The organism is Streptomyces sp. NPDC046759 (assembly GCF_040645475.1).
GTDB lineage: Bacteria > Actinomycetota > Actinomycetes > Streptomycetales > Streptomycetaceae > Streptomyces.
Genome location: NZ_JBEYYJ010000041.1, coordinates 1 through 57,361, shown reverse-complemented (window position 1 = coordinate 57,361; position 57,361 = coordinate 1). Strand labels below are relative to the sequence as shown.

44 protein-coding genes, 1 tRNA gene and 4 pseudogenes (1 of these 49 cut by a window edge) are annotated in these 57,361 nt (G+C 72.6%); 24 read left to right on the top strand and 25 right to left on the bottom strand.

What is annotated here, in order from left to right; translation table 11 throughout:
• Positions 1-318: the 5' portion of a MarR family transcriptional regulator gene (locus ABZ919_RS37390; protein WP_361257389.1), read on the bottom strand. The gene continues 105 nt to the left of window position 1, outside the view; the window shows 318 of its 423 coding nt (coding positions 1-318); its start codon is at positions 316-318; the stop codon falls past the left edge of the window.
• 160 nt (positions 319-478) lie between these two features.
• Here ABZ919_RS37390 and ABZ919_RS37385 point away from each other — a divergent pair, with 160 nt between their 5' ends.
• Positions 479-652, top strand: coding sequence for a CsbD family protein (locus ABZ919_RS37385; RefSeq protein WP_361257386.1), 174 nt, complete (start codon positions 479-481; stop codon positions 650-652).
• Between the two features lie 244 nt (positions 653-896).
• On the top strand, positions 897-1,364 hold the full coding sequence (locus ABZ919_RS37380; RefSeq protein ID WP_361257383.1) for an ATP-binding protein: 468 nt from the start codon (positions 897-899) through the stop codon (positions 1,362-1,364).
• Here the strand turns inward: ABZ919_RS37380 and ABZ919_RS37375 are convergent.
• The 4 genes and pseudogenes from ABZ919_RS37375 to ABZ919_RS37360 form a co-directional block, all read right to left on the bottom strand.
• Positions 1,351-3,729: a SpoIIE family protein phosphatase gene (locus ABZ919_RS37375; protein ID WP_361257380.1), complete on the bottom strand. Its 2,379-nt coding sequence runs from the start codon at positions 3,727-3,729 to the stop codon at positions 1,351-1,353. The genes ABZ919_RS37380 and ABZ919_RS37375 overlap by 14 nt on opposite strands.
• 100 nt (positions 3,730-3,829) lie before the next feature.
• Positions 3,830-8,080, bottom strand: a complete 4,251-nt coding sequence (locus ABZ919_RS37370; protein WP_361257377.1) for a HAMP domain-containing protein — start codon at positions 8,078-8,080, stop codon at positions 3,830-3,832.
• Positions 8,081-8,306: 226 nt separating this feature from the next.
• A complete protein-coding gene (locus ABZ919_RS37365; RefSeq protein ID WP_361257374.1) occupies positions 8,307-8,807 on the bottom strand; it encodes a thiamine pyrophosphate-dependent enzyme in 501 nt (166 codons plus the stop codon).
• Between the two features lie 293 nt (positions 8,808-9,100).
• Positions 9,101-9,922: pseudogene (locus ABZ919_RS37360) on the bottom strand (thiamine pyrophosphate-binding protein); the annotation flags it as partial.
• Positions 9,923-10,213: 291 nt separating this feature from the next.
• Between ABZ919_RS37360 and ABZ919_RS37355 the strand changes: the two are divergent.
• From ABZ919_RS37355 to nrfD, 3 genes are read left to right on the top strand one after another with little or no spacing between them, the layout of a single operon-like run.
• Positions 10,214-11,146 (top strand): cytochrome b N-terminal domain-containing protein, encoded by a 933-nt coding sequence (locus ABZ919_RS37355; RefSeq protein WP_361257372.1) that lies wholly within the window; start codon positions 10,214-10,216, stop codon positions 11,144-11,146.
• A 16-nt stretch (positions 11,147-11,162) separates the two neighbouring features.
• Positions 11,163-12,179, top strand: a complete 1,017-nt coding sequence (locus ABZ919_RS37350) for a 4Fe-4S dicluster domain-containing protein (protein ID WP_361257369.1) — start codon at positions 11,163-11,165, stop codon at positions 12,177-12,179.
• A complete protein-coding gene (nrfD, locus tag ABZ919_RS37345) occupies positions 12,176-13,189 on the top strand; it encodes an NrfD/PsrC family molybdoenzyme membrane anchor subunit (RefSeq protein WP_361257366.1) in 1,014 nt (337 codons plus the stop codon). Before ABZ919_RS37350 ends, nrfD begins: the two co-directional genes overlap by 4 nt.
• A 27-nt stretch (positions 13,190-13,216) precedes the next feature.
• Here the strand turns inward: nrfD and ABZ919_RS37340 are convergent, their stop codons facing one another.
• Both ABZ919_RS37340 and proP read right to left on the bottom strand, forming a co-directional pair.
• A complete protein-coding gene (locus tag ABZ919_RS37340; RefSeq protein ID WP_361257363.1) occupies positions 13,217-13,813 on the bottom strand; it encodes a DUF4232 domain-containing protein in 597 nt (198 codons plus the stop codon).
• 116 nt (positions 13,814-13,929) lie between these two features.
• Positions 13,930-15,399 (bottom strand): glycine betaine/L-proline transporter ProP, encoded by a 1,470-nt coding sequence (gene proP, locus ABZ919_RS37335; RefSeq protein WP_361257415.1) that lies wholly within the window; start codon positions 15,397-15,399, stop codon positions 13,930-13,932.
• A 203-nt stretch (positions 15,400-15,602) separates the two neighbouring features.
• On the opposite strand from proP, the gene ABZ919_RS37330 reads away from it, so the two are divergent.
• Positions 15,603-17,120: an MFS transporter gene (locus ABZ919_RS37330; RefSeq protein ID WP_361257360.1), complete on the top strand. Its 1,518-nt coding sequence runs from the start codon at positions 15,603-15,605 to the stop codon at positions 17,118-17,120.
• An 865-nt stretch (positions 17,121-17,985) separates the two neighbouring features.
• Entirely contained in the window at positions 17,986-21,246 is a 3,261-nt protein-coding gene (fdh, locus tag ABZ919_RS37325) for a formate dehydrogenase (protein WP_361257357.1), read from the top strand.
• A gap of 35 nt (positions 21,247-21,281) precedes the next feature.
• On the opposite strand, the gene selD is transcribed toward fdh, so the two are convergent.
• Positions 21,282-22,301 (bottom strand): selenide, water dikinase SelD, encoded by a 1,020-nt coding sequence (gene selD, locus ABZ919_RS37320; RefSeq protein WP_361257354.1) that lies wholly within the window; start codon positions 22,299-22,301, stop codon positions 21,282-21,284.
• A 37-nt stretch (positions 22,302-22,338) separates the two neighbouring features.
• On the opposite strand from selD, the gene ABZ919_RS37315 reads away from it, so the two are divergent.
• A tRNA-Sec gene (locus ABZ919_RS37315) sits at positions 22,339-22,435 on the top strand.
• A gap of 79 nt (positions 22,436-22,514) precedes the next feature.
• Here ABZ919_RS37315 and ABZ919_RS37310 read toward each other — a convergent pair.
• A pseudogene (locus ABZ919_RS37310) lies at positions 22,515-24,209 on the bottom strand (GTP-binding protein); the annotation flags it as partial.
• Positions 24,209-25,639, bottom strand: coding sequence for an L-seryl-tRNA(Sec) selenium transferase (gene selA / locus ABZ919_RS37305; protein ID WP_361257351.1), 1,431 nt, complete (start codon positions 25,637-25,639; stop codon positions 24,209-24,211). The pseudogene ABZ919_RS37310 and the gene selA, both read right to left, overlap by 1 nt.
• 129 nt (positions 25,640-25,768) lie before the next feature.
• Here selA and ABZ919_RS37300 point away from each other — a divergent pair, with 129 nt between their 5' ends.
• Positions 25,769-26,155 (top strand): hypothetical protein, encoded by a 387-nt coding sequence (locus ABZ919_RS37300; RefSeq protein WP_361257348.1) that lies wholly within the window; start codon positions 25,769-25,771, stop codon positions 26,153-26,155.
• Positions 26,156-26,164: 9 nt separating this feature from the next.
• Here ABZ919_RS37300 and ABZ919_RS37295 read toward each other — a convergent pair whose 3' ends face one another.
• From ABZ919_RS37295 to ABZ919_RS37285, 3 genes are all read right to left on the bottom strand, one after another.
• Complete coding sequence (locus tag ABZ919_RS37295) at positions 26,165-27,196, bottom strand: MASE1 domain-containing protein (protein ID WP_361257345.1); 1,032 nt, start codon at positions 27,194-27,196, stop codon at positions 26,165-26,167.
• Between the two features lie 193 nt (positions 27,197-27,389).
• Positions 27,390-28,265, bottom strand: coding sequence for a PP2C family protein-serine/threonine phosphatase (locus ABZ919_RS37290; protein ID WP_361257342.1), 876 nt, complete (start codon positions 28,263-28,265; stop codon positions 27,390-27,392).
• Between the two features lie 122 nt (positions 28,266-28,387).
• Positions 28,388-28,708 (bottom strand): hypothetical protein, encoded by a 321-nt coding sequence (locus ABZ919_RS37285; protein WP_361257339.1) that lies wholly within the window; start codon positions 28,706-28,708, stop codon positions 28,388-28,390.
• Between the two features lie 328 nt (positions 28,709-29,036).
• Between ABZ919_RS37285 and ABZ919_RS37280 the strand changes: the two are divergent.
• Positions 29,037-29,102 (top strand): annotated as a pseudogene (locus tag ABZ919_RS37280) (alcohol dehydrogenase); the annotation flags it as partial.
• A gap of 644 nt (positions 29,103-29,746) precedes the next feature.
• Here ABZ919_RS37280 and ABZ919_RS37275 read toward each other — a convergent pair.
• Positions 29,747-30,955: a hypothetical protein gene (locus tag ABZ919_RS37275; protein ID WP_361257336.1), complete on the bottom strand. Its 1,209-nt coding sequence runs from the start codon at positions 30,953-30,955 to the stop codon at positions 29,747-29,749.
• Between the two features lie 184 nt (positions 30,956-31,139).
• Here ABZ919_RS37275 and ABZ919_RS37270 point away from each other — a divergent pair, with 184 nt between their 5' ends.
• Complete coding sequence (locus ABZ919_RS37270) at positions 31,140-32,585, top strand: glyceraldehyde-3-phosphate dehydrogenase (protein ID WP_361257333.1); 1,446 nt, start codon at positions 31,140-31,142, stop codon at positions 32,583-32,585.
• Positions 32,586-32,655: 70 nt separating this feature from the next.
• On the opposite strand, the gene ABZ919_RS37265 is transcribed toward ABZ919_RS37270, so the two are convergent.
• From ABZ919_RS37265 to ABZ919_RS37255, 3 genes and pseudogenes are all read right to left on the bottom strand, one after another.
• Complete coding sequence (locus tag ABZ919_RS37265) at positions 32,656-34,629, bottom strand: collagenase (protein ID WP_361257330.1); 1,974 nt, start codon at positions 34,627-34,629, stop codon at positions 32,656-32,658.
• 192 nt (positions 34,630-34,821) lie between these two features.
• Positions 34,822-35,775, bottom strand: coding sequence for a LysR family transcriptional regulator (locus tag ABZ919_RS37260; protein WP_361257327.1), 954 nt, complete (start codon positions 35,773-35,775; stop codon positions 34,822-34,824).
• Between the two features lie 235 nt (positions 35,776-36,010).
• Positions 36,011-36,906: pseudogene (locus ABZ919_RS37255) on the bottom strand (NAD(P)-binding domain-containing protein).
• A gap of 67 nt (positions 36,907-36,973) precedes the next feature.
• Between ABZ919_RS37255 and ABZ919_RS37250 the strand changes: the two are divergent.
• The 3 genes from ABZ919_RS37250 to ABZ919_RS37240 all read left to right on the top strand — a co-directional run bounded on the left by ABZ919_RS37250 (position 36,974) and on the right by ABZ919_RS37240 (position 39,397).
• Positions 36,974-37,324: a helix-turn-helix domain-containing protein gene (locus ABZ919_RS37250; RefSeq protein ID WP_361257324.1), complete on the top strand. Its 351-nt coding sequence runs from the start codon at positions 36,974-36,976 to the stop codon at positions 37,322-37,324.
• A gap of 189 nt (positions 37,325-37,513) precedes the next feature.
• Positions 37,514-38,083, top strand: coding sequence for a WHG domain-containing protein (locus ABZ919_RS37245; RefSeq protein WP_361257322.1), 570 nt, complete (start codon positions 37,514-37,516; stop codon positions 38,081-38,083).
• A 147-nt stretch (positions 38,084-38,230) separates the two neighbouring features.
• Positions 38,231-39,397: a GDSL-type esterase/lipase family protein gene (locus tag ABZ919_RS37240; RefSeq protein ID WP_361257319.1), complete on the top strand. Its 1,167-nt coding sequence runs from the start codon at positions 38,231-38,233 to the stop codon at positions 39,395-39,397.
• 66 nt (positions 39,398-39,463) lie between these two features.
• Here the strand turns inward: ABZ919_RS37240 and ABZ919_RS37235 are convergent, their stop codons facing one another.
• Both ABZ919_RS37235 and ABZ919_RS37230 read right to left on the bottom strand, forming a co-directional pair.
• Positions 39,464-40,159, bottom strand: a complete 696-nt coding sequence (locus ABZ919_RS37235) for a class F sortase (RefSeq protein WP_361257316.1) — start codon at positions 40,157-40,159, stop codon at positions 39,464-39,466.
• A gap of 188 nt (positions 40,160-40,347) precedes the next feature.
• Complete coding sequence (locus tag ABZ919_RS37230; protein WP_361257313.1) at positions 40,348-41,142, bottom strand: hypothetical protein; 795 nt, start codon at positions 41,140-41,142, stop codon at positions 40,348-40,350.
• A gap of 388 nt (positions 41,143-41,530) precedes the next feature.
• On the opposite strand from ABZ919_RS37230, the gene ABZ919_RS37225 reads away from it, so the two are divergent.
• Positions 41,531-42,409 carry a hypothetical protein gene (locus tag ABZ919_RS37225; RefSeq protein WP_361257310.1) on the top strand — a complete coding sequence of 293 codons (879 nt, stop codon included), beginning with the start codon at positions 41,531-41,533 and terminating at the stop codon, positions 42,407-42,409.
• A gap of 162 nt (positions 42,410-42,571) precedes the next feature.
• On the opposite strand, the gene ABZ919_RS37220 is transcribed toward ABZ919_RS37225, so the two are convergent.
• Entirely contained in the window at positions 42,572-43,783 is a 1,212-nt protein-coding gene (locus ABZ919_RS37220; RefSeq protein WP_361257307.1) for a cytochrome P450, read from the bottom strand.
• Entirely contained in the window at positions 43,780-44,490 is a 711-nt protein-coding gene (locus tag ABZ919_RS37215; RefSeq protein WP_361257304.1) for a tRNA-dependent cyclodipeptide synthase, read from the bottom strand. The genes ABZ919_RS37220 and ABZ919_RS37215 overlap by 4 nt, the downstream gene beginning before the upstream one ends.
• 188 nt (positions 44,491-44,678) lie before the next feature.
• Here ABZ919_RS37215 and ABZ919_RS37210 point away from each other — a divergent pair, with 188 nt between their 5' ends.
• The 5 genes from ABZ919_RS37210 to ABZ919_RS37190 all read left to right on the top strand — a co-directional run bounded on the left by ABZ919_RS37210 (position 44,679) and on the right by ABZ919_RS37190 (position 49,618).
• The gene (locus tag ABZ919_RS37210; RefSeq protein ID WP_361257301.1) at positions 44,679-45,560 is read left to right on the top strand and encodes a fructosamine kinase family protein; all 882 of its coding nucleotides are present in this window, start codon (positions 44,679-44,681) and stop codon (positions 45,558-45,560) included.
• A gap of 218 nt (positions 45,561-45,778) precedes the next feature.
• The gene (gene tgmA / locus ABZ919_RS37205; RefSeq protein WP_020938095.1) at positions 45,779-45,970 is read left to right on the top strand and encodes a putative ATP-grasp-modified RiPP; all 192 of its coding nucleotides are present in this window, start codon (positions 45,779-45,781) and stop codon (positions 45,968-45,970) included.
• Between the two features lie 17 nt (positions 45,971-45,987).
• Positions 45,988-46,971, top strand: coding sequence for an ATP-grasp ribosomal peptide maturase (gene tgmB / locus ABZ919_RS37200; RefSeq protein WP_361257297.1), 984 nt, complete (start codon positions 45,988-45,990; stop codon positions 46,969-46,971).
• 35 nt (positions 46,972-47,006) lie between these two features.
• Positions 47,007-47,894: a Gfo/Idh/MocA family oxidoreductase gene (locus tag ABZ919_RS37195; protein ID WP_361257294.1), complete on the top strand. Its 888-nt coding sequence runs from the start codon at positions 47,007-47,009 to the stop codon at positions 47,892-47,894.
• Between the two features lie 617 nt (positions 47,895-48,511).
• Entirely contained in the window at positions 48,512-49,618 is a 1,107-nt protein-coding gene (locus ABZ919_RS37190; protein ID WP_361257291.1) for a PP2C family protein-serine/threonine phosphatase, read from the top strand.
• A 12-nt stretch (positions 49,619-49,630) separates the two neighbouring features.
• Here the strand turns inward: ABZ919_RS37190 and ABZ919_RS37185 are convergent, their stop codons facing one another.
• Both ABZ919_RS37185 and ABZ919_RS37180 read right to left on the bottom strand, forming a co-directional pair.
• Positions 49,631-50,071 (bottom strand): Lrp/AsnC family transcriptional regulator, encoded by a 441-nt coding sequence (locus ABZ919_RS37185; RefSeq protein ID WP_361257289.1) that lies wholly within the window; start codon positions 50,069-50,071, stop codon positions 49,631-49,633.
• 51 nt (positions 50,072-50,122) lie between these two features.
• The gene (locus ABZ919_RS37180; RefSeq protein WP_361257286.1) at positions 50,123-51,472 is read right to left on the bottom strand and encodes a transaminase; all 1,350 of its coding nucleotides are present in this window, start codon (positions 51,470-51,472) and stop codon (positions 50,123-50,125) included.
• 290 nt (positions 51,473-51,762) lie between these two features.
• Between ABZ919_RS37180 and ABZ919_RS37175 the strand changes: the two genes are divergently transcribed.
• Complete coding sequence (locus tag ABZ919_RS37175; protein ID WP_361257283.1) at positions 51,763-52,230, top strand: hypothetical protein; 468 nt, start codon at positions 51,763-51,765, stop codon at positions 52,228-52,230.
• Between the two features lie 4 nt (positions 52,231-52,234).
• On the opposite strand, the gene ABZ919_RS37170 is transcribed toward ABZ919_RS37175, so the two are convergent.
• Complete coding sequence (locus ABZ919_RS37170) at positions 52,235-52,468, bottom strand: hypothetical protein (protein WP_361257280.1); 234 nt, start codon at positions 52,466-52,468, stop codon at positions 52,235-52,237.
• Positions 52,469-53,263: 795 nt separating this feature from the next.
• Here ABZ919_RS37170 and ABZ919_RS37165 point away from each other — a divergent pair.
• From ABZ919_RS37165 to ABZ919_RS37155, 3 genes are all read left to right on the top strand, one after another.
• Positions 53,264-53,884, top strand: coding sequence for an L-threonylcarbamoyladenylate synthase (locus ABZ919_RS37165; RefSeq protein ID WP_361257276.1), 621 nt, complete (start codon positions 53,264-53,266; stop codon positions 53,882-53,884).
• A 117-nt stretch (positions 53,885-54,001) separates the two neighbouring features.
• Positions 54,002-54,757: a dienelactone hydrolase family protein gene (locus ABZ919_RS37160; protein WP_361257412.1), complete on the top strand. Its 756-nt coding sequence runs from the start codon at positions 54,002-54,004 to the stop codon at positions 54,755-54,757.
• A 173-nt stretch (positions 54,758-54,930) separates the two neighbouring features.
• The gene (locus ABZ919_RS37155) at positions 54,931-56,130 is read left to right on the top strand and encodes a glycoside hydrolase family 64 protein (protein ID WP_361257273.1); all 1,200 of its coding nucleotides are present in this window, start codon (positions 54,931-54,933) and stop codon (positions 56,128-56,130) included.
• A 52-nt stretch (positions 56,131-56,182) separates the two neighbouring features.
• Here the strand turns inward: ABZ919_RS37155 and ABZ919_RS37150 are convergent.
• Positions 56,183-57,361, bottom strand: a 1,179-nt coding sequence (locus ABZ919_RS37150) for a M4 family metallopeptidase (protein ID WP_361257270.1), incomplete at its 5' end; no start/stop codon positions are given.

Here is a 57,361-nt window from a genome sequence, read left to right as displayed (position 1 = left end):
TTCGGAGCGGCGCTGCTCCAGCACGGCTTGTCCCTCGTCGGTGAGGGAGACGATGGCCCGGCGGCCGTCGGCCGTGTCGGGGGTACGTCTCACCAGTCCGCGCTGTTCGAGGCCGGCGAGGGTGCTGGCCATCGCCTGCGGCCGGACCCTTTCCAGTTCGGCGAGCGAGCCGGGTGAGTCCGGGCCCGTCCGGGCGAGCCGGGCCAGGACCGAGGCGCCGGACAGCGTCACGTCCCCGACCGCGTGTGCCTGGCGCAGTCGGCGGACGATCCGGCCCATGGCCAGCCGTAGTTCCACGGCGAGAGCAAGCGTGTCCACGGTTACTGACGATAGGTTTATCAGCCTGGACTGTTCAACCAAGCTTTAGCAATTCCGGGGGCCCTGACGGAAGGTGTCCGTGATTTCCCGGTTTGGACCGCCGCCCAGTGGCAAGCCGAATGGGGACCGGACACCGCACAACCTTGGGATGTGACACGCAATGGCTGGCAGTCAGAAGGCGAAGGGCAAGGCGGAGCAGGCCAAGGGGAAGGCCAAGGAGGCCGTGGGCCGCGCCGTCGGCAACGAGCGGATGGAGGCCGAGGGCCGCATGGAAGGCGCGCGCGGCGATGCACGGCAGGCCAAGGAGAAGGCGAAGGACACCTTCAAGCACTGAGCCGGGCCGCCTCGGCCTCTTCCGACTGCGAACGGGTCCGGGACGTCCAGCGGACGCTGGTCTCCTGGGCCCGTTCCGCTGCACGCGCACCGGTTCGTGGCCATGGACCCGCGGATCGTGGGCGACCGGAGGGTTCGCGCCGGACAACCCCTTGACCGACGGTCCAGCGGGTATCCGGGCAGCGACGGGGGATCCCGTGGGCACCGGAAGGAACGCCGGCACCGCACGAAGAGGGCGACGACGCATGGACATCCCGCTCGGGACGCACACAAGGACACAGGCCCGCCCCGCGAGCCTGCGGCAGAGCCGCATCTGGGACGACGCGGTGGCCGGCATCGGTGACGCCAGGGACGCCGCCGCCGCGCTGCTCGCGCGGGTGCGGCCCACGCTCTCGCGACGCTCGGTGCAGGATGCCCAGCTCGTCGTCAGCGAACTCGTCACCAACGCGGCGAAACACGCCCCCGGTCCGTGCGCCCTGCATCTGGAACTGCTGCCCGACGCCACCGCCCTGTCCGTCACGGTGACGGACACCTCAGCCGCCCCGCCCCTGCCGCGCCCACCCGACCCCTGCCGGGTCGGCGGGCACGGGCTGCACCTGGTCACGATGCTCTCCCGAGGCATCGAGGTGACCTGGCTGACCCACGGCAAACGGGTCTCGGCCACCGTGCCGCTCACGGCCGAGCAGGAGGGCCGGGGCGTCAGCCGACCCTGATGCCGACGATGCAGGTGTCGTCGTCGGTGTCCGACCTGCTGTAGGTGAGCAGCCGGTCGAGCTGATGGTCGAGGGTGTGCGGTGCCGAGCGGGCCGTGTCCAGAAGATGCGACAGCGACTCGTCCACCGAACGGTCCCGGCGCTCGATCAGGCCGTCGGTGTACATCAGCAGGGTGTCGCCCTCGGCCAGCCGCACCTCGGCCTCCTCGTACACCGCCTCCGGCAGGGCGCCCAGCAGCAGGCCCGGCAGCCTGGGAAGGGCGCTGGCCTCGGCCCCGCGGACCAGGACCGGCGGCAGATGGCCCGCCCGGGCCCAGCGCAGGGTCCGCCGCTCGCCGTCGTAGAGACCGCACATGGCCGTCGCGGTGACCCCGCCGGTCAGATGGTGAGCGACGATGTTCAGCCAGGACAGCAGCTGTGCCGGCCCGGCACCGGTGACGGCGAGGCCGCGCAGCGCGTTGCGCAGCACGACCATGCTGGTGGCCGCCTCGATCCCGTGTCCGGCGACGTCGCCGACGCACAGCAGCACCAGTCCGGAGGGCAGCCTGACGGCGTCGTACCAGTCGCCGCCGACCAGGTGCTCCGTCTCGGCAGGCCGGTAGCGCACCGCCACCTGCAGGTCGGGCACCCGCAGCGGTTCCTGCGCGGGCGGCATGATCGCGTGCTGGAGCTGGAGGGTGAGCCGGTTGCGCTCGACGGCCTGCTGTTCGGTATGGGCGAGCTGGTCGCGGGTCGCGGCCAGGGCGACCTCGGTCCAGTGCTGGGCGGAGATGTCCTGGTAGGCGCCGCGTACCCCGATCAGCTGCCCGTCGGTGTCGAGGACCGGTTCGGCGACCAGGCGCATGTGCCGGGTCACACCGTCCGGGCGCTGCAGCCGGAACGCGGCGGACGCCGGCCGGTGGTGGTGCAGCAGGGTGCGCAGGAAGCGGCCGATCGGGACGGCGTCGTCCGGGTGGGAATGCGCGGGCAGGTCCTCCAGCGCGACGGGAGTGCTGGTGGACGGACGGCCGTACAGGGTGAACAGCTGGCCGTTCCAGGTGATCTCGCCCGTCAGCAGGTTCTCCTCGAAGCCCCCGATCCGGCCGAGTCGCTGCGCGTGCTGGAGCAGGCTCGCGAGGCGTGCGGTCTCGTCCTCGATGCGCCAGATGAGCAGCACGCTGGAGCCGTGCCGGCTGATGCTGATGTCCGCGACGGCGGAGAGCGGCACCTGGTCGACCAGCGCGGTGAGCCGCATGCGCTGCGCTCGGAACGGCTCGCCGGTGGCGTAGACCCGTTCCACGCGTTGGAACAGCTCGCTGACGCCGGCGGCCATCGGGTAGGCCTCCAGCAGCAGGGCGCCGCCGACGACGGCCCTCGGACGGCCCGCCGGGTCGAGGAAGCGGCTGTTGACGTGCTGGATCCGGAAGTCGACGAGCCGCCCGGCCTCGTCGAGGTGCGGCACGAGCACCAGGGCCGGGTCGTGCAGACCGTCCGCCAGGTCCATCAGCTCCGCCACGTCGGGCACCACACGGGGCTCCTGTGCGGCCTGGGCGGGGGGCACGAAGGTCTCCAGGGTGTGCGCGCACAGCTCGGCGAGGGCTTCCACCTGCCGTTCCACCGGGCGGGGCAGCGGGCCCTCCGGCTTGGGCCAGGCGATCTCCAGGACCCCGTGGATCCGGCCGCCCGCGCCCGCGCGGACGGCGATCCGGGCGCCGTCGGTGTACTCCCGCCGGCCGATCGTGGGCAGTCCCGAGGCGGCCAGGGAGGGCAGCCACTGCCCGTCGGGCTCGGTGAGACCGCGCCGGGCCACCGTGGCCACGTCGGGCGGGACGTACCGCCAGCGGGCCGCCTCGGCCGGAGCGAATCCGGCACTGCCCGCGAGGGTCAGCGAGCCGTCCGAGCCGGCCGCCCAGATCGCCACGGCGACGGCGCCGAGCGGCCGCAGGGCGTGTTCCAGCAGCGAGTCGGCCATCGCCTGGGTGTCGTGCGCGGCGAGGACGCCGCTCTCGGCCGCGCGCAGTCGGACGGCGGCCGAATCCTCGGCCGGCCCGGGGTGGGCCGCGGTGGCGGACAGGAACGCCGCGGTCACCTCCGCGACGCGGTCCCGGGCCGCCTGGTTGATGACGTCCACCGCGAGCTCCAGCGGGGTCACCTGGGCCTGTTCGGTCAGCTCGGCGAGCTGACGGGCGGCCTGGGCGGGTCCGCAGCCCAGGCGCTCCACCAGAATGCCCTTGGCCAGCTCGATCAGCGCCCTGCCCTCGGCCTCCGCCTGTGCCGCCCGCACTTCCCGGCGCAGCCGTTCCACGGTGGCGGCGAGCCTGCCCACCGGCGAGGTCGCGGGCCCGTCGCCCGGCTCGTCGTCCCCCGGGGTGCCGGGAGCGGGCACGCCGGGGAGAGTGTCGGGTTCGCCTTGTCGTTCATGGGTGTTCACCGGATGAGTACTCCTCGGCCTGCGGACGGGCGGACGGGCGGTGCCATCGGCGTTCTCATGGCAGCCAGCGCCGGACGCAGGCGATGAGGTCATGGGTGTCCACCGGTTTCGTGACGTAGTCGCTGGCTCCGGAGGCGAGGCTCTTCTCCCGGTCGCCGTGCATCGCCTTGGCGGTGACGGCGATCACCGGCAGGTCGGCGTACTGCGGCATGCTGCGGATCTCCGCCGTGGCCGCGTACCCGTCCATCTCGGGCATCATCACGTCCATCAGCACGACTTCGACGTCCGGGTGGCTCACCAGGGTCTCGATGCCCTTGCGGCCGTTCTCCGCGTGCAGCACCCGGAAGCCGTGCAGTTCGAGGATGCCGCTGAGCGCGAACAGGTTCCTCGCATCGTCGTCGACGACCAGGACGGTGCGGCCGCGGGTGTGCTCGTCCGCCAGGTCGGCCGGCGTGTGCTGGGACTCCTCGCTGCGGACCAGGGTGAGCACTTCACCCGGCTCCTCCGCGGACAGGTGCAGGGCGATCCGCTCCCGCAGCTCGTCCAGGCTGGCAAGGTACTCCAGGAAGCCGCCCGGCTCCGGCTCCGGGTGTTCGCGGTGGGAGCTGTGCACCAGCACGGGTACGCCGGAGAGGGCGGAGTCGCCGCGCACCGCTTCCAGGAAGCGGACCGACTCCCCGTCGGGTCCGCCCAGGTCCACGACGACGCAGTGGCAGGGCTCGGCGGCCAGGGCACCGGCCGCTTCCTGGGCGCCGACCGCGGTGATGACGTCGACGGGGATGCCGTTGCCGTGGCTGTGCTCCAGGTCGCCGACGACGCTCTCCGCGACCAGGGTCAGCAGGCCGCGTGGCCGTTCCTCCACGACGAGCAGCCTGCGTGGTCGCTGCCTCTGCGCGGTGACGCGGGGCGCCGGGGCATCCGGCTCGTGCCCGGCCGTGCCGTCCGGGCGCTGTTCGTGGGCCGCCTTGGCGATGCCGCGCCCGCCGCGCGGATGGTCGCCGAACTCGGGACGGGCCACGGGCAGGAACAGTGTGAAGGTGCTGCCCTTGCCGGGCGTGCTGTCGACGGTGACGGCGCCGCCGAGCAGGCGGGCGATCTCCCGGGTGATGGACAGGCCGAGCCCGGTACCGCCGTACTTGCGGCTGGTGGTGCCGTCCGCCTGCTGGAACGCGCCGAAGATGGTCTCGAGTTGCTGCTCCGGGATGCCGATGCCGGTGTCCGTCACACGGAACGCCACGACGGCGCCGCCGCGCACCACTTCCTGGGGCACCTCGTCGTCGGCGGCGGGCTCGACACGCAGCTCGACTCCGCCCTGTTCGGTGAACTTCACCGCGTTGGAGAGGAGGTTGCGCAGGATCTGCCGGAGCCGGGAGTCGTCGGTGAGCAGGTCGGCGGGGGCGCCGGCGGCCGTGGAGACGGTGAACTCGAGGCTCTTCTGCGAGGTCATGGGCCGGAACGTGGCCTCGACGTAATCGATGAGCTGCCGCAGTGCGACGCGCTCCGGCGTCACGTCCATCTTGCCGGCCTCGACCTTGGACAGGTCGAGGATGTCGTTGATCAGCTGGAGCAGATCGGAGCCGGCCGAGTGGATGATGCCCGCGTACTCGACCTGCTTGGGGGTGAGGTTGCGGGAGGGGTTCTGGGCGAGCAGCTGGGCCAGGATGAGCAGGCTGTTGAGCGGGGTGCGCAGCTCATGGCTCATGTTGGCGAGGAACTCGGACTTGTACTTCGAGGCGAGCGACAACTGCTGGGCCCGCGCCTCCAGTTCCTGCCGGGCCTGCTCGATCTGCAGGTTCTTCGCCTCGATGTCGCGGTTCTGCTCGGCGAGCAGCGAGGCCTTGTCCTCCAGCTCGGCGTTGGACCGCTGCAGCTCCTCCTGACGGGCCTGCAACTCGGCCGAACGGGCCCGCAGTTCGCTCGTCAGGCGCTGCGACTCCTCCAGGAGTTCGTCGGTACGGGCGTTGGCGACGATCGTGTTGACGTTGACGCCGATGGTGTCGACGAGCTGCTGGAGGAAGTCCCGCTGGACCGGTGTGAACGGGGTGACGGACGCCAGCTCGATGACGCCGAGCACCTGCTCCTCGAAGAGGATGGGCAGCAGCAACAGCGCGGTGGGCTCGATCTGTCCGAGTCCCGAGGAGATGGTGACGTACCCGGGCGGCAGCTCGTCCACGGCGATGGTACGGCGGCTGCGGGCGGCCTGGCCGACCAGGGAGCGGCCGAACGGCATCCGCTCCGGCCGGGTGTCCTCCTCGGGTCGGCCGTAGGAGCCGACGAGCCGCAGCTCGGGCCCCGACTCGCCGTCCTCGGCGAGGTAGAAGGCGCCGTACTGGGAGGACACCAGGGGCACCAGCTCGTCCATGATCAGCTCGGCGACGACGGGCAGGTCGCGGTGGCCCTGCATGAGGCCGGAGATCCGGGCGAGGTTGGTCTTGAGCCAGTCCTGCTCCTGGTTGGCCATGGTGGTCTCGCGCAGTGACTCCACCATGGAGTTGATGTTGTCCTTGAGGTCGGCCACCTCGCCGGAGGCGTCGACGGTGATGGACCGGGTCAGGTCGCCCTCGGCGACGGCGCTGGCCACGTCGGCGATGGCGCGGACCTGCCGGGTGAGGTTTCCGGCGAGTTCGTTGACGTTCTCGGTGAGCCGCTTCCAGGTGCCGGAGACGCCCTCCACCTCGGCCTGTCCGCCGAGCCGGCCCTCGGTGCCCACCTCGCGCGCGACGCGAGTCACCTCGTCCGCGAACGCCGACAGCTGGTCGACCATCGTGTTGATGGTGGTCTTCAGCTCCAGGATCTCGCCGCGGGCGTCGACGTCGATCTTCTTGGACAGGTCGCCCTTGGCCACGGCGGTGGTCACCAGCGCGATGTTGCGCACCTGGCCGGTGAGGTTGTTGGCCATGGAGTTGACGTTGTCGGTGAGGTCCTTCCAGGTGCCGGCCACGTTGGGCACATGGGCCTGACCGCCGAGCCGGCCCTCGGTGCCGACCTCTCGGGCCACCCGGGTCACCTCGTCCGCGAACGCCGACAGGGTGTCGACCATGGTGTTGATGACGCCGGCGAGGGCGGCGACCTCGCCCTTGGCCTCGACGGTGATCTTCTGCGACAGGTCGCCCCTGGCGACGGCCGTGGCCACCTGGGCGATGGAACGCACCTGGCCGGTGAGGTTGGAGGCCATCACGTTGACGTTGTCGGTGAGGTCCTTCCAGGTGCCGGCGACCCCGCGCACCTGTGCCTGTCCGCCGAGCCTGCCCTCGGTGCCCACCTCGCGGGCCACCCGGGTCACCTCGTCCGCGAAACCGGACAACTGGTCGACCATCGTGTTGATGGTGCTCTTCAGCTCCAGGATCTCGCCCCGCGCGTCCACGGTGATCTTCTGCGAGAGATCTCCCTGCGCCACCGCCGTGGCCACCTGGGCGACATTGCGCACCTGCGCGGTCAGGTTGCCCGCCATGAAATTGACCGAATCCGTCAGGTCCCGCCAGGTGCCCTTGACGCCCTTGACGTCCGCCTGTCCGCCGAGCCTGCCCTCGGTGCCGACCTCGCGGGCCACCCGGGTCACCTCGTCCGCGAACGCCGACAACTGGTCCACCATCGTGTTGATGGTGCTCTTCAGCTCCAGGATCTCGCCCCGCGCGTCCACGGTGATCTTCTGCGAGAGATCTCCCTGCGCCACCGCCGTCGTCACCTGGGCGACATTGCGCACCTGCGCGGTCAGGTTGCCCGCCATGAAATTGACCGAATCCGTCAGGTCGCGCCAGACACCGGCGACGCCGGGCACCTGGGCCTGTCCGCCGAGCCTGCCCTCGGTGCCCACCTCGCGGGCCACCCGGGTCACCTCGTCGGCGAAGGCGGAGAGCTGGTCGACCATCGTGTTGACGGTCTCCTTCAGCTGCAGGATCTCACCTCGCGCGGGCACGTCGATCTTCTGCGACAGGTCGCCCTTGGCCACCGCGGTGGCCACCTGGGCGATGTCACGGACCTGCGTGGTGAGGTTGCCCGCCATCGCGTTGACCGAGTCGGTCAGGTCGGCCCAGGTGCCGGAGACGCCCGGCACCTGCGCCTGACCGCCGAGGGTGCCCTCGGTGCCCACCTCGCGTGCCACTCGCGTGACTTCGGAGGTGAAGACGGACAGCTGGTCGACCATGCCGTTGAAGACGGTGGCGATGTCACCCAGCAGCCCCGGGGAGTCGTCCGGCAGCCGGGTGCCGAAGTCTCCGTCGCGCACGGCGGTCAGCCCCGCGAGCAGTCTTCTCAGTTCCTCGTCACCGGGGAGCCTTTCGGTCGTCCCGGTCGCCTTGCCGGCCATGCGCACCCTCGTCCCGCTCCCCAGGAGCCCTCGCTCGGAGGACTCGGAACCAACGCCGGGCACGTGGCCTGACCCGGCGATCGGTGTGTGCATTTCCGCTGTTCACGGATTTGCCTGATGAGAAAATACGCCGCAGGTTAACCCAGCCGGGCATGCTCCTACAAAAGCAATCGGCCATCCCTCGACGACTCGGAATTCGTTGGCCGGTGACAGGAAGGAAAGTGCTCTAGCCGGGTACACGGTCCTGTTTGGCCACGGATGGCGACAGGGGCGCGGCCGCCCAGTCCGGCGGGGTCTCGCCGTCCACCATGAACTCGAGGACCACCGGTCCGGGTTGGCGGAGGACGTCGGCCCAGCCGGCGGCGACGTGCCGGGGCCGGTCGCAGCGCACGGCCGGAATGCCCGCGAGCCGGGCCCACTCGGCGTACGGCATGGCGGGGACCTCGGCGGACAGCGGGATCAGCGCGTCGCCGGCCGCGGCCCGGCGCTGCCAGGTCAGCCGGTTCAGGTCGCCGTTGTTGAGGACGCAGAACACCAGCGGGGGAAGACCGGCCAGCCGGTCCAGATGGCGGCGGACGGTGATCAGTTCGTTCAGGCCGCCGGCCTGGAAGGCGCCGTCGCCGACGAGGGCGACGACCGGCCGGTCGGGGGCGGCGAACCGGGCGGCCAGGGCGTAGGGCACGGCGGCGCCGGGCAGGCCCAGGTGACCGGACAGCAGAGAGCGCATGCCGTTGCGGAGCCGGAGATGGCGGATCCACCAGTCCAGCGAGGTCCCCGAGTGGTGACGACGACGGCCCGGTCGGACAGCCGCTCGGACAGCTCGGCGACGACCGACCGCGGGTTGACGCACGTACCGAAGTAGCGGCTCGCCTTCGTGTCGCCGTCGGCCCGCCAGGACCGCACCGCCTTCTCGACCCGGTTGCGCCACGCCTGGTCCGTGCTGCGGCGCAGCAGCGGGATCAGTGCTTCGAGGGCCGCGGTGGCGTCGCCGTTCATCCGGACGGCCGGGAGCGCGTGGCCGAGGGGACAGTCGGCCGGTTCGCGGTCCACGGTGACGATCCTGCGGTGGGCGGCGCCCGGGGGGAGCCCGGGGCCCAGGTCCTCCGCCCCCACCAGGAGCAGGGTGTCGCACTCGCGGAGCAGCTCGGCTGCCACCTCACTGCCGAGCGGCCCCGCCACACCCGTGAGGTGCGGCAGGGCGTCGCGGGCCAGGGCCGTCGTGGCGATGCCGGCGCCGAGGAGCGAGGCCGCCCCCACCGCCTGCCCGGACGCGGCCCGTCCCGCGTTGCCCACGACGACGGCCGGCTTCCCGGCGCCGTTCAGCACCTCGGCCGCGCGCTGGACGTCCTGCCGGTCCGGTGTGCGCACGACAGGGCTGAAGTCCTGGGGAGCGGCTCCGGGGCCGTCGGGTCCGGCGGGTGCCGTCGCCGCGAGGACGTCGCAGGACACCACCAGGCTCGCGACGCCCCGGTCGCAGAGCGCAGCCCGCACCGCGCGGTTCAGGGCGTCGCCCATCAGCTGCAGCCCGCAGACCTCCTCGCAGAACACGGAGACCTCGGCCAGATGCCGGGTGACACGCCCGCCGGGCCGCCGGGTGATCGCTTCCGCCCCCACCACGGCCAGGACCGGAGTCCGGTCCGCCGCGGCGTCGTAGAGCCCGCCGAGGAGCCGCAGGGCGCCCGCGCCGGGCGGGGCGAGGCAGCAGCCGAGGAGGCCGGGGAACTTGGCGTCGGCGCACGCCATGAGGGCGGCGGACTCCGCGCCGCGCGTCTGCACGAACCAGGGGGCCCGCGCCCCGCCGGCCAGGGCGCGGATCAGCGGATCGATCTCGAGGCCCGGCACCCCGTAGACCCGCTCCGCGCCCCAGGCCCGCAGCCGGGCTGCGACCAGCTCGGACACGCTCCCCACGGTGACCTCCTTGCCCACTCCTCCGTCGCTCCGGGCAGCCCGGCGGCCACGCAGGCAATCGGAGCCCGGCCGTCGTTTCGAGCGCGCGGGGCCAGGGCACCCGTGCCACGCTCACATCAGAGCACCCAGAGTGAGGAACCCAGCACCGGGCGGAAGGGCGAGAACGCGGTGGCGGCGTCGGAGGAGCGCGGGTCCGCCCAAGACGGGGCGCGTGGGGAGCGTCCGGTGACGGCGCTGGACCGCAGGCTCCCGGTGGCGGCCGCGGGCAAGCAGTTCCTGCGCAAGGCGTTCCCGGACCACTGGTCCTTCCTGCTGGGCGAGTCGGCGCTGTACAGCCTGGTCGTGCTGGTGCTGACGGGTGTCTGGCTGACGTTCTTCTTCCATCCGGACATGACGGAACGGCCGTACACCGGCTCCTACCTTCCACTGCGCGGCACGTTCACCAGCGAGGCGTACGCCTCGGTGCTGCACATCAGCTTCGATGTGCGCGGTGGCCTGCTGGTGCGGCAGATGCACCACTGGGTGGCGCTGGCGTTCGTCGCGGCCATCGGCGTCCATCTGCTGCGGATCTTCTTCACGGGGGCGTTCAGGCGGCCCCGGGAGGTCAACCTGCCGGAACAGCACCTGTGCGACCGGCCGCGCAACCGGCCGACCCGGACCGCGCTGGGCGCGGCGGCCGTCTCGGCGTACGGGGTCCTGCTGCTGACGGGCGGGCAGGACGTGCTGGCCCTCAAGTTCGACCTGACGGTGGAGCTGATCACCCGGATGTTGCGCGCAGCGCTGTTCGTGGTGCCGCTCGTGACGTACCACGCCACCCAACGGGCCTGCCTCGGTCTGCAGGCCGCCGACCGGCGGCGGCTGCTGGACGGCGGGACGACGGCGGAAGTGCGGCGCACGGCCGGCGGTGGCTACGAGGAGGCGCACACTCTGCTCTCCCGCGAGGAGGCCTACCGCATCCTCGTGCGCGACCTGCCCCGGCCGCGCCCCGAGGGCACCGAGGCCTGGCGGTGGTTCCACCGGCATCGGCTGCGCAACGCCCTGAGCCGCTGGTACTTGGCCAAGAGCGTGGAGATGCCGGTGACGTCCTGGCTGAAACGCCGGGTCGAGGCCGTGCGAGCGGCGCCGGACGAGGTACCCGAGGAGGGCGAGGAGTCATGAGCGAGGAGGTCCGGCGATGAGGGACGGTGACGAGGTCCGCGCGAATCTGCTCTACGGCCCGCAGCCGGACGTGGCCGGGGCCTCCGGCTACCCGGACGCGCCGCCGCGGATGGGTTTCTTCACCGACACGTCGGTGTGCATCGGCTGCAAGGCGTGCGAGGTGGCGTGCAAGGAGTGGAACGCCATTCCGGAGGACGGTCTCGTCTGGACGGGCATGTCGTACGACAACACCCAGGGGCTGGGCGCCGACACCTGGCGGCACGTGGCCTTCATCGAGCAGCGCAAGCCGTTCGGCGGGCAGGAACCCGGGGTCGCGCACGACGACGTCGACGTGTTCGCCGCCGCGGCTCGACTCGGCACCGGCACCGCCTCCCCCGGCCCGGGAGCCACCACTCCCCCGCCGGGGCAGGCGCCCGAGGGACCTCCGGCCGGCCAGATCTCCCCTCTCTCCCCGGACGGCCGCACCGAGTTGCGCTGGCTGATGGCCTCCGACGTGTGCAAGCACTGCACGCACGCGGCCTGCCTGGACGTATGTCCCACCGGGGCACTGTTCCGCACCGAGTTCGGCACGGTCGTCGTCCAGGAGGACGTCTGCAACGGCTGTGGCTACTGCGTTCCCGCCTGCCCCTACGGCGTCATCGACCAGCGCCAGGACGACGGCCGGGTCTGGAAGTGCACCTTGTGCTACGACCGGCTCGGCGTCGGCATGGAGCCCGCCTGCGCCAAGTCCTGCCCCACCGAGTCGATCCAGTTCGGCCCGCTCGAGGAGCTGCGGGAGCGGGCGCAGGCGCGGGTGGCCCAGCTGCACGCGGCCGGTGTGGCCGACGCGCAGCTGTACGGACAGAGCCCGGACGACGGGGTCGGCGGCGACGGCGCGTTCTTCCTGCTGCTGGACGAGCCGGAGGTGTACGGGCTGCCGCCCGACCCGGTGGTCACCACCCGCGACCTGCCCGACATGTGGCGGCACGCGGCGCTGGCCGCGGGCTCGCTGGTCGTCCTCGCCCTCGGCAGCTTCGTGAGGAGGCCGCGATGAGCGAATCCGACGTCACCCGGGACGGCGTCCAGGACACACGGCCCGGCCGGCAGGCGCCGACCGGCGCGCACGCGGGACGCCGCAGGCGCCGGCGCGGGCGGGGCGAGCAGCCGATGGTGCCGGACGCGGAGTTCTCGTCGTACTACGGCAAGCCCGTACTGAACAAGCCGACCTGGGAGCCGCTGGACATCGCCGGATACCTGTATCTCGGCGGCCTGGCCGGAGCGTCGTCGCTGCTGGCGGCCGGGGCCCAGGCCACGAACCGGCCGGGGCTGGCCGCACCGGCGAAGCTCGGGGCGGCCGGGGCCATCTCCCTGTCGCTGGCCGCCCTCGTCCACGACCTCGGCCGTCCGGCCCGGTTCCTGAACATGCTCCGCGTCCTCAAGCCCACCTCTCCGATGAGCGTGGGCTCGTGGCTGCTGACGGCGTACGCGCCGCTGACGCTGACCGCGGCGGCCACCCAGGTGGCGGGCCGGTACCGGCTGCTGGGGTCGGCCGCCACGCTGGGCGCCGCCGCCCTGGGCCCCGCGGTGGCGACGTACACCGCGGTGCTGCTCTCGGACACGGCGGTGCCTTCCTGGCACGAGGGTTACCGGGAGCTGCCGTTCGTGTTCGCGGGTTCCGCCGCCACGGCGGCGTCCGGTCTCGCCCTGGCCGCCGCTCCGGCCGCCGAGGCCGGGCCCGCCCGCCGGCTGGCCGCCTTCGGGGCCGCCCTGGAGCTGGGTGCCTTCCGGACGATGAAGCGGCGCATGGGCCTGGCCGCCGAGCCCTTCGAGCAGGGCAAATCGCACCTGTGGCTGCGGGCGGCGGAGCTGCTGACGGCGGGCGGCGCGGCCCTGGCCCTGTGTTCAGGGCGGGACCGGCGCCTCGCCCTGGCGGCCGGGGCCGCGCTGCTCACCGGTTCGGCGGCCCTGCGCTTCGGCGTTTTCCACGCCGGAGTGGCCTCCGCCGAGGACCCCAAGTACACGGTCGTACCACAGCGGGAGCGGCTGGCGGCGCGCGGCCGCTAGTGCCTCACCGCCGTACGACGCTCACGCTCAGGGGTTGACGGGGATCCGGTACGCGAGAGCGGTCACCCTGAGGTCGCCGAAGTCGACCCACTGCGGGAACTTCAGCGTCTTGTGGCTGGTGGCCGCGGGCGGCGTGACCTCGAGGTAGGCGGCGTGCACGGCGTCGGAGGTGCCGGTGTCGGCGTGCGTCCACGATATGACCGCCTCCGCGACGGCGCCCTTGCGCAGCGTCAGCGTGGTCTTGGGCGGGCTCTTCGCGTACCAGGTGTCGCCCCAGTGGGTGGTCGAGTGGAGCGTGCGGTGCGCGGCGTTCTCCAGGCCGAGGCCCGGGTAGCCGCGCAGCAGGCAGGTGTGGGTGCCGGTGTTCTTCAGCTTGACCACCACGCCCTGGTGATTCATGCCGCCGCCCAGTTCCTCGCCGAACGAGGCGCTCAGCGCGGAGACGGCGCAGGTGGGCGTCGCCGTCGTGGCCCGCGTGCCGGCGGCCTGGGCCGCCCCCGCGCCGGCGATCCCCAGTCCGGCGACGGCGGTCACGGCGAGCGTCGCCCGCACGAGGCGCCGGCGCCGGCCGGACCGGGGGTCCATGGCGGTGCCGCGCGTGTGGCTGCGGTGCTGGTGGGTCATGGTGAGGGCTCACCCCTTCGTGGTCGGCTGCGTGGTTCGCCTTACCCCAGGTGTGATGCCGGGCGTGCGGGAAAAGTTCGGTCGGGTTTGCGCCAGACCTGGTGCCGGTCGCAGCACTAGGGACGGGCGGAGTCGGCCGCGACGAGTTCGGCGGCCTCCTCCTGCGTCTCCACGCAGGGCGGGGAGCCGGCCAGCGGCTTGTTGGCGGTCTCCCGCATGCACAGGACGGCGGCGACGCCGACGGCCGCGGCGGCGGTCGCGTAGTAAGCGGGCATGAGATTGGTGCCGAAGGCGCTGATCAGGGCGGTGATCACGAGGGGGGTGGTGCCGCCGAACACCGAGGTGGAGACGTTGTAGGCGACCGACAGGGAGCCGTAGCGGACGTGGGTGGGGAAGATCGCCGGGAGCGCCGCCGACATCGTGCCGAGCAGCGCCACCAGGGACAGGCCCATCAGCAGCAGACCCAGCGTGACGAGGGCGACGCCGCCCTGCCGGATGAGGAGGAAGGACGGCAGGGAGAGGAAGAGGAAGCCGAGCATCCCCGTCATCAGCAGCGGTTTGCGCCCGAAGCGGTCGGAGAGGCGTCCGACCTGGTTGATGACACCCATCTGCAGGACCATCACGAGGAGCAGGATCAGCAGCCCGTGGTCGGTGCCGTAGCCGAGTTCGTCGGACAGGTACGTCGGCATGTAGGAGAGCAGCATGTAGTCGGTGATGTTGTACGCGGCGACGAGCGCGAGGCACAGCACCAGCGGCCGCCAGTACCGCGTGAAGATCTTGCCGAGGTCGGAGGCGGCCGAGGTCTCCACGGCGTCCGCGGCCCCGCTCTCCGGGACCCCGGCGCCCTCCAGTTTCCGGAAGGCGGGCGTCTCGTCCAGCCTGAGCCGCAGGTAGAGGCCGATGAAGCCCAGCGGGGCCGCGACCAGGAAGGGCACGCGCCAGCCCCAGTGCAGCATCTGGTCCTCGCTGAGGACGCCGCTGAGGACGACGACGAGCCCGGACGCTCCGACGTACCCGGCGAGCGTGCCGAACTCCAGGAAGCTGCCGAAGAAGCCGCGCCGCTTGTCGGGCGCGTACTCCGCGATGAAGGTCGAGGCGCCTCCGTACTCCCCGCCGGTCGAGAAACCCTGCACCAGCCGGAAGAGGATCAGCAGGGCCGGGGCCCAGAGACCGATGGCGGAGTGCGGGGGGATGAGGCCGATGGCGAAGGTGCCCACCGCCATCATGATCATGGTGATGGAGAGGATGCGTTTGCGCCCGAGCCTGTCGCCGAGGGGCCCGAAGACCATGCCGCCGACGGGTCGCACCAGGAAGGCCACCGCGAACGTCGCGAACGAACTGAGCAGTTGGGCGGTGTCGTTCCCCGAGGGGAAGAAGACCTTGCCGATGGTCGACGCCAGATAGCTGTAGATGCCGAAGTCGTACCACTCCATCGCGTTGCCGAGGGCCGCGGCCTTGGTGGCGCGCCTGACCGCGGCGTCGTCGGTCACGGTGATGTCCGCACGCCGCAGCTCAGGACGGCGTCGTTCCTCACTCGCGCGGAACAGTGCCCGGTGGCGTCGCACAGCTGCCGTCTCCTTTCGCAGGTCGCCTTTCCCAGTAGCACAACGCCTGCGCAGATCTTCCGCTCCCAAACGGATGCCTTCGCCTCGCGTCCGGTCGGCCACCGTGGGTGACGGCCACGGAGGGACTCGTCCCCGGCTCGTCGCGGGCGCATGCTGGGGCGTGTGCCTCGTGCCGCCGGGGGAACCTGGTCCGTTCGGGTGCGCACCTGGTGAGAGGAGCCCAAGTGGCGGCGTCGGCGTCAGCGGCGGGCGACGGGCAACGGGGCGGTCAGGAAGCCGGGTACGAGCCGGATCCGAACCGGTGGCGGGCCCTGTGGGTCACCCTGGTGGCCGGCTTCATGAGCCTGCTGGACGTGACGATCGTGGCGGTCGCCCTGCCCACGATCCAGCGCGATCTGCACGCCTCTCCCGCGCAGGTGCAGTGGGTGGTCTCCGGATACGCCCTCGCCTTCGCTCTCGCCCTCGTCACGGCAGGCCGTCTCGGCGACGCGCTGGACCGGCGCCGTATCTTCCTGCTGGCCCTCTGCGGCTTCGTGGTCTTCAGCGCGACCTGCGGAGCGGCTCCGGACATCACGCTCCTGGTGGTGGGCCGCCTCGCCCAGGGGCTGGCGGCCGGCTTCATGGCGCCGCAGAACTCCGCGCTCATCCAGCAGATGTTCCGTGGCGCCGAACGCGGCCGCGCCTTCGGCTTCTTCGGCGCCACCGTCGGCGTGTCCTCCGCCGTCGGCCCCATCACCGGCGGCGCCGTCCTCGCACTGGCATCCGGCGCCCAGGGCTGGCGCTGGATCTTCTACGTCAACGTCCCCATCGGGATCCTCGCCGTCCTCCTGGGCCGCCGCCTGCTGCCCCGCACCCGCCCGTCGGGCCGCGGACGCGTGGACCTGCCCGGTGTCCTGCTCCTCGGCCTCGGCGTCCTGGCGCTCATGTACCCCTTGGTCCAGGCGGACTCGGGCGGCCTCGGCCGCGTGTGGTGGCTGTTCCTCGCCGGCGCCGCGGTCCTTGCCGTGTTCGCGCAGTGGCAGCGCCGCCTGGTCGAACGCGGCGCCCAGCCACTGCTCGACCCACGCCTGTTCACCACGGTGCGCGGCTATGCCGTCGGCGCCGGCGTCGGCACGCTGTACTTCATCGGGTTCAGCGGCGTCTGGCTGGTCTTCGCCCTCTTCTACCAGCACGGTCTGGGCTACTCCCCGCTCAAGTCGGGCCTCGCGGTGACTGCCTTCGCCCTCGGCTCGGCGAGTGCGGCCGTGGTCGCCGGCCGCCTCGTGGAACGGTTCGGACGGCTGCTCACCGTCTGCGGCCTCGCGGGTGTGATCGTCGGCCTGGGCGGCACCGTGTTGCTGCTCCGCCTCGCGCCCCTCGACATCGCGCCGTGGGTCGCCGCCCCGGTCCTGCTCCTCGGTGGCATCGGCAGCGGCTTCGTGGTCTCCCCGAACATCACCATGACGTTGCGGGACGTGCCGGTGCAGATGGCCGGCGCGGCGGGCGGGGCGCTGCAGACCGGACAGCGGCTGGGCGCCGCGGTGGGCACCGCCGCCCTGCCCGGCCTCTTCTACCTGGTGCTCGGCAGGAGCCACGACTATCGCGGCGCCCTGGTCACCGCGCTCGGCGCCGCCCTCGTCGGCATGGTGGCGTCCCTGGTCCTCGCGGCGTACGACTGGCGGCGCGACCGGCGGACGCGCCCACGGCACCGCAAGTGCCCGGACGAGGTCGCCCACAACCCCATGCACGCCCGGCACGCCTGAGGGCCGGCGACCTCGCACCGCCCGCGGCGGCCCCGGAACTCACCGGCCCGGTCACCGGGCGCAGGTCCGGCACCCAGAAGGAGTGGATGACGTCCCGCGACGTGACGTGGAACCGCACCGTGCGGCCGGTCGGCACGACGAGCGTCGGGAAGTCCTTTCCCTTGCAGGTCCCGGAGACCTTGCGGTGCGCCGCGGACTGCGGGTAGCCGAAGGTCCAGCACCACTGGAATCCGGTGACGTCGACGCGCAGCGGCCCGGGACCGGCGGCGTGGTTCTCCTCGTGGTTCTGCCAGGCGGTCCACGACACCAGGAAGATCGCGAAGGCGGCGAGGGCGCCGACGTAGAAGGCCTCGAAGCGGGGCCGCTCGGGCCGGTCGGAGACCTCCGTCCGCCGGCGCACCAGGGCCCAGGCGAGGACACCGAGGATCACCACGAACACGCATGCGGCGACGATCGACTCCCGTGTGAAAACGGTCCCGAAGACATGTCACTGCCTCACCGGGCCGCCGCCTTCACCCCAACGCCCCTGACGCTCACGCGATCACGCCCGTCACTTCATCGGGACCGTGACCACCCGGACCTTACGGGCGCATGCACGGTCCGTGCGCCGGCACACGGCAGGGGCGGAGTCCCCCGGATCGGCGCCCTCACACCTGGGCGGGGGCCCGTTCGGCGGCACCCGGGACGGTCCGTTCGGCGCAGTCCGCGACGGTCCGTAGGGCGGATCCCGAGCCGGTCCGTACGGCGGAGGCGCGGGCGTCCGTTTGACCGAGTCCGGCCGGGGTACTCCGCGCCGCACCGGGGCGAGAGATGCCGTGGCCGCTCGTATGCGGGGAAATCGAGGCACCTGGCGGGAGGAGTGACTGTGGGCGTACGCACCTGGATCGACTCCTGGCCGGTCTACCGCCAGCTGACGGGCACCGATCTGCTGGGCCGGGGTGCCGCGGCGAAGAGCGGACCGACCGAGCGGTTGCGGCCCCGGGTGACCCGTGCCGACCGGGTGGTCAAGTCCGTCTGCCCGTACTGCGCGGTGGGTTGCGGCCAGAACGTGTACGTCCAGGACGAGCGGGTGACCCAGATCGAGGGCGACCCGGACTCCCCCGTCTCGCGCGGCCGGCTGTGCCCCAAGGGCGCGGCGAGCCTGCAGCTGACCACGGGGGACGCCCGCGAGCACCACGTCCTCTACCGGCGCCCGCACGGCACCGAGTGGGAGCGCCTCGACCTCGACACGGCGATGGACATGATCGCCGACCGGGTGATCGAGGCACGCCGGGCGGGCTGGGAGTGGGAGGTCGACGAGACCCGCACCCGGCGCACCCTGGGTATCGCGAGCCTCGGCGGGGCCACGCTGGACAACGAAGAGAACTACCTCATCAAGAAACTGTTCACCGCGCTGGGAGCGATCCAGATCGAGAACCAGGCGCGTGTTTGACACTCCTCCACCGTTCCCAGTCTGGGAACCTCGTTCGGACGCGGCGGCGCGACCACCTTCCAGCAGGACCTGCAGAACGCGGACTGCATCGTCATCGAGGGCTCGAACATGGCCGAGTGCCATCCGGTCGGGTTCCAGTGGGTGATGGAGGCCAAGGCGCGGGGCGCGAAGGTGATCCACGTCGATCCGCGCTTCACCCGCACCAGCGCGCTGGCCGACGTGCACGTGCCGCTGCGCGCCGGCACGGACATCGCGTTCCTCGGCGGGATCATCAACTACGTCCTGCAGCAGGAGAAGTACTTCCGCGACTACATCGTGGCGTACAGCAACGCTCCGGTGCTCCTGCGGGAGGACTTCTGCGACACCGAGGACCTGGCGGGCGTCTTCTCCGGCCTCGACACCGGCAACCGCAGCTACGACAACCGCAGTTGGCAGTACGAGGGCACCGAGATCCAGGCCGCCTCGGGCCAGCGCGACCAGGAGTACCAGAAGCGCACCGGCGGCGGCAGTTCGGTGACCGAGGCGGCACGCGGCGAGGCGCACGGCTCCGGCGGCGCGGTGATCGGCGAGGGCGAGCCCGAACGGGACGAGACACTGACCCACCCCCGCTGTGTGTTCCAGGTGCTCAAGCGGCACTACGCCCGCTACACACCGGAGATGGTGGAGCGGATCTGCGGGGTGCCGCAGGATCTGTTCCGGCAGGTGTGCGAGCTGGTCACGGAGAACTCCGGCCGGGACCGGACCACGGCCTTCGCCTACGCGGTCGGCTGGACGCAGCACACGGTGGGCGTGCAGTACATCCGCGCGGCGGCCGTGCTGCAGACCCTGCTGGGCAACATCGGCCGGCCCGGCGGCGGCATCATGGCCCTGCGCGGGCACGCCTCCATCCAGGGCTCGACGGACATCCCCACCCTGTTCAACCTGCTGCCGGGCTACATCCCGATGCCGCACGCCCACCAGAACCAGGATCTGGACGCCTTCGTGAAGGCCGAGGCGGCCCACAAGGGCTACTGGGGCAACATGCGCTCGTACCTGGTGAGCCTGCTCAAGGCCTACTGGGGTGACGCGGCCACCGCCGACAACGACTTCTGCTTCGACTACCTCCCCCGGCTGACCGGCAGCCACTCGGCGTACGAGACGGCCATGGCCCAGCTGGCGGGCACCTGCAAGGGCTACTTCCTGTACGGCGAGAACCCGGCGGTCGGCAACGCCAACTCCAAGGTGATGCGGCTCGGCATGGCGAACCTCGACTGGCTGGTGGTCCGCGACTTCTCGCTGATCGAGTCGGCGACCTGGTGGAAGGACGGGCCGGAGATCGAGACCGGCGAGCTGCGCACCGAGGACATCGGCACCGAGGTGTTCTTCCTGCCGGCCGCGGCGCACACCGAGAAGGACGGCAGCTTCACCAACACCCAGCGGCTGCTGCAGTGGCACCACCAGGCGGTCGAGCCGCCCGGCGAGGCGCGCAGCGACCTGTGGTTCACGTACCACCTGGGGCGGATCATCCGGGAGAAGCTCGCCGGGTCCTGCGACGAGATGGACCGGCCCGTGCTCGATCTGGCCTGGGACTATCCGGTGAAGGGCGGCATCGCCGAACCGGACGCGGAGACCGTGCTCGCCGAGATCAACGGCCGCGACGCCGAGGGCAGCCCGCTCTCCTCGTACGAGCAGCTGAAAGCGGACGGCTCGACCACCTGCGGCTGCTGGATCTATTGCGGAGTGTACGCCGACGGCGTCAACCAGGCCGCTCGCCGCAAGCCCGGCCGGGAGCAGGACTGGGTGGCGGCCGAGTGGGCGTGGGCGTGGCCCGCCAATCGCCGGATCCTGTACAACCGCGCCTCCGCCGACCCGCAGGGCAGGCCTTGGAGCGAGCGCAAGGCACTGGTGTGGTGGGACGCGGAGAAGGGCGAGTGGTCCGGGCACGACGTGCCGGACTTCAAGAAGGACACGTCGCCCGATCACGAGCCGCCCGAGGACGCGACCGGTCCGGAGGCCCTGTCGGGCACCGACCCGTTCATCATGCAGGCCGACGGCAAGGCCTGGCTGTACGTGCCGTCCGGACTGACCGACGGTCCGCTGCCGGTGCACTACGAGCCGCAGGACTCGCCGTTCCCGAACCTGCTGTACGAGCAGCAGCGCAACCCGGTACGGCAGTTGATCGAACCGATTCCCGACAACCGCTACCAGCCGAGCGGCGACGAGACCGGCTCAGAGGTGTTCCCGTACGTGGCCACCACCTACCGGCTCACCGAGCACCACACGGCGGGCGGCATGTCCCGTTGGCAGCCCTATCTCGCCGAGCTGCAACCGGAGTTCTTCTGCGAGGTCTCCCCCGAGCTCGCTGCGGAGCGCGGGCTGGAGCACACCGGGTGGGCGACGATCGTCAGCGCGCGCGGAGTGATCGAGGCACGGGTGCTGGTGACGGACCGGATGGCACCGCTGACCGTGCACGGGCGCCGGCTGCACCAGGTGGGCCTGCCGTACCACTGGGGTCCCAACGGGTACAGCACCGGGGACGCGGCCAACGAGCTGCTGCACCTGTCCCTGGACCCGAACACGCACATCCAGGAGGCGAAGGCGTTCGCCGTGGACATCCGCCCCGGCCGCAGGCCGCGCGGTCCGGCCTCGGTGGAACTGGTGCGGGCCTACCGGACCCGGGCGGGCATCGACGAGCACACGGGTACCGAACCCTGAGCCGCACCCGGGCACGATCGCCCGGGACCCGAGTCCTACCTGAGCACGATCGAGTGGGGCCCGCGGGGCACCAGCTCCCCCACCACCGGCGCTCCCGGCACCTCCCCGGCGACCAGCAGCCCGCCGGAGGTCTGGGCGTCGGCCAGCAGCAGCCGGGTGTCGGCGTCGGTGTCCCCGAAGTCGGTACACGGGGCGACCCATTCGAGGTTGCGCCGGGTGCCGCCACTGACGTACCCGTCCCGGACGGCCTCCCGGGCCCCGTCCAGGTACGGCACGGCGGCGGTGTCGACCACGGCGGTCACGCCGGAGGCCCGGGCCAGCTTGTGGAGGTGGCCGAGGAGACCGAACCCGGTGACGTCGGTGGCACAGGTGACCCCGGCCGCGAGGGCCGCCTCGGCGGCGTCCCGGTTGAGCGCCGTCATGGTGGCGACGGCCTGTTCGAATCGCTCGCCGGTGACCTTGTGCCGGTTGTTGAGCACGCCCACGCCCAGCGGCTTGGTCAGCGACAGCGGCAGCCCGGGCCGGCCGGCGTCGTTGCGCAGCAGCCGCTCCGGATCGGCGATGCCGGTGACGGCCATGCCGTACTTCGGTTCCGGATCGTCGACGCTGTGCCCGCCGCCGACGTGGCAGCCGGCCTCGGTGGCGATGTCCAGTCCGCCGCGCAGCACCTCGCGGGCCAGGTCGAAGGAGAGCCGGTCGCGCGGCCAGGCCAGCAGGTTCACGGCGAGTACCGGCCGGCCGCCCATCGCGTACACGTCGGACAGGGCGTTGGCGGCGGCGATGCGTCCCCAGTCGTAGGGGTCGTCCACCACCGGGGTGAAGAAGTCGGCCGTGCTGACGAGCGCCGTCCCCCGGTGGGTGACCACGGCCGCGTCGTCGCCGGTGGCTAGTCCCACGAGCAGCGGGGTGTCGCCCCCGGCGAGCGGTGGCACGGTCAGCCCCGCGACCACCTCCTCCAGCTCGCCGGGCGGGATCTTGCAGGCGCAGCCGCCGCCGTGGGCGTACTGGGTGAGTCGGACGTGTGCCTCGCGGATCGGTTCCGAAGTCGATGTCATACCGGTGGTCTCCTGGGGCAGTAGCCTGACGAGCGGTGGAGGCGTGTGGGTGCCTGGTGGCCCTCCCGGTCTTCAAAACCGAGGGGCCCGAGGATCTCGGGCCGGCGGGTTCGATTCCCGTCCGCCTCCGTCCACCGCGTCCGCACGGCAGCGCCGGCGCTGGTCGTCGACGCGTTCCGTGTGGCCCCGGGCGTCCAGGAACTCCAGCAGCGGTACGGCCACGCGGCGGGTGGTGTCCAGCGCGCGCCGGGCCTCGCTGAGTGTGAACGGCTGGGGCAGGGCGCGCAGCACGGCGGCGGCCTCGGCGTCGGCGCCGGGCAGCAGGACGATTCCGTCGGCGATCCGCAGAAGGGCTCCGGCCGTGACGGCGGCGGCGAGCGCCTTGCGGTCCAGGCCCAGTTCGGCGAGCCGGCCGGCCTCGGGGGCACGGAACGGCGCGCTGGCCAGGTCCCGGTGTACGGCGTCCACGGCAGCGCAAACGCGCGGGGGCAGAGCGGGGAGCGCGCCGTCCGAACGGTACAACCGGCCCTGTTCGCCCCGGAGTTCGGGCGCCGCCCGGGTCAGGGCGTCGACGAGGGCGCGGTCCGGCAGTCCGAGCAGCCGGCGGGCCGCCTCCGCGGGCAGGCCCGGCTCCAGCGGGTGTGCCTCGGCGTGCCGCTCGACCTCGTCGATCAGCCGGTCCTTCAGCGAGGCCCAGTGGCCGTCGTCCACGAGCCAGTCCCCGGCGACGGGGGCGACGGGCGCGGGGATCCCCATCGCCACCAGGTCGGCGCGCCGGATCAGCTTGCGGCGGCGCAGTTCGGCGGCGCCGTCGGGGCAGCCGGTCAGCGCGGCGAGTTCGGCGGCGCGGGCCCGGCCGGCGCCGCGCCGGGTCAGCCTGGGCGGTCGTACGTCGAGAACGGTGACCCCGCAGGGCACGCGGCCGCCGCCCGGTTCGCGCAGCACCGCGCGGTCGCCGGCCCGCAGGGGCAGGCCGCGGGCGAGCGAGAGCCGGGCGGTGTCCTCGCCGAGCGGACGGACGCGCACGGGTACGGCGGCGGTCCCGATGTGCAGGGTGACCGAGCGGGGCAGGTCGGCGGCAGGTTCGCCGGTGACCCGGACGTCGAGTACCGTGCTGCTCAGCCAGCGGTCCGGGGTCAGCAGCACCTGTCCACGGCGCAGGCCGTCGTCGCCCCGGCCGTGCACGTTGACCGCCACGCGGGCGACCCCGCTGACCGCCGTCCGCTCCTCGTGCAGGGTCTGCAGCCCGCGTACCCGGAGCACGGCGGAACCGTCCGCGGTGACCAGGCGGTCGCCGACGCGCAGGGTGCCGGCGGCGAGGGTGCCGGTCACCACGGTGCCGTGGCCGCGCACGCTGAACGCCCGGTCGAGCCACAGCCGGACGTCGGCGCCGGGGTCGGGCTCCGTCAACTCCCCGGCAAGCCGCACCAGTTCGGTGCGCAACTCGTCGAGCCCCGCACCGGTGAGCGCGCTCACCGGGACCGCGGGCACCTTGCCGAGTGAGGTCCGGGCCAGCCGCTCGACGGCGTCGGCACGTACGGGTTCGGGGTCGGCGAGGTCGCTGCGGGTCACCGCGAGGACGGCGTGCCGGACGCCGAGCGCGTCGAGTACGGCCAGGTGCTCCTCGGACTGGGGCTGCCAGCCCTGATCGGCGGCGACCACGAACAGCACGGCGGGCACCGGACCGACACCGGCCAGCATGGTCGGCACGAAGCGTTCGTGGCCGGGCACGTCGACGAAGGCCAGATGGTCGCCGTCGGGACCGAGCCGCGTCCACACGAAACCCAGGTCGAGGGTGAGTCCCCGGCGGCGCTCCTCCTCGTAGCGGTCGGGCTCCATGCCGGTGAGGGCCCGCACCAGGGCGGACTTGCCGTGGTCGACATGGCCTGCGGTGGCGAGGACCCGCATCACGCCCGCCCTTGCGGCCCGGCGGCCAGCACGGCATCGGCCAGCCGCCCGTCGTCCTCCTCGGGCACCGCGCGCAGGTCCAGCAGACAGCGGCCCGCTTCCAGCCGGCCGACGACGGGCACGGGACCGGTGCGCAGGGCGACGGCGTACCGCTCGGGCAGCGAGAGCGCCGCGCTGGGCAGGGTGACCCCGGGGGCGCCTCCGCCGCCGACCGTGGCGGCGCACTCCACCGCCTCCACGTCGATCCCGGCGGCGGCGAGAGTGCCGGCCAGCCGGTCGGCGCGGGCCCGGAGGGCCGCCGGGTCGGCGGTGAGGGCGAGGGCGGTCGGGGTGGGCGGCCCGGTCAGCGTGGCCTCCAGGGCGGCCAGGGTCAGCTTGTCGACGCGCAGGGCGCGGGCCAGCGGGTGCCGGGCGAGGCCGCGGACCAGGTCCCGGTCGCCGAGCAGCAGTCCGCACTGGGGCCCGCCGAGGAGTTTGTCACCGCTCGCGGTGACCAGGGCGGCGCCCGCACGGAGCTGGGTGTCGGCGTCGGGTTCCTCGGGCAGCGCCGGATGCGGCGCGAGCAGTCCGGAGCCGATGTCGACGACGACCGGGACGCCGAGGCCCGTGAGTTCGGCGGTCTCGGCGGACCGGGTGAAGCCGGTGATACGGAAGTTGGACGGATGCACCTTGAGCACGAATCCGGTCTCGGGCCCGAGCACGGCGGCGTAGTCCGCGGCGGTCGTGCGGTTGGTCGTGCCGACCTCGCGGAGCCGGGCGCCGGTCGACACGAGCAGGTCGGGCAGGCGGAAGCCGTCGCCGATCTCCACCATCTCGCCCCGGCTGACGACGATCTCCCGGCCGGAGGCGAGGGCGGTGGCGGCGAGCAGCAGCGCGGCGGCGCCGTTGTTGACGACGTGCGCGTCCCCCGCGGAGGGCACGCGCTCGCGCAGGGCGGCCAGGGCGGAGCGGCCTCGGCGGGCGCGTACGCCGGTCACCAGGTCCAGTTCGACGTCCGTGGGTCCGGCGGCCTCCTGGACGGCCTGCCGGGCGGCGGCCGAGAGCGGGGCCCGGCCGAGGTTGGTGTGCAGCAGCACCCCGGTGGCGTTGAGCACCGGGCGCAGGCCGCTCGCGGTGCCGGGCAGCAGGGCGAGGACCGTCTCCGGCACCTGCTCGGGCGGGATGCGCCCCTGGCGGGCCTGCTCCTGCGCCTCGCGTACGGCGGCCTTCACCACGCCGGCGCCGAGCCGGTGCACCGCCGCGGACAGCCGGGGGTCGCTCAGCAGGCGGTCGGTACGCGGGATGCGGCGGCGTACGTCGGCGGCGTCCGGCGGCCGCACGGTGTGCTCCGGCGGGCGTACGGCCGTGCCGTCGTGCCGTTCCGGGGCCGCGGGCCCGGACCCGGCAGCCCCGGTCCGCTGGTCCGCCGCGCTCGCCGACCGCTGCTCCATGCCGCGCCTGTCCTCCGGTCCGCCCGTGCCCGCCCGGGCTCCGCCCATCGTCTCCCAGTGCCCCGGACCGGCCGATCGACACGCCGGGAGGGTGTTGGCGCCGGGCACCGCCCGGGTACCCGGCGCCGCATGAGCGACGAGGACCGCACACACGACAACGACCATCTGCACGACGACGGCCGCGCCCGCACGGGCGAGAACGCGACCGACGCCGAGCGGGCCGCACGCCGGCAGCGCGAGGCGGACCGCGAGCGCGCCTGCACCGAGCCGTTCGACTACCCGTACCCCGAGCGCCGCGCGGGAGTCCGGGCCCGCCGTCATGTGAGCGAGGCCGAGGCCGCCGCGGACATGCCGCCGGGCATTCCGGGGGGCTACGGCACGACCGGCGGCAGCCGGTCCGGTGCGACCGGCGCCGCGCATCCGCCGGCCCCCACGCCCCGGGACGTCAGGTCCCGTAAGGGGTCGTCCGAGCCGGGCAGTGACGACGAAGGGCCGGTGAACCGGTCCGGCCGGTGACGCGGGACGTCACGGCGGCCCGGTCGGTCCGGGCCGGCCGTCCGCGCCGTCGGCGCGCTCGGTGTCCTGGCGCGCCCGGGGCGGCGGGGCTTCGCCCGCGGTGAGGTGTTCCAGGACCTCCACCAGTTCCTGGCAGGCCTGTTCGACCGAGCGCCGGGTGTGGCGCTGCTCGGTGATCAGGGCGGACAGCAGGAGCGCGGTCAGGGCCATCGCGCCGTTGAACGCCTGGAGCTTGGCCATGATCTCGATCCGGCTCAGGCCCGCGAAGGCCCCGACGGCGTCCGTCGCGGCGACGGCGGCGAGCACGGACATCAGCAGCGCGCACAGCACGCTGCCGACGAGCTGGAAACGCACGGCGGCCCAGATGAGCAGCGGATAGACGAGGAAGAGCAGGCTGATCGAGCTGTAGACGGCCAACGGCACGAGACAGCAGGCGACGACGGTCAGCGCCGTCGCCTCCTTCCAGCGGGCCAGGGACGGCGGCCAGCGCGCGCGGTGCAGCAACAGCAGCAGCGGGGTGACGAGCAGCACGCCCATGGCGTCGCCCACCCACCAGGCCAGCCAGACGGGCCAGAAGTTGTGCAGGTCCAGCTTGTCCATGAGGACGAGAAGGCCGATCCCGACCGTGGAGCTGATGAGCATGGCGGTCAGCGCGCCCAGGAACACGAGGGCGACGCCGTCCCGCAGCCGGCCGAGATCGGTGCGGAAGCCTGCCCGGCGCAGCAGGAGCACCGCGCACACCGGTGCGGCCGTCTGGCCGGCCAGGGTGCCGAGCACGTCGAAGCGGAGGCTGGTCACGGACAGCACCGCGAAGAGGGCTCCGATGGTGATGCCGGGCCAGCAGCCCAGGCCGAGGATCAGCAGGGCGGCGAGGGCCACGCCGGTCGGCGGCCAGATGGGGGTGACGACCGCTCCCTCGACGGACAGTTCACGCAGGAGTCCCAGCCGGGCCGCGCCGTAGTAGCAGGCCGCGACGGCCAGTACCTGGACGGCGTAGCCGCCCGGCCGGCGCAGATCGTCGATACCCACCACAGCAGCCATCTCACACCGACGGCCCCGGCTCGGCGAGGCGAGAGCCGCCGGGGTCCGGCCCTATGGCTGAATCCGGTACCGCAGGCGCGACGACCGGTCCGCCCCCGGCCGGGACTCCTCCCCCGGTCCGCCGTCGCGGCGGCGGCAGGCTGATCCCGCCGGGCGGGATCCGGGCCGGTTCCGGCGGGGGCCGGGGAGCGCCTCACGGCTGGATGAGGCTCGTTCCCGTGCCTCCGGCCGGGCCGGTCACGGGATGGCCGGCGGGGCCGTCCAGGCCGACGACGAGGACGGCCGCGTCGTCCTCGTGCCCCACGCTCTCGGCGCCCTTGATCACGGCGGCGGCCAGCGCGCGGGCCTCCACGGCGGCAACGGCGGCGATGCCGGCGAGGCGCACCACCTGCTCCAGGCCGTCCTCGATGTTCAGCGAGGGACCCTCCACCACGCCGTCGGTGACCAGGACGAACACACCGCCCGTCGCGAGCCGGTGCGTGGTCACCGGGTACTCCATGCCCTTGTCGATGCCGAGCGGCGGGCCTCCCTCGTCGTCGACGACGCCGGACTTGCCGTCCGCGGTGGCCCACACGAACGGGATGTGGCCGGCGCGTGCGCTCTCCAGCACTCCCGCGGCCGGGTCGACGCGTATGAAGGTGCAGGTGGCGAACAGGTCGCTGCCCAGCGACAGCAGCAGGTCGTTGGTCCGGGCGAGGAGCTCGCCCGGCTCCCCGGTCACGGAGGCGAGGGCACGCAGCCCGGCCCGTACCTGGCCCATGAAGGCGGCGGCCTCGATGTTGTGACCCTGGACGTCTCCGATGGACAGCCCGATCCGGCCGTCGGGCAGGGCGAACGCGTCGTACCAGTCACCGCCCACGTTGAGACCGAGGTTGGCCGGTGTGTACCGGACGGCCAGGTGCAGACCGGGCGCGCTGGGCAGGTCCCGGGGCAGCATGCCCCGCTGCAGGGCGATGGCCAGCTCGACCTGGGTGCGTTGCAGCTCCGCACGCTCCCGTGCCTGAGCGGTGAGCGAGCCGAGTCTGCTGAGCAGCTCATCGCCTTCGTCCGGGGAGCGCTTGCGGGGCATCGATCACTTCCGGCGCGGCGGTGGCCCACGACGACCGGCCGCCTGAAATTTCGGCAAACGCCTAGATTTTACCCGTACCGGATGATCTCGCCCTCTGGGACGGTCCTCTCCACGGCTCCCGGTCACCGCACCTCGGAGTCGATCCCGGTGATCACGGCGGGTCCCAGTGCCGCGCTCCGCTCGTCCAGTCCCGCGTCCCGGAGGGCGGAGCCGGCGAGCCGGCGAGCCTCCTCCTCGGCATGCGGGCCGGTGTCCGCCTCGACGGTCAGACGGAGGGTGAAGGTGCTGTCCTCGTTGACGCTGAGCGCGTCCAGACCCTCGGTGCTGCCCATCCGGGTGCTGTGCGGATCGGCGGGCCTGAGCGCCCTGGCCAGGCGGTCATGGGTGTCCGCCCCGATGTCCGCGGTGAAGGTGCCGGGAACACTGATCACGTACGTCGTCATGACGATCCTTTCCTCGGGCGTTCCCCCGCCTACCCCGATTCACGGCCTTCGCACAGCGCCGTTCCGCCGTCCGGGGAGGACATCGACCGGAAAGCGGGGCCGGCGCGCTGCCGGCACGCGGGGGCGCGGCCCTGGCCGAGGCCGGTGTCCTGGCCGTGGGGCGCACGGCGGCGACCGCCGTGGCCGTGCCGGACGCCGAGGTCCGGGCCGCCTCCGTCGCGCCCGGTGGCGCCACGCGCGCGTGTGAGGCGGGCGCGCCCTCCGGTGGCACGCCGCGTCGGCTGCCGGACCGGCGCCCGGCGTTCCGGGTGGCGACCCTGCCGTCCGCGCCGGGTGGCGGCCCGGCGACCGGGTCACCGTGCCGTTCGTCTGCGCCTGCGGCACCTGCCCCGCTGGTCGCGACCGCCCGGTCGGTGCGGGACGGCACGAGCGGCCCCGACGACCCCGGCCACAGGGATTCGAACGGAACCGCGGGCGCTGCGCCGGCCCCGGGTGCTGGTGACGCCGGGCCTCGCCGCGCTGGTCGACAGTGCAGCCTTCTTCCGCGGGTTCATCTGTCTCGCGCCACGGGCCACGGATGTGACCGGGCTCGGTGCCGGGCGCCGGGCGCGCCGGCGCTGTCCGGCGCCGACGCGCTCGCCGGGGTGACATGGGCGGGCCGCTTCCGGACCGGCGGCCCCCGCCGGTTCCGGCCGGTCCCGGCGGCGTGCGGGGCCGCGCTGCGCACCGGCCGGCCGGGGCCGGCCACCGGGAACGCCGTGGCCACCTTGCTGCCGAGGCTGGTGCGGGGCCCTCGGTCCTCGACCTACGGGTGTCCGTCTGACGCTGATCACGCGGGTGCTGCAGGAGGGACGGACGCGCCGTCCCGCGCGGGCGTGTTCGCGAATCGGCGCCGAGCGCCGGCACCCCCTCGCTCCGGTCCGGGGCGGCACCGCGCTCACCGGTCACGAGCATGCGGTGCTCCGCGCGTCCGGCGCCCCGGGTCTGGTCCGTGCCGTCGGTCCGCAGCGGCCGCCCGCGTCCGGACCGGGCGTGGGCTCACAGCGGGGAGTGGGCCACCGCCGTCACATACGCGCCGAACAGCAGGGACACGGCGGTGAGACCGCCGAAGACGACCACGGCGTGGGCCGGCCGGATCCGCCAGGTTCTGGTCAGTGCCCGGGCCATCGGGATCAGGAGCGGGAAGGCGGGCAGCAGGAACCGGGGCTTGGAGGAGAAGGACCCCGAGCCGCCGACCACGAGCAGGATCAGGACCCCGGCGAAGACCACCAGGGGCAGCGGGGCGCGCTCCAGGCACAGCAGCGCGAACAGCAGCACCCCGGCCGCCACGATCACCAGGGCCATCGGGTAGACGGCGCCGCCGCCGTGCAGCAACAGGGCCTTCAGGAAGCGCGCCGAGCCGAGGCCGAAGTCGAAGCGGGAGTCCCAGGCGCTCTGCACCTTGAAGTAACCGCCGAGCAAGTCTCCCGTCCGGCCGCCCACCCACAGCACGTAGCCGAGCCAGCCCAGCGGAGCGAGCACGGCACCGCCCCACAGGCTCACCGGGACCCGGCCGCGCCGGCGCAGCGCCTCGTAGCCGGCGGTGAGGGAGACGGCCACGGCGATCGCGAAACCGCTGGGCCGGGACAGACCCGCGAGCGCGGCGAGCGCACCGGCCCACAGCCAGCGGCCCCTGAGCACGCAGTAAAGGGACCAGACCGCGAGCGCGGCGAACAGGGACTCGGTGTAGGCGATGGTGAGTTCGACGGAGTGCGGCATGACGGCCCACAGGGCGACCAGTGCGGTGGCGACCCCGCGTCCGTAGAGGTGGTGGCCGATGGCGTACACGCCGTACGCGGCCACGCCCGCGGCGATCCAGGCGATGATCAGCGCGGCCTGGCCGGGGGTGAACGGCAGGACGGTGGTCAGCGCCCTGATGAGCCCGGGGTACAGGGGAAAGAAGGCCCAGTCGGACTGGACGGCGCCCTGCGGGGTGATCCAGATCTTGTGGCCGTAGCCCTCGGCGGCGATGTGCAGATACCAGCGCGAGTCCCAGGAGTGGGCCAGGCTCTTGACGAGCGGATGGCCCCGGACGCCGTTCGCGAGGATCACCACGAGGACCCCGGCGAGCCGCACGGCCGCGAACAGGGCGAGGGCCGGCAGGGCACCCTCGGGGATCCCGCGCCGGGTGATCCACGGCAGGACCGGGGGGCGGACGGGGCGGGACGGGGCGGCCGCATCGGGCCGCGGGACGGAATGGGTGCTCACTCTCTTGACCTTGGGCACGCCAGGTAAGACGGGCAATCCGCGACTCGGGTTTCTTACGCACTTCCACCCTGATTCAGGAATCAGTCAAGGAATGCGTGCAAATCCCTTACTCTGCCACCCCCGGAAGGACCACTTGAGAGGTGTGGTTACCATATGAGCGCTGCCTAGCTCGAAAGATGGATCTGTGACTGTCAACGACGACTCGTTCACCAACTGGAAGATCCGCGAGGAGATCGCGGAGTCGATGATCCCGCTCATCGGGAAGCTGCACCGCGAGCGGGACGTGACCGTCCTGCTGCACAGCCGTTCCTTGGTGAACAGGTCGGTGGTCAGCATCCTGAAGACGCACCGCTTCGCCCGGCAGATCGCGGGCGCGGAGCTGTCGGTCACCGAGACCATGCCCTTCCTGCAGGCCCTGACCGCCCTCGACCTCGGGCCCTCCCAGATCGACCTCGGCATGCTCGCCACGATGTACAAGGCCGACGAGCGTGGCCTGAGCGTGCAGGAGTTCACCGCCGAGGCCGTCGCCGGTGCCACCGGCGCCAACAAGATCGACCGGCGTGAGCCGCGCGACGTCGTGCTGTACGGCTTCGGCCGCATCGGCCGGCTCGTCGCCCGCCTGCTGATCGAGAAGGCCGGTTCCGGCAACGGCCTGCGCCTGCGCGCCATCGTCGTGCGCGGCGGCGGCGCCCAGGACATCGTCAAGCGCGCCTCGCTGCTGCGCCGCGACTCCATCCACGGCCAGTTCCAGGGCACGATCACCGTCGACGAGGAAACCAGCACCATCGTCGCCAACGGCAACGCGATCAAGGTGATCTACGCCGACGACCCGTCGGCCGTGGACTACACGGAGTACGGCATCCGGGACGCCATCCTCATCGACAACACCGGCAAGTGGCGCGACCGCGAGGGGCTGTCCGAGCACCTGCGCCCCGGCATCGAGAAGGTGGTTCTCACCGCGCCGGGCAAGGGCGACGTCCCGAACATCGTGCACGGCGTCAACCACGACACCATCAAGCCGGACGAGCAGATCCTGTCCTGCGCCTCCTGCACCACCAACGCGATCGTCCCGCCGCTGAAGGCGATGGACGACGAGTACGGCGTGCTGCGCGGCCACGTGGAGACCGTCCACTCGTTCACCAACGACCAGAACCTGCTGGACAACTACCACAAGTCCGAGCGCCGTGGCCGCTCCGCGCCGCTCAACATGGTGATCACCGAGACCGGTGCCGCCTCCGCCGTGGCCAAGGCGCTGCCGGACCTGAAGGCGAAGATCAGCGGCAGCTCGATCCGCGTCCCGGTGCCGGACGTTTCCATCGCGATCCTCAACTTGCAGCTGGCCCGCGAGACCACCCGCGAGGAGGTCCACGACTACCTGCGCGAGGTGTCGCTGACCTCGCCGCTCAAGCGCCAGATCGACTTCATCACGGCGCCCGACGCGGTCTCCAGCGACTTCATCGGCTCGCGTCACGCCTCCATCGTGGATGCCGGCGCCCTCAAGGTCGACGGCGACAACGCGATCCTCTACCTCTGGTACGACAACGAGTTCGGCTACTCCTGCCAGGTCGTCCGCGTCGTCCAGCACGTGTCGGGCGTGGAGTACCCGACGTACCCGGCGACGGCCGTCTGACGGGTTTCGGCGCGAAGGCTGCGGCCGCCGACCGGGGTTCCGGTCGGCGGCCGCCGTGCTGGGCGCGTGGTCAGGCCTTCGCCGGCCTGGTGCAGGCGCCCGCGGCACACGCGGTGAGCCACTGGTCGAAGCCGGCGTCGTAGCGGGTGCCGATGCCGTCGTGGTAGACGGCGTATCCGCCGGCGTAGTCACCGACGCGGAAGCGGGCGAGCATGCGCTGGAGGTCGTCGGGGTGGTTCTCGGCCATGTAGCGCACGGCGAGGTAGCCCCACGGGTAGGTGCGGGTCACGTCACTGTTGTCGTAGGTGTTCTCGAACAGGGTGCTCAGCTTGTAGGTGTGCTTGCCGGCCTCCTGGGTCGCCTGGTCGTCGGCGAGGCCGCGGTAGCTGTAGGAGACGTACTCGGCCACCCCTTCGATCCACCACACGTCGGGCACGGTCGTCTCCTGGGCGAAGTCGCCCTTCATGTCGTCGCGGCCGTCGAGGAAGTGCGTGTACTCGTGGTTGAGGTTCCAGATCCGGGCCGGGAACCCGTCGTCCGCGGGCTTCTGGTACATGATCGACGTGACGTGGTTGGCAGGGTCGGACGGGGTGCCGTCCAGCGTCATGCCGCCGTTGTCGGTGTCGATGCCGTAGATCGGGCCGCCGTAGGTCTGGTAGTCGGTGCGGCTGGTGAAGACCACGAGCTGGATGGTGGACACGTACTGTCCGGGTATCGCGCCGTCGGCCTTGACCACGCCACGGAAGTAGGTGCTCTGGGCCAGCACGCTGGCGCAGGCGGCGTCCAGGTCGGCCGGGGTGAGTGACTGGGCGAGGATGGTGACGTCGCCGTCGCAGTGCCGGCTGACCGGCAGGACGGCCCTGGTCAGCTTGGCGGGCAGGTCGCAGACGTCGTAGTAGGCGCAGTCGGCGCTGTCGTAGGCGTTGGCCTGCGTGGCCACGGCGACCCAGAGCCCGGCCGTGGGGCCGGTCATCGCGGTCCGGTCCAGCAGGTCCTTCGTCAACGGGCGGACCGTCTCCTGGAGTTCGGGGTGTTCGACGTAACGGGCGAGGTTCATCCCGGCGTTGGAGTCCAGGAAGGCCAGGTCGGTGCCGAGCTGGTCGGTGTTGGCGAGCGCGAAGTCGTACAGGGTGTCGATGATGCGCGGGTCGGCCCCGACCGCCTGGACGTAGGCGGGGTTCCAGTTGCCGCGCCACAGCGGCGTGTAGACGTCGTTGACGGCCCTGACCATGCTGTCGACGGAGTCGTAGGAGCTGTCGTAGTCGTCGAGCAGCCGTCGGTAGACGGACAGATAGCGGCCCTGCTGGTCGGCGCTGTCGGTGAGGATGACGGTCTCGCCGAGGATGTCGCCGTTCGCCGCCGTCACGTCACGCGAGTGGGACCGGGCGAAGAAGGTGTCCAGTCCGGCCGTGACGGCCGTGGTGAGGCGGGTGGTGTACGAGCCGACGTCGCCGGGGTGGTTGAACTGCACGTAGTAGCCGGCCCGCAGGAAGAGGACCAGTTGCTCCAGGCTGCCGGAGTTGTCGCCGCGGTACTGCCGGGCCGTGCCGGTGAACGCGGCCGCCACGCTGAGCATCTGGGACTGCCGGAAGACGTCGTGCGCGTCCTTGCCGGTCACCGCGAAGAGGGTGTTGACGCAGTCCGTGGACGAGGCCTTGACGAAGGACACTAGGGCGGAGCCGGTACGGCTGCCGAAATCTGCCGGAGTGCAGGAGGCCGCCTTCGCCGTCCGTCGGGGCGGGGCGGCCGACAGGGGCTGGAGGGGCGGGAGTTGGGCCGGGCTGAGCCGCCGGGCCTGGCTCGCGGGATGCTCGGTGACGGCGGTGGTGGCACCGGCCGGTGACGGCTCGGGGGCGTGCTGCCGGGGCGTGCCGGCGGCATCGGTGTGCGGCTGTTGCGGGGCCGCGAGCGCCGGTGCGGACAGCAGTCCGGCCACGGTGACGCAGACGGCCGCGACGGCGGCCGTACGTCCGGCCGTGCGTCCGGCCGTGCGGGGGTGCCGGTGGCCGGGCATGCGTCTGGGCAGCGCGAAGCGATAGCGCATCGGGATTCCTCCACGAAGGGATGCGCCTCGGTGGGGTGTTGAGGCGTGTGAGGCACTGTCTCAGCGGGTCTCCTACCCCAACAATGCCGTGTGACATAGCACATGCCACTGGCTGCTCATAACATCGCTGCGGGCCCTTGACGTTCCACGGGTGGCCGCGGCACCGCACGGCGGCCGCGTGATGCGGGGCGGCTACGCTCCGGTGACGCTCCAGGTGCGCGACGCCCAGGCTCGCAGGTGGGGGGCCTGCGCGACGAGGTCGCCGTAGGCGGCCGTGGCGGACTGCGCCAGCGCCTCCACGACCTCGTCGGTGACGGTGTCGGGCCGCCAGGCCAGCACATAACGGCACCACAGGGGGGCGCCGACCAGAGGCTTGATCACCACGTGCGGGATGGGCCGCAGCGTCGGCTGCACGAGGGACACCCCGAGGCCGTCGGCGATCATGCTCTGGAGCTGGGCCTGGTCGCCGAGGAACTCGTGGACGGTGACCGGGGTGAACCCGGCGGCCGCGCAGGCGTCGTAGAACACCCCGGGCCAGCCGGCGCCGTCGTCCGGCGTCACGAACCAGGCGTCTTCGGCCAGGTCGGCGAGCTGGACCTGTGCGCTCTGCCGCAGCCGGTGCCGGGCGGGCAGGGCGACGAACGTCGGCTCGGTGACGATCCCGCGGTGCCGAACCGTGCCCGAGTGGCGCAGCTCCATGCCCGGGTAGTCGGCGGCGATGGCCGCGTCCACGGCGCCCTCCTCCAGCAGCTCCACGATCCGCGAGGACGCGTAGACGCTGGTGACCGCGAGGGACACCTCCGGCAGTCGGGTGCGGACGCGGGAGACCGTGCCGGAGAGCATGGGCGAGTTGGTCGCCGCCACGCGCAGGGTACGGCGGGCCCGCGCGGTCGGCCGGCGGTGCCCGATGGCGTCGGCGCGGGCCAGGACGTCGCGGGCCTGCTCGACGACCTCGGCGCCGTAGCGGGTCGGCCGCACGCCGCTCGTGCCGCGCTCGAACAGCGGCTCCCCCAGGTGGCGTTCGATGCGCCTCAGCTGGGTGCTCACGGCGGGCTGCGAGTAGCCGAGCTGTACGGCGGCGCGGCCCACGCTGCCAGCGTCGGCGATCGCGCACAGCACCCGCAGGTGCCGCAGCTCCAGCTCCATCGCTCCACTCCTCGTCTCCGTCCGCGGCCGGTTGCCGCGCAGGCATCCGCCTTCGCTGGAAATCCGGTGCTCACAGCCCTCCCCGGCCCTGGCCGGGACCGGCGGACCGAAGCGTCGCACCGTGCCGCGTCCGGCACAAGTCGCAGGTCCGCCGACCTGCAGGCACCGGCCGCCGGACGCACCGGCGCCCCTCGCCCCCTCCGCGGCCCGCACGACCCGGCCGTACCGGTCCGCCTCAGCGGCGGCCCAGCACCTCCGCCACCCGGATGAACCCGTCCGTGCCGTGGCCGAGGCCGATGGTGCGGCGGGCCATGCCCTCCACGGCGCGCATCACGCCCGCGTCGATGCCGTGGGCCTCGGAGACGGCGACGACATGGGCCATGGTCGAGGCGGCGGAGGTGAGCGGGTTGATCGCCCCGGAGTACGTGCCGTCGTCGGCGTCCTGTGCGAACCCGGCGAAGAGCGGCGGCAGGATCGCGCCGATGCCCTGGGCGAAGGGGGCCACAGTTCGCCGGCGGTGACGCCCTCGGCGCGGGCGAGCGCCACGGCGTGCGCGTAGCCCGCCATCGCCGTCCAGAAGAGGTCGAGCAGCGCGAGGTCGAAGGTCGCGGCGCGCCCGATCTCCTCGCCCAGGTGGGTGTGTGCGCCGCCCAGTGCCTCCAGGACGGGCCGGTGCTCCTCGTACAGGGCGCGCGGGCCGCTGTGCAGGAAGACGGCTTCGGGTGTTCCGACGGTGGGGGCCGGGGTCATGACCGCGCCGTCCAGGTAGCGGATGCCGTGGCCGGCCGCCCAGTCCGCCGTCCGACGGGCTCGGCCTGGGGTGTCTGCGGTCAGGTTCACGACGGTACGGCCCTTGAGCGCCCGGGTGACGGGCTCCGGCCGCAGCAGGGCGTCGACCGCGTCGTAGTTCGTCACGCAGACCACGGTCGTGTCAGCGGCGGCCACGGCTTCCGCGGCCGACCCGGCGCCGGCCGCCCCCCGCTCGATCAGCTCCCGGTCCTTGCCGGGTGTGCGGTTCCAGACCGTGGTCCGCAGGCCCGCCTTCAGGAACGCGCCGGCCAGCGAGCGGCCCATCGGGCCGAGCCCGAGCACGGTCACGGTCACGGCGGGAAGATCGGTGGACGTGGACATGTTGCAACTCCCGTATGTGCGAAGGAATGTGGCCGAAGGGCCTGAAGGGCTTCGGAAGAGGACACCGATGACACGCAGCCGCGCCCAGGACCCGAACGTCTGCGGAGTGACCGCCGCGATCGCCGTGATCGACGGCAAGTGGAAGACGTCCCTGCTGTGGCTGCTGGAGTCCGGCCCGCACCGGCCCGCGGAACTGCGGCGCCGGCTACCCGGGTTGAGCGAGAAGGTGCTGACTCAGGCGCTGCGCGAGATGGAGGAGGACGGACTGGTGCACCGCGAGGTGTACGACGTGCTGCCGCCGAAGACCGTGTACACGCTGACCAGCTTCGGCCGCGACCTGTCCACCGCGCTCGGCCCCGTCTCGGACTGGGGCCATCGCCGCCTGGAGCGGCTCCGCGCCGACGGGGCCGCCTCCTGACGCGCTGCCGCAATCACCTCCTCTCGCACCTTCGGTCCAGCCCCTCGGCTCGTGAAACAGCCTCTCCCGGCCGGGTGGCGGCTGCCCAGTACGCACAAAAAGGTGGGTACAGCGGCCCCTGCCGATCCATGATTTGCCTATAGGCTTTAGGAAGCTCCATAATCTCCTATGGCAGAAGGGAGCGGGCTGATGGTTCGTGCCGGTCTTACCACCGAGCGCCTCGTCCGTGCGGGCGCGGAGCTGGCCGACGAGGTCGGCTTCGACCAGGTGACCCTGTCGGCGCTGGCCCGGCGGTTCGACGTCAAGGTCGCGAGCCTGTACTCACACCTGAAGAACTCCCAGGACCTCAGGACCGGGATCGCGCTGCTGGCGCTGGAGGAACTGGCCGACCGCGCCGCCGACGCTCTCGCCGGACGGGCCGGCCGGGACGCCCTCGTCGCGTTCGCCGACGTGTACCGTGACTACGCCCAGGAACACCCCGGCCGCTATGCGGCGACCCGCCATCCCCTGGACCCGGAGGCGGCGGCCGCGAGCGCGGGCGGTCGGCATGCTCAGATGACCCGGGCGATCCTGCGCGGATACGACCTGCCCGAGCCCGACCAGACCCACGCGGTCCGGCTCCTCGGCAGCGTCTTCCACGGCTACGTCAGCCTGGAGGCGGCCGGCGGCTTCAGCCACAGCTCCCCCGACTCCCAGGAGTCCTGGAGCCGGATCCTGGACGCCCTCGACTCCCTGCTCCGCGACTGGCCCGCCGGCTGACCGCTCACGCCCGCCAGCCCCGACCTCCAGTTCCGGCCTCTTCCCCTCCCGGCCCCGGCCCTTTCCTCTCCCGGCCCCTTCCTGTCGCGGCCTGTTCCTCCCACGACCACTTCTTCTCACGACCTCCTCGAAACGCAGGCCGACACCATGCACATCACCCCGCTCACCCCCGAACTCGTGCGCGGCGCCCTCGATTTCGAACGCACCGCCCACGGGCTGCTGCCGCACCGGCTGCCCGCCCGCGCCCGCGCGCAGTGCAACGATCCCCAGCTGGCGATGGCGGAGTCCCAGCCCTCGGGCGTACGGCTGGTCTTCCGCACCCGTGCCACCACGGTCGAGCTGGACACACTGCCGACCAAGCGGGTCTTCGTCGGCGCCCCGCCCCGGCCGGACGGCCTGTACGACCTGCTCGTCGACGGACGTCCGGCCGGCAGCGGCAGCGTGGCGGGCGGCAGCACGCTCACGATCGACATGGCCGCCGGCACCGCGGAGCACCGGTCCGGCCCGGTCGGCACCGTGCGCTTCACCGGGCTGCCCGACGCGGTCAAGGTCGTGGAGATCTGGCTGCCGCACAACGAGACGACCGAACTCGTGGCCCTGCGCACCGACGCGCCCGTGGAAGCCGTGTCGGACCGGGGCGGCAAGGTGTGGCTGCACCACGGCAGTTCCATCAGTCACGGCACGGACGCCGCGAGCCCGAGCACCACCTGGCCGGCGCTCGCCGCGTCCCTCGGTGGTGTGGAACTGATCAACCTGGGACTCGGTGGCAGCGCTCTGCTCGATCCGTTCACCGCCCGGGCGCTGCGCGACACCCCCGCCGACCTGATCAGCGTCAAGCTCGGCATCAACCTGGTCAACACCGATCTGATGCGGTTGCGCGCGTTCGGTCCCGCCGTCCACGGCTTCCTCGACACCATCCGCGACGGTCACCCGGACACCCCGCTGCTCGTGGTGTCACCCATCCTGTGCCCCATCCACGAAGACACGCCGGGCCCCACGCTCCCGGACTTCTCCGCGCTGAGCGAGGGACGACTTCGGTTCCGGGCCGCCGGGGACCCGGCCGAGAAGGCGAGCGGGAAACTCACCCTGGGAGTCGTCCGCGAGGAACTGGCCCGGATCGTGCGCGAGCGCGCGGCCGAGGACCCGCGGCTGCACCACCTCGACGGCCGTGACCTCTACGGCGAGGCCGACTTCGGCGAGCTGCCCCTGCCCGACGGTCTGCACCCGGACACCGCCGCGCACCGCCGGATCGGTGAGCGGTTCGCCGCGCTGGCGTTCGCACCGGGCGGCCGCTTCGGCGACGGTGGCGCCTGACCCGTCCCGGCCCGGCTCGCACCGGGTGGGCGGAGACGGGCTCGCACCAGGTGGGCGAAGACCGGCTCACACCAGGTGGGCGAAGACCACGAGGTTTTCGGTGTAGTCCTTCGCCGTGTGGTCGTACGCCCCCGCACAGGTGATCAGCCGGGCCTCGGGACGTTCGGCGTCGGCGTAGACCCGCTTGCTGGGGAAGTCGTCCTTGTCGAAGGTCTCGGCGTCGTCCACGACGAAGCGGGCCGTACGTCCGTCGGCGCGCTCCACGCTGAAGTGGTCGCCGCGCCGCAGCTCGCCGAGGTTGGCGAAGACGGCCGCGGACGTCTTCGTGTCGACGTGCCCGGCAATGATCGCGGTGCCCTTCTCGCCGGGGGCGGCGCCCTTGGCGTACCAGCCGACCAGGTTCGTGTCGCCGGCTGGTGGCGGCTTCAGCTGACCCGAGGCCCCGATGGTCAGGGTGGTGAAGGGCGCGTTGACGGCGATCTTCGGAATGCGCAGCCGGACCGGCGTCGACCTGGGCAGCGATGTGCCGGCCTCCGGCTGCTCCTCTTCCGGCAGCAGGGGATCCACCGGGGTGACGGCGCTCGCTCCCGCCGCGCGGGACGCCCGCGGTGTCTTGTCGTCCGAGGTGTGGTGACCGCCGAGCATGCTGACGGCGAGGAGGAAGACGGCCACCCCCCACAGCGTCAGCCGCCCGCCGCGGCCGGAACTCCTCCCGTCCGCCTGGGGTTCCGCGGGGGTCGGGGCGGAGGGTTCTGCTGCCATCGGACACCACCTCACTCAGGCACGGCAGCACGGGGATCAGGACAAGGGCGCCGGGGCATGTGGCCTCGCGCGGGGAGGGACGTCAAGGAGACGCAGCAGGGACGCGGGGAGGAGCCCGCTACGGATGCGGGCCGCCGACGCCGTGGACGCGTCGGCGGTGGCCGCAGCCTCTCGAAGGGGTCGTCGGGTCAGGCCGCGGGCCGGCCGGCCTTCCTGCGGCGCAGCAGGTACATACCGCCGGCGCCCACGGCCAGCACCGCCAGACCACCTGCGGTGACACCCGGAGTGGCGAGACCGCCGCCGCCGGTGTGCATGCCGCCGTGCGGCCTTTCGTGGCCGCCGCGCCCCTCGTGGTCACCGCCGCCGTCATGGCCGCCGTCACCACCGCCGTCCCAGCCGCCACCCTCCCGGTCGTTGCCGCGGTCGGACCCGCCGTCCTCACGACCGGGGCCCCCGTCGTCACCGCGGACCGCGGCGAGCGCACCGCCACCGGCGTGGACGCCACCGCGCGGCGAGCCGTGCCCACGCCCGTGGCCGTCGCCACCGCCGTCGTCGCCACCGCGGCCGTTGTCCTCGCCGCGGCCCTCGTCGCCACCGCGGCCGTTGTCCTCGCCGCGGCCGTCGTCCCCACCGCGGCCGTTGTCCTCGCCGCGGCCGTTGTCGTCATCGTTGCCTCGGTCGTCGCCGCGGTCGTCGGCGCGCACGGCGGCGAGCGCTCCGCCACCCGCGTGGATTCCGCCGCGCGGTCCGTCGTGTCCGCGGCCGTTGTCGTTGCCGTCACCGTGATCATTGTCGTGGCCGCGATCCGACTCGTTGTCGCGGCCGTGGTCGTCGCCGGAGCCACCGTCGTGGTCCCGGCTGTAGGAGGAGTCGTCGCGGCCGCCGTTGTCACCCGCGGGAGCGGCGAACGCGGCACTGGGCGCAGCGAAGGCGAGAGCGGCGGTGGTTGCCGCCGTGGCCAGAAGCATGCGGGCAGAACGCATAGCGATGTCCTTCCGCCGTGGCCGGGCAGCGGATACCTCATCAGCTGGATGGACCCGGCCTCGACATGAACCACCGTCAGTGAGGGCGCGGTCTCCCACCATCCGGGCCGCCCAGCCGGGTCATCGCGCCACCCGTCTGTCCCAGTGATCGCGCTCCGCGTGCCCCTCGTTCGGGGCAATCACCCGGCGCATCAGCACCTCCCCGTGCGCCGTCTCGGGGTACGGACCGGACCCCCGGCAGGCCTCGGCTCCTGGCGGACCCCGCCCCCGCCCCGGCCGCTCCCGGCCGGACAAGGGCTCCGCATCGCCCGTCCTCTTGTTATGACCACGGTCATAACGCACTCTGGTGCCGACGGCACGCAGCAGGTCGACACGGTGGGAGGAAGCGGTGGCGAACGCACGGGCGCGGGCCCTGTGGGAGCGGTACGAGCCGGTGCACGATCTGGTGTACTTCGCACCGGAGGCCCGCCGTGCGACGGACGCGCTCGGAATGCGGGGATTCTGGATGGGGTACTTCGCGCTGCGCGCCGCACCGCTCGGCGCGGTCTCCCCGTCCGTCGTGACCAGCTGTTTCTACGTCTTCCACCCCGCGCGGGTGGCCCGGGCCCTGCCCGACGCCTGGGCCTGCGCGAGCCCCGCCGAGGTGCTGGCGGCGCGTCAGGACGCCCTGGACGAGGCGATGACCGGACTGTTCGGACCGGACGTCGTGGGCTCGGCGGAGTTCGCCGAGGCCGCCGACCTCGCCTGGGCCGCGGCCGAGGCTGCGGACACCACCGGCCGGGTGCTGGCCGCCGCCAACCAGGCGCTGGAGCGCCCGGACCGCCCCACGGCGCGGCTGTGGCAGGGCCTGACGACCCTGCGCGAGCACCGTGGTGACTCGCATGTCGCGGTGCTGGTGGCTCAGGGTCTGGGACCGGTCGAGGCCATGGTGCTCAAGGCGGCGGCCGGTGAGTCCGACGGGGGGATGCTCCGGGAGACCCGCAGGTGGGGACAGGCGGACTGGGAGGCGGCCGGGGCGCGGCTGCGCGCGCGTGACCTGCTCGCGGCCGACGGGTCGCTCACCGCTCTCGGCGCGTCCGTGCGCGCGGAGGTGGAAGCGCTGACGGACGCGGCCGCCGAAGGCCCCTGGACGGCTCTCGGCGCCGAACGCACGACACGCCTGGCCGCTCTGCTGAAGCCACTGGCCCGCGGCGTCGAGGACTCGGGTCTGCTGCCGCCGGGCAATCCGGTGGGGCTCACGCGAGGGGCGTACGGCGCGGGAGGCTGACCCAGGCCCGGTCGAGCCCATCGGGAGCTGCACTCGGTGAGCCCCGTCGGCCCGCCGGCCGCTCCTGCGACGCGCCCCGTCCCGTCCACCCGGCGAGGCGTACGGCGCTCCCGCCCGGGGTGCCGGGTCGGGGGCGCCGTACGGGTGAACGGGGTGTCCCGGTTACCAGGTCACCGGCAGCCGCTCGGGGAGGCGCTTCATGAAGCCCGTGCGCCACACCAGTTGGCCGGAGGGTACGGCGAGTGCGAGGTCCGGCAGGCGGTCGAGGAGGACCTCCAGGGCGATCCGGGCGTGTGCGCGGCCGAGCGCGGTGGCGGGGCAGTAGTGGGCGCCGCCGCCGAAGGAGAGGTGGTCGTCGGCGTTGTCCCGGTGGATGTCGAAGCGGTGCGGGTCGGGGAACTTCGCCGGGTCCAGGTTGGCGCCCTCCACCAGCACCAGGACGAGCTCGCCCTCGCGGATGTCGACGTCGCCGAGCCGTACGTCCTCCAGGGCGAGGCGCGGCAGGGCGTCGCCGATGGAGAGGTTGACCCTCAGCAGTTCCTCCACGCCGCCACCGGTCAGGTCCGGTCGGTCGCGGAGGAGGTCGCGGGCGATGGGGTGGGTGAGCAGGTAGACCAGGGCCATCGCGAGGAAGCCGGACGTGGAGATCACTCCGGCGCCGAACATCGTGACCCCGACGGTGGCCAGCATCTCGTCGGTGAGGTGGGCGTAGTCGGGGTCGTCGCGCAGGGCCGCGAGTTCGCCCATCAGACCGTCCGTCGCGGGGTCGCCGAGCAGGGCCGCCATCCGGGCGATGTCGCGGTCCCAGTTGATCTTCGCACCGGTGATCGGGCACGGCGAGTTCATGAAGGCGATGTCGAGGCTGCGCAGGAAGGCCGGGGCCTCGGTCTGCGGGATGCCGAGGATGCGGCAGTGCATGCCGGCCGAGTACGGATCGCAGAACGCGGCGCGCAGGTCTGCCGTCGGTCCGTCGGCCGCCATCCGGTCCACCAGCCGGTGCGCCTCCACGCGCAGCCACTCCATCACTCCCGGCGACTTCGGGTTGAGCGCCTTCATCACCGCCCGGCGCAGCCCGGCGCCGGTGATGTTGCCCATGTTGTTCACGACCTCCGGCGGGATCGTGAGCGCGTACTGCCGGGGCACTCCGGGGGCGGAGGTGTCCTTCAGGGAGAACCGGTCGTCCTTCAGGACCTGCGCGCACAGGTTGTACGACGACACGAGCCAGGCCTCGTCGCCGGCGATGGTCCGCACGCGCCGTACGGGGGTGGCGGCGCGCAGGTCCTCGACCTCGGCGGGCACCCGGGTGCCGTCCCAGGAGAACGGGAAGTCGGGCAGGGGCGGCTGGCCTGCACGGCAGCCGGAGTCGGTGGTCATGCGGCGGTTCCTTCGGAGGCGGCGGGGGTGACGACGGCGTGGCCCTGGTTGCGCGAGGCGCGCAGGCCGGCCCCACGTGAGTACAGCAGTTCGGCCATCGGCAGCGGTTGGTGGTAACAGTTGAGCGACGAGGGCACCTTGAGGATGGCGGGGGTGTCCAGGAACAGCGGCGCCTCGGCGCACACGTACTCCAGGCACACGGCACGCTGCCGCTCGGTCGGAGCCTCCCCACGCGCACTGAGGAAACGATTCACCAGGGCTTCGCAGGTGCCCCGGAAGGCCGCGTCGGAGACCAGGCGCGCCCTGAGGTGCCGGTGGATGTCCCGGTAGGCGGGGTTGGTGCGGAACTCGGACATCGGGTGCCAGTCCAGCCGCCGGCCCTCCGGGTCGGCCGCCGTCACGGCGTCACGGACCTTGGCGCGCACACCGCGCAGGTTCTTCACCGCCTTGCGCCGGGCCTCGTCGGGCGGGTAGCCGGACGCCTCGTACATCTCGGCGACGTACAGGTCGGTGTAGACGAAGTCGACCTTGTCGAAGTGGTCCAGTCCCCAGCGGGCGAGATCGTGCAGGCGGCGGGCGGAGAAATAGCTGTTGCCCGGGGACACTCCGATCACGGCGTGCGCGCCCTCGCCCAGGATGACTTCGCAGTGGGAGGTGTACGGCTGGACTTCGAAGACGTCGGCCATCAGCACGGATGCTGTGGTCAAGGGGAAACCCTCCGCCGCGCACTAGTCCCGGCGGGGCCCTGTGCCCCCGGTGTGGCCACGCGGCGCCCTCACGCTAGCGGTACGGATTCAGCACGGGTAGTGACCATCTGGGTTTGGCCGAAAACAGTCGTAGTAATGGTTGAAGTGCCCTCCTGCCTGGCCGCTTGTCGGGGCCGTACCCTGAGGCCGTGGTCGATCGAGACGAGGATCGCGAGGATCCGGGACAGGCGGCGTCGCGCCTCACCGGACGCCCGGTCACCGGTACACGGGGGGACTCCGGATCGCCCGCCGAGGTCATCCTGGACGGCGGGACGCCGGTGATGGTGAAGCGGGGTGACGCTCCCGGGGCCGTGCGCGCCGAGGTGACGGGGCTGCGCTGGCTCGCCGCCGCGGGCGCGGTCCGGGTGCCCGCGGTGCTCGGCCACGACGAACGCTGGATGGTGACGGAGCGGGTACCCACCGGGCATCCGGATCCCGTAACGGCGCAACGTTTCGGCCAGGCCCTGGCCGTCCTGCACGCCGCAGGGGCTTCGGATTTCGGAGCGCCGCCGCCCGGCGGCCCCGAGGACGCGTTCATCGGCCTCGCCCCCATGCGCAACGTGCCGGACGGCGAGTGGCCCCGCTGGTACGCCGAGCACCGGGTGCTGCCGTATGTGCGCGACGCCGTCGACCGGGGCACGCTCCGCCCGGGCGAGGCGGCCGTCTTCGAACGGGTCTGCGCCCGGCTGCCCGGTCTGGCGGGCCCCGCCGAGCCGCCCGCGCGACTGCACGGGGACCTGTGGAACGGCAATGTGCTGTGGGGCGCCGACGGCGAGGTCCGGCTCATCGACCCGGCCGCGCACGGCGGACACCGGGAGACCGACCTGGCGATGCTCCGGCTCTTCGGCTGCCCCTTTCTCGAGCAGGTGCTCGCCGGGTACGAGCAGACGGCACCGCTCGCGCCGGGCTGGCGCGAGCGGGTGGGCGTGCACCAGCTGTTCCCGCTGCTGGTGCACGCGGTGCTGTTCGGACGCGGATACGCGGAACAGGCCTTGACCGTGGCACGGGGCGCGTTGTCGCTCATGGGATGACGGCCGTGTACGTCACGAGTCGCGCAACGCCGCGGGCCCCGTCGGCGTCCTGAGCCATGGGGGCGCGCCGTCCTGCCCGCACACCGTGACCACGCACCGACGCCTCCTCGTTCCAGGGGCCTTTCCGGCGCCGCTCCGACCTGCGGTTACTCAGCGTGAGGAAACCAATCACCCGTTCGATTCGTATAAGGACGTGAAAGCCGAAACAGGGAGAGACCATGCAACCGTTCACGCTCAACTACGCGCGCCCCGCTGTGCAGTTGGACGTCACCACTCCGTATGCGTACGACTCCGGACTGCAGTTGAACGTCCTCCCGGACGGGCGGATCGCCGCCACCGACCACGCGACCCTGAGAGCTCTGGGGACCACGACCTCGACGGCCGGTTCCAAGACCCACTTCGACGACTGAACCGCGGGCCTCGGAAGATGACCGTGCTCATCCTGACCAGTGAAGAGGACGTGACGGCGGACATGGTGGTCCTCCGGCTGAGCGAGGCCGGCGTACCCGTCGTCCGGCTGGATCCCGCGGATCTGACCAACGGGGTGGCGCTGTCGGGCGAATACGTGCAGGGGACCGGCCATGGGCATCTGTCCGTCGGCGGGCGCCTGGTGAGCATGAGCGGCCTGCGCTCCATCTGGGTGCGCAGGCCCGGGAACGCGGCCGCTCGCGCCGCCCAGCCGTCCGCCTGGCTGACGGAGGAGTCGTCACAGGCGCTGTACGGCATGCTGCGTACCACCGGCGCGCGCTGGATGAACCATCCGGACGCGGCCCGACGCGCCCGCCACAAGCCCTGGCAGCTGCACCTCGCCCAGCAGAGCGCCCTGGCCGTGCCGGCGACGCTGATCACCACGTTCCCGCAGGCGGCCCGGGAGTTCGCGGAGCGCTTCCCGGACCTGGTGGTCAAGCCGGTGTCCGGCGCGCATCCGCAGGAGCCGCCGCGTGCGGTGCCGACCAGCCGGGTCGCGCCGGACACCGACTTCTCGGCGGTGGCCTTCGGTCCGACGCTGCTGCAACGGCGGATCGCCAAACGGGCCGACATCCGGCTGACCGCCGTCGGCGACACACTGCTGGCCGCGCGCAAGCCGGCCGACCCGGACGCCCACCCGGACGACGTGGACGTCCGGTTCGCCCCCTCGGGCTCTCCCTGGCTGCCCGCGGAGGTTCCGCCGCGCGTGGCCGAGGGGGTGCGGCGGTACCTGAAGGGCGCGGAACTGGCCTACGGCGCATTCGACTTCGCGGAGGACGCGGACGGGATCTGGTGGTTCCTCGAGTGCAACCAGTCGGGTCAGTTCGGGTTCGTGGAGATGGACACGGGTCAGCCCATCGCGGCCACGATCGCCAAGTGGCTTGCCGGGGACGGGGTTCCGGACGGCAGGTGTGCGGAGGGTGACCGGAGCGCAGCCTCTTGAGGGTGCGGGGATCGGCTCGGAGAAAGGAACGCCATATGCGCATCGGACTGCTGGGAACGGGTCCTTGGGCCCGAGCGGCGTACGCACCCGCCCTCGCCGGGCACCCCGGTGCTCAGTTCGCCGGGGTCTGGGGCCGCCGGCCCGGGGCGGCCACGCAGCTGGCCGAGCAGTACGGCGTCCCCGCCTACGGCGACGTGGACGCGCTGCTCGCCGACGTGGACGCGGTGGCAGTGGCGCTGCCGCCGTCCGTGCAGGCCGAGTTGGCGGTGCGGGCGGCCCGGGCGGGCCGTCATCTGCTGCTGGACAAGCCGCTCGCGGTATCGGTGGCCGAGGGGCGGGCCGTCGTGGACGCGGTGGAGCGGGCCGGGGTGGCCTCGGTGGTGTTCTTCACGGCACGCTTCCAGAAGGAGCCGGACGCCTGGATCGAGGAACAGGCCGCCGTGGCGGGCTGGTTCACGGCCCGGGCGCAGTGGTTGGGGGCCGTGTTCACCTCCGACAGCCCGTTCGCGGCCTCGCCGTGGCGGCGGGAGAAAGGCGCGCTGTGGGACGTCGGCCCGCACGCCCTGTCGGTCCTGCTGCCCGTGCTCGGCGACGTGCGGCAGGTCGTGGCGGCGGCGCACGGACCCGCCGACACGGTGCATCTGGTGCTCGACCACGCCACCGGCGCGTCGAGCACCCTCACGCTGAGCCTGACGGCTCCGCCCGCGGCGGCCGGGGCCGATGTGGAACTGCGGGGCGAGGCGGGCGTGGCGTCGATGCCGGGGAGTTCCGAAGGGGCGATCCCCGCGCTCACCCGCGCCACCGACGCCCTGCTGGCGGCGGCCCGACGCGGCCGCCCGCACGCCTGCGACGCCGCCTTCGGGCTCCGCGTCACCGAGATCCTGGCGACGGCGGAGGCCCGCCTGGCGGCCGGCACGGATTAGGACCCGGCTGCCGGACCGGGCCACAGCGGGCGACGGCGCGCTCCGGCCCGCGCCTACCGGCGGTGTCGGTGGCGAGACGTTCGAGGGCCTTCCCGGCGACGGCGCGCTCCGGCCCGCGCCTACCGGCGGTGCCGGTGGCGAGACGTTCGAGGGCCTTCCCGGCGACGGCCGGGTTCCGGCCGCCGCCCGGGCCGACGTCCGGCTTGCCGCCGCCGGGGGCGAGAGCGAAGGGCGCCTGCCGGAGTCGTGGCACTGCTCGCCGAACAGCAGGCGCAGGCGGGCGTCACGGCCGAGGATCCATGGGCGTGTCCCCTTGCCCTGGCCGATCTGCCGGGACGGTACGCCGGGCCTGCGGGGCGAGGGTCGGCGGCAGCTGAGCCGGGCTGACTGCCCAGCACCTCGCTCATGGCCGTACTCGCCCTCCCGTCCGGGTCGCCCCACCGATGAGCCGGCCGCGGAGCCCGCCGTCCGACGTGCGGAGGCCCACGCGGGCACGACTGCCGGCCCGGCCCACGGGCGCACAGCCGCGGGCCGGGCGGACTTCACGCAGTGCCGCCCCGCGGTACCGGAGTCCCGGGCGGGAGGCTCGGGTGCCGAGGGCGGCGTAGCTTGGGGTTGTGAGATCGGTGCGCGGCGGGTCGTCGCGTCGGGACCTGGAGGATCGCGGCTGGCTGCGGGGCGCGCCGCCGCCGTGGTGGGTGCGGGTGCTGCCCGTGCTGCTCCTGGTGGGCGTCACCGTGGCCACGGTGATCACTCCGGACGCGCAGGACGCCGGTTTCGTGCTGGGGGCGATCCCGCCGCTGGCGGTGCTGTCGTACGGCCCACTCGCGACCGGGACGCTCGGACTGGGGGTCGTTGTGGTGCTGAACGTGCCGGCCACGCATCTGAACCGCCCCGGCAACACCGATCTGCTGACGATCGTGTTCGTGGCCGCCCTGAGTGTGTTCGTGTCGTACGTGCGCACTCGTCGGGACGCCCAGCTGGACACCGAGCGGGCGATCGGCGAGGCCGTGCAGCGGGCCGTGATGCCGCCGCTGCCGGAGCGGGTCGGCAGCGTGGGCTGCTGGGGCTTCTACCGGGCCGCGCAGGACGGGACGCTGGTGGGCGGGGACTTCTACGACGTCCGGGACGGCCCCTACGGGGTGCGCGCGGTGATGGGGGACGTCCAGGGGCACGGGCTGTCGGCGGTCTCGACGGTGGTGACGTTGCTGGGTGCCTTCCGGGAGGCGGTGCTGGACCAGCCGGATCTGGAGTCGGTCGCCGCGCGGATGGACCGCAGGCTCGCGGTGGACTCGGCGGGCACACGGCACGCCGAGCTGTTCGCCACCGGGGTTCTGATGGAGTTCTCGCCCGACGGGCGTGCGGTACGGGTGGTGGCCTGCGGCCATCCGGCCCCGGTGCTGCTGCAGGAGCGGCAGGCCGTGGAGGTGACGGTCGTACCGGGACCGCCGCTGGGACTCGGTCTGCTCGACGCCGACACGCCGAAGGGGGTGACGGTGACGCTCGGGCCGGGCGACCGGCTGTTTCTGGCCTCAGACGGGGTGTGGGAGGCTCGGGGCGCCGACGACGCCTTCTACCCGCTCCGCGCGCGGCTGGCCGACCTGTCCGGTACGGCGTCCACCGAGCTCCCCTCGGCGGTCTGGGCGGATCTCGTACGGCATGCGTACGACATCCGGGACGACGTCAGCATGCTGGTCCTGGCGCCGCGGCCACCGGGTCCCTGACGGCAGCGCCGGTCAGCCCACGTCCCACAGGAAGCGGTGGGTGTGGATGCCGAAGTAGGGAAAGGACTGGATCTCGCGGACGCCGTCCAGGGGACGTACCACGTCGTTGACGAAGTCCAGCAGCGCCTTCGGGCCGGGGGCGACCACCTCGGCGAACAGGTCGAATCCGCCTGAGGTCAGCACGGAGTAGACGACCTCCGGACGTTCGGCGAGGAAGTCGGCGACGGTGCGGGGGTCGCCGTCCACGCCGATGCCGAGCAGGGCCATGGCCTGACCGCCCATGGCCATCGGGTCGGTGACCCCGACCACCTGGACGGTCTTGGAGTCCAGCAGGCGCTGCAGCCGCTGCCGGGCCGCCGAGGCGGACAGGCCGACCCTCGGGCCGAGGTCGGCGTAGGCGATACGTCCGTCGGTCTGCAGCTCGCGCAGGATGGCCCGGTCGATCTCGTCCACGCGTGTCCTTTCGTGTGCGGCGCCGGCCCGCTCCCGGACCGGCCGCGGGTCTCAGCCCGCCAGTTCGGCGAGGGCGGCGGCGAAGACCTCGGTGTGGGTGTCGACGTCCCGTTCGGTGGTGTCGGGGCACATGAGTGCCATGTTGTGGAACGGGGTCAGCAGGATGCCCCGGTTGGCGAGGTAGAGGTGCAGGAAGTCCTCCAGCTCCGGGTCGGAGGCGGTCGCGGACTCGGTGCCGTTGCGCGGCGCCGGGGTGGTGAAACGGTACTCGGTGCGGGCGCCGAGCCGGCTCACGGACCAGGGCAGCCGGTGCGCCTCGATGCCCGCCCGGACACCCGCCTCGAAACGCTCGGAGAGCTTGCTCATGCGGGCGAACGCCTCGTCGGTGAGGACATGTTCGAGGGTGGCCCGCATCGCGGCGACCGACAGCGGGTTGCCGGCCAGGGTGCCGCCCACGCCGCCCATGTCGACCAGGTCCAGGTCGGTGCGGGCCAGCAGTCGTTCGGCGAGTTCCGCGCAGAGCCCATAGGCGCCGGCCGGGATGCCGCCGCCGATCGCCTTGCCGATGGTCAGCAGGTCGGGCTCGAGGTCCCAGGCCGCCGTGCAGCCGCCGGGTCCGGCGGAGAAGGTGTGGGTCTCGTCGTTGATGAGCAGGCTGCCGTACCGCCTGGTCAGCTCGCGGACGCCGGCGAGATGGCCGGGCTCGGGCAGGACGATGCCGATGTTGGTGAGCGCGGGTTCCATCAGGACGGCGGCGACGTCACCGTGGGCCAGCTCGCGTTCCAGGCCGGCCAGGTCGTTGAACTCCGCCACCCGGCTGGTCAGTGTGACGTCGCACGGGGCGCCGACGTTGCCGGGGCGGGCGGTGCCCGCGCCGTCCGGGCCCACCACGATCAGCGACTCGTCGACGCTGCCGTGGTAGCAGTAGCTGTTCACGAGGATCTTCGGGCGTCCGGTGACGGCCCGGGCGAGGCGGATCGCCCAGCGGTTGGCGTCGGTCGCGGTCAGCGAGAAGCTCCAGCGCGCCAGGCCGAACCGGCGGGTCAGCTCGGCGCCCACCCACTCGGCGTCCTCCGTGGGCAGCATCGCCGTGGCCCCGCCCAGCTCGGTGAACCGCCGCTGCACCGCCTCGGTGACCGGGGCGGGTGAGTGACCGGCCATCGCACCCGTGTCGCCGAGGCAGAAGTCGATGTACTCGTGCCCGTCCACATCGGTGACCCGGGCTCCGCGCGCACCGGCCAGATAGCGGGGGAAGGCACCGGCCGTCTTGTTCATCCAGGTCATCGGGACCCGGCCGAAGAGATGACCGGCCCCGGCATAGGCCGCGCGCGAGCGCGGGTTGCGGCGCTCGGCCTCGGCGCTCTCGCGGGCCAGCAGGGCGTGCAGACGCGTGCGGTCCATGGGTGCCTCACTGCAGACTATGGCGGATGACGTGACCATACGATCGATGCAGTGCCTCACTCAAGAGTCGACGCATGAATCAATTGTCATGGCGATAGAATCGAGTGTCCTCTGGGTCCACCGCCACCGTGGGAGTGACGCCCGCCCTTCCGCCGCATGACGAACCGGCAGCCGGAGTTCGAACATCCCGGCTGAAACGCCAGGGTTCGCCACCCCTTCCGCCACGTAGAAATATCTACGAGCATGCATATGCCGCCGTCGCGGGCGAGCGAGGACACCCGGAGCAGTGCATGACGAACACGATGTGGATGCGGGGCGTGGAATGGCTCGCCGCCGCGGCTGCCGACCCGCGCTCCTGCAAATGGAAGTGGGATCACGGTGAGGGCGTCGCACTGCTGGAGGCGGGCCGTTTCTGGGACGTGCTGAGCGTCCCAGAACGGCTGGGCCTGCTCACGCTGGACCTGCTGTGGCGGCCCGGGCTGCCCCTGCCCGGGCCGACGCTGGTCGACACGGCGGCGGGCCGGGTCGGGTTCTTCCTGCCGCCGGACCCGTGCGAGGGCTGGGTGGGCTCCGGCCTGCGGTACGCGACGAAGGGTGCCTGGGTCGCCGTACCGCCGCCCTATCGGCCCGCGCGTTCCCTCGAGTGGCTCATGCCGCCGGACGGTACGGGCAGGCTCCACTCGCCCGGCGCCCTCGAGGAGGCACTGCGCCAGGCCAACGGCACCCTCGCCGTTCTCGCGCCGCTGTACGGGCAGTGACGGTTCAGGCCCGCCCGCGCACCGAACGCGTCGCCGGGGCCGGACCGGGAACGGTGGCGCGCAGTCCGTCCGGTTCCGGCACGGCCCGTCCCTGCGCCTGCCACTCCGCGACGAGCCGGGCATAGATCGGCTCGCTCGCCCGGTCCACCTGCGCCAGGCGGCGCATCCGGCGCATCCGGTCCAGCCGGTCGATCCGGTCCAGCCAATCCAGGCGGTTCGCCGGGTCCAAGCGGTTCATGCCGGGGCAACGCCCGTGGCCCGTCGCCGGTACGGCCCGCCCCCTCCGCTCACCGGGTCGGGTGAGGCCATCGCCCGAACGGGGTCTTCCGCCTGTCGGACAAACATCCCGCCGACCTCCCCGGTGGCCGGGCGTCCCAAGGGCGCGGTGGGACTGAGGGGGGGCCGCCGTCGCCGTCGCGGTGGGAACGCTGACGGCACCCGGCGCCACCGGGCCCGTATGGGCGGCACGGGCTCCCGCACCCGGCCGTCTCCGCCGCCGGCTCGCCGAGCCGGACTGCCCCGCGACCGGCCGTCCGTCCCCTCAACCCGGCGTGGCACGGCACGTCGACACCGCGGCGCGGCAGGTGACGCGCGAGGCGCGCATACCCGGCGCCACCGTTCGCATCCGGACGCCGGTACAACCGAGTCGCGTCCGCTCGTGCGGGGTCGCCGACAAGAGGATGACGGGCCGGAAGTCAGCACCTGGATCCCGGGTCCTTCAAGGCGCTGACCCCGAACCCGCAACGGGCTTTCACGTCCCAGCAGTTGCTCCCGACGCGTCGTCTCCCGCGCCGGACATGGCTCCGCCGGCGGCCCGGGGGGGTGTGGACCGCCGGCGGAGACGCCGCGTCCGGGGCCGGGGGGGAGGCCCAGGACCGCTCACGGGTCGCTTGCCCCGGAATCCGGGAAGTACTCGCCGGGCTCAGGTGGAGCGTGGGAAAAGGGCCATGACGAGCACCGGCGGATGCGGGGGCTTCACCCGGGCGACCCGGTGGTGCGCGACCGTCGGCCGCCGACGGCATAAGCTCGACGGGTGGCGAAGTACTTCGACGTGCACCCCGAGAACCCGCAGCCGCGCAGCATCGCGCAGATCGCCGACGCGATCCGCGCGGAAGCGCTCATCGCATACCCGACCGACTCCTGTTACGCGCTGGGCTGCCGGCTGGGCAGCCGGGACGGCATGGACCGGATCCGTGCGATCCGCCATCTGGACGACCGGCACCACTTCACGCTGATGTGCCGGGACTTCGCGCAGCTCGGCCAGTTCGTGCGGGTGGACAACGACGTCTTCCGGGCCGTGAAGGCGTCCACGCCCGGCAACTACACCTTCATCCTCCCGGCCACCCGGGAGGTGCCGCGCAAGCTGCTGCACCCGAAGAAGAAGACCGTGGGCGTGCGCATCCCGGACCACGTGGTCACCCAGGCACTGCTGGCGGAGCTGGGCGAGCCGCTGCTGTCCAGCACGCTCCTGCTGCCCAACGAGGAGGAGCCGCTCACGCAGGGCTGGGAGATCAAGGACCGGCTCGACCACGCGGTCGACGCCGTGGTGGACTCCGGCGACTGCGGCACCGAGCCGACGACGGTCGTGGACTTCTCCGGCGGCGAGGCGGAGATCGTACGGCGCGGTGCGGGAGACACCAGCCGGTTCGAGTGAGCGCATGTGGCACCGGGCGCGGGCTTACGGATCTTGCGTGACAGCATGGGGCGTATCCGTGGCGTCGCGGACGATCCCCCGCCCGACGCCGATTCCCCGAGGGAGGGTCTGCTCACCATGACCGGTGTCCAGGGAAACGATGTCGACGTCCGCACCGGGGACGGCGTCGCCGACGCCTACCTCGCCCATCCCGCCGACGGCCGCCCGCGTCCGGGCGTGCTGTTCTACCAGGACGCCTACGGACTGCGGCCGCACCTGCGCTCGATGGCCGACCGGCTGGCCGGCGCCGGCTACACCGTGCTCGTGCCGAACGTGTTCTACCGCCTGGGCCGGACCCCGGTCTTCGACCTGCCCGAGTTCATCGACCCGGGCGCCGACCCCACCATCTGGGAGCGGCTCGGCCCGACGGTGGGCTCGCTGACGCCGGACCAGGTCGAGCGGGACTCCCGCGCTTATCTGGGCTGGCTCGCGGACAGCCCGCTGGTCGCCGACGGGCCGGTCGCCCTGACCGGCTACTGCATGGGCGCCCGGCTCGCTCTGTGGACCGCGGCCGCGCACTCCGACCGGGTCGCCGCGGCGGCCGGATTCCACGGCGGCGGTCTCGCCACCGACGCCCGGACCAGCCCGCACCTGGGTGCCCCGAGCATCACCGCGGAGCTGTACTTCGGGCACGCCGACGACGATCCCTCGCTGCCCCCCGAGCAGATCGCGCGCTTCGAGGAGGCCCTGACCAAGGCCGGGGTGCGGCACACCTGCGAGGTCTATCCGGGCGCCCACCACGGTTACACGCAGGCGGACACCCCCGCGTACGACAAGGAGGCCGACGAGCGGCACTGGGCCGCCCTGCTCGGCCTGCTCGAGCGGACGTTCTGACGACGAGTCGTCGCCGGGCCAACGGCGGCCCGGCGCCCCGCCGTTCGGCCGGCGCCGGGCCGTTTCCCGTTCAACTCATTGACATGTACCCCCCACAGCACCACGCTGAGAGCGCTCTCAACCAGGTACGGACCACCATCCGTACGACCCCGACCCCACACGGAGGTAGGAGAGTGCTTCACACACGCACGCGCACCGCGCTGCCCCTGGCGGCCGCAGCGACCCTGGTCGGCGGGTTCCTCGCCGTCGGCGCCCCGGACCGTGCCGGCGCCGCCGTGCCCGACACCGTCCCGCTGAAGATCACCAACAACTCGGGCCGTTCCGGACCGGTCTACGTCTACGACCTGGGCACCCAGCTGTCCTCCGGGCAGCAGGGCTGGGCCGACGCGGGCGGCGTCTTCCACGCCTGGCCCGCCGGCGGGAACCCGCCGACGCCCGCTCCGGACGCGGCGATCGAGGGCCCGGCCGCCGGGCAGTCGAAGACGATCCGGATACCGAAGTTCTCCGGCCGGATCTACTTCTCCTACGGTCAGAAGCTCGACTTCCGGCTGACCACCGGCGGCCTGGTGCAGCCGGCCGTGCAGAATCCCTCCGACCCCAACCGGAACATCCTGTTCAACTGGTCCGAGTACACCCTCAACGACTCCGGGCTGTGGCTGAACAGCACCCAGGTGGACATGTTCTCGGCGCCGTACGCGGTCGGGGTGCAGCGCTCCGACGGCAGCGTGAGCAGCACGGGGCATCTGAAGCCCGGCGGCTACACGGGTTTCTTCAACGCACTGCGGAGCCAGTCGGGCGGCTGGTCCGGGCTGATCCAGACCCGCTCCGACGGCACGGAGCTGCGGGCGCTCTCGCCGCTGTACGGCGTGGAGACCGGGGCCCTGCCGGCGAACGTCATGGACGACTACGTCAACCGGGTCTGGCAGAAGTACACGACCTCGACGCTGACGGTCACGCCGTTCGCCGACCAGCCGAACACCCGGTACTACGGCCGGGTCTCGGGCGGCGTCATGAACTTCACCAATGCCTCGGGCGCCGTCGTCACCAGCTTCCAAAAGCCCGACGCGGACAGCGTCTTCGGCTGCCACAAGCTGCTCGACGCCCCCAACGACAACGTCCGCGGGCCCATCTCCCGGACGCTGTGCGCCGGTTTCAACCGCTCCACCCTGCTGACCAACCCCAACCAGCCGGACACCACGACGTCCGGTTTCTACCGGGATCCGGTGACGAACCAGTACGCGCGTGCCGTGCATGCGCAGATGGCGGACGGCAAGGCCTACGCGTTCGCCTTCGACGACGTCGGCAACCAGGAGTCGCTGGTGCACGACGGCAGCCCGCAGCAGGCCTACCTGACGCTCGATCCGCTCGGCTGACATGCAGCGGCCCCGCACCGCTCTTGGTGCGGGGCCGCGGAACGGTGGTGACTCAGCCGGTCGTCAGGGCGGTGTCGTCCACGACGAAGCTGGTCTGGAGCGAGGAGTCCTCCACGCCGTTGAACTTCAGCGTGACCGTCTGACCCGCCAGCGAGGACAGGTCGAAGGACTTCTGGCTGTAGCCGGAGGCCTTGTTCAGGTTCGAGTAGGTCGCGAGGGTCTTCGAACCGGCCGTGACCGTCAGCTTGTCGTACTGGGTGCTGGTGGTCGTCTCCGAGGTGTCGATGTGCAGGTAGAAGGTCAGGGTCGCCTTGCAGCCCGCGGGGATCGTCACCGACTGGGACAGGGTGTCGGTGTGCGAGGTGCCGTAGCCGTCCAGCCAGGCCTTGTAGGAGCCGCTGTGGGCCGCCTCACCGCTGTCGGTGGTGATGACGCCGCTGGTGGCGCTCCAACCGCTGCTGCCGGACTCGAAGCCGGGGTTGCTCAGCAGCTGGGCCGAGGTGCAACCGCCGCCGCCACTGGGGTTGACGGTCCAGCTGAAGCTCGCGGTACCGGTGGCGCCGGTGGAGTCGGTCACCGTCACGGTGGTGCTGTACGTCCCCGCCGTGGTCGGTGTACCGGTGATCAGGCCGGTGGAGCCGTTGATGGACAGGCCGGCCGGCAGTCCGGAGGCGCTGTACGTCAGGGCGCCGCTGTTGGTGCTGCTCGCCTGCACCTGGAGGCTGACGGCGGTACCGACGGTGGAGGTCTGGTTGCCCGGGTTGGTGACCGTCACCCCGTTGCCCGGCGGGGTGACATGGCTGCCGACGTTGATGCCGGCGAAGGCGTTGGCGACTCCTGCGTACTGGGCTGAGTTGGCGCCGTACAGCGCGGTGGCCGCGTTCAGGGCGGCGGTGCGGGCGCCGGCGTAGTCGGTGCTCGACGTCATGTAGCTCGTCAGCGCCTTGTACCAGATCTGCAGCGCGGCGGCGCGGCCGATGCCGGTGACGGCGACGCCGTCGGAGGTCGGGCTGTTGTAGGTCACGCCGTTGATGACCTTGGTGCCGCTGCCCTCCGACAGCAGGTAGAACATGTGGTTCGCCGGGCCCGAGGAGTAGTGCACGTCGAGGTTGCCGACGCCCGAGTACCAGCTGTCGGCCGAGCCGCCGTCCTTGCTGGGCTTGTCCATGTAGCGCAGCGGGGTGCCGTCGCCGTTGATGTTGATCTTCTCGCCGATGAGGTAGTCACCGGG

What these genes read in the sequence shown, in the direction of transcription:
- ABZ919_RS37285 (WP_361257339.1), bottom strand. Translation starts at nt 28,708, where the DNA reads ATGACGACGTACGTGATCAGTGTTCCCGGCACCTTCACCGCGGACATC.
- ABZ919_RS37380 (WP_361257383.1), top strand. Translation starts at nt 897, where the DNA reads ATGGACATCCCGCTCGGGACGCACACAAGGACACAGGCCCGCCCCGCG.
- ABZ919_RS37230 (WP_361257313.1), bottom strand. Translation starts at nt 41,142, where the DNA reads ATGCGTTCTGCCCGCATGCTTCTGGCCACGGCGGCAACCACCGCCGCT.
- ABZ919_RS37290 (WP_361257342.1), bottom strand. Translation starts at nt 28,265, where the DNA reads ATGCCCCGCAAGCGCTCCCCGGACGAAGGCGATGAGCTGCTCAGCAGA.
- ABZ919_RS37160 (WP_361257412.1), top strand. Translation starts at nt 54,002, where the DNA reads ATGACCGGTGTCCAGGGAAACGATGTCGACGTCCGCACCGGGGACGGC.
- ABZ919_RS37265 (WP_361257330.1), bottom strand. Translation starts at nt 34,629, where the DNA reads ATGCGCTATCGCTTCGCGCTGCCCAGACGCATGCCCGGCCACCGGCAC.
- tgmB (WP_361257297.1), top strand. Translation starts at nt 45,988, where the DNA reads ATGACCGTGCTCATCCTGACCAGTGAAGAGGACGTGACGGCGGACATG.
- ABZ919_RS37340 (WP_361257363.1), bottom strand. Translation starts at nt 13,813, where the DNA reads ATGACCCACCAGCACCGCAGCCACACGCGCGGCACCGCCATGGACCCC.
- ABZ919_RS37260 (WP_361257327.1), bottom strand. Translation starts at nt 35,775, where the DNA reads ATGGAGCTGGAGCTGCGGCACCTGCGGGTGCTGTGCGCGATCGCCGAC.
- ABZ919_RS37235 (WP_361257316.1), bottom strand. Translation starts at nt 40,159, where the DNA reads ATGGCAGCAGAACCCTCCGCCCCGACCCCCGCGGAACCCCAGGCGGAC.
- ABZ919_RS37175 (WP_361257283.1), top strand. Translation starts at nt 51,763, where the DNA reads ATGACGAACACGATGTGGATGCGGGGCGTGGAATGGCTCGCCGCCGCG.
- tgmA (WP_020938095.1), top strand. Translation starts at nt 45,779, where the DNA reads ATGCAACCGTTCACGCTCAACTACGCGCGCCCCGCTGTGCAGTTGGAC.
- ABZ919_RS37385 (WP_361257386.1), top strand. Translation starts at nt 479, where the DNA reads ATGGCTGGCAGTCAGAAGGCGAAGGGCAAGGCGGAGCAGGCCAAGGGG.
- ABZ919_RS37350 (WP_361257369.1), top strand. Translation starts at nt 11,163, where the DNA reads ATGAGGGACGGTGACGAGGTCCGCGCGAATCTGCTCTACGGCCCGCAG.
- ABZ919_RS37245 (WP_361257322.1), top strand. Translation starts at nt 37,514, where the DNA reads ATGGTTCGTGCCGGTCTTACCACCGAGCGCCTCGTCCGTGCGGGCGCG.
- ABZ919_RS37240 (WP_361257319.1), top strand. Translation starts at nt 38,231, where the DNA reads ATGCACATCACCCCGCTCACCCCCGAACTCGTGCGCGGCGCCCTCGAT.
- ABZ919_RS37180 (WP_361257286.1), bottom strand. Translation starts at nt 51,472, where the DNA reads ATGGACCGCACGCGTCTGCACGCCCTGCTGGCCCGCGAGAGCGCCGAG.
- selD (WP_361257354.1), bottom strand. Translation starts at nt 22,301, where the DNA reads ATGACATCGACTTCGGAACCGATCCGCGAGGCACACGTCCGACTCACC.
- ABZ919_RS37365 (WP_361257374.1), bottom strand. Translation starts at nt 8,807, where the DNA reads ATGCGCTCTCTGCTGTCCGGTCACCTGGGCCTGCCCGGCGCCGCCGTG.
- selA (WP_361257351.1), bottom strand. Translation starts at nt 25,639, where the DNA reads ATGGAGCAGCGGTCGGCGAGCGCGGCGGACCAGCGGACCGGGGCTGCC.
- ABZ919_RS37250 (WP_361257324.1), top strand. Translation starts at nt 36,974, where the DNA reads ATGACACGCAGCCGCGCCCAGGACCCGAACGTCTGCGGAGTGACCGCC.
- ABZ919_RS37220 (WP_361257307.1), bottom strand. Translation starts at nt 43,783, where the DNA reads ATGACCACCGACTCCGGCTGCCGTGCAGGCCAGCCGCCCCTGCCCGAC.
- nrfD (WP_361257366.1), top strand. Translation starts at nt 12,176, where the DNA reads ATGAGCGAATCCGACGTCACCCGGGACGGCGTCCAGGACACACGGCCC.
- ABZ919_RS37195 (WP_361257294.1), top strand. Translation starts at nt 47,007, where the DNA reads ATGCGCATCGGACTGCTGGGAACGGGTCCTTGGGCCCGAGCGGCGTAC.
- ABZ919_RS37295 (WP_361257345.1), bottom strand. Translation starts at nt 27,196, where the DNA reads ATGGCTGCTGTGGTGGGTATCGACGATCTGCGCCGGCCGGGCGGCTAC.
- ABZ919_RS37300 (WP_361257348.1), top strand. Translation starts at nt 25,769, where the DNA reads ATGAGCGACGAGGACCGCACACACGACAACGACCATCTGCACGACGAC.
- ABZ919_RS37170 (WP_361257280.1), bottom strand. Translation starts at nt 52,468, where the DNA reads ATGAACCGCTTGGACCCGGCGAACCGCCTGGATTGGCTGGACCGGATC.
- ABZ919_RS37370 (WP_361257377.1), bottom strand. Translation starts at nt 8,080, where the DNA reads ATGGCCGGCAAGGCGACCGGGACGACCGAAAGGCTCCCCGGTGACGAG.